Annotated in this window: 47 protein-coding genes and 1 riboswitch (1 of these 48 running past the window's edge); of the genes, 28 read left to right on the plus strand and 19 right to left on the minus strand. The window is 68.3% G+C overall.

All coding sequences use genetic code 11. The features are described from left to right. Nucleotides 1-146: 146 nt before the first annotated feature. The 3 genes from ACZ3HL_RS34270 (at nt 147) to ACZ3HL_RS34280 (ending at nt 2,974) form a co-directional block, all read left to right on the plus strand. Nucleotides 147-815 carry an acVLRF1 family peptidyl-tRNA hydrolase gene (locus tag ACZ3HL_RS34270; RefSeq protein ID WP_465535431.1) on the plus strand — a complete coding sequence of 223 codons (669 nt, stop codon included), beginning with the start codon at nt 147-149 and terminating at the stop codon, nt 813-815. A gap of 142 nt (nt 816-957) precedes the next feature. Next, on the plus strand, nt 958-2,586 hold the full coding sequence (locus tag ACZ3HL_RS34275; RefSeq protein WP_410649497.1) for an ABC-F family ATP-binding cassette domain-containing protein: 1,629 nt from the start codon (nt 958-960) through the stop codon (nt 2,584-2,586). Nucleotides 2,587-2,764: 178 nt separating this feature from the next. Next, nucleotides 2,765-2,974, plus strand: a complete 210-nt coding sequence (locus ACZ3HL_RS34280) for a helix-turn-helix domain-containing protein (RefSeq protein WP_003071237.1) — start codon at nt 2,765-2,767, stop codon at nt 2,972-2,974. Here ACZ3HL_RS34280 and ACZ3HL_RS34285 read toward each other — a convergent pair whose 3' ends face one another. Next, complete coding sequence (locus ACZ3HL_RS34285) at nt 2,975-4,276, minus strand: glycosyltransferase 87 family protein (protein WP_465535432.1); 1,302 nt, start codon at nt 4,274-4,276, stop codon at nt 2,975-2,977. A 145-nt stretch (nt 4,277-4,421) separates the two neighbouring features. Between ACZ3HL_RS34285 and ACZ3HL_RS34290 the strand changes: the two genes are divergently transcribed. After that, nucleotides 4,422-6,287 carry an ABC transporter ATP-binding protein gene (locus ACZ3HL_RS34290; RefSeq protein ID WP_465535433.1) on the plus strand — a complete coding sequence of 622 codons (1,866 nt, stop codon included), beginning with the start codon at nt 4,422-4,424 and terminating at the stop codon, nt 6,285-6,287. Nucleotides 6,288-6,335: 48 nt separating this feature from the next. Here the strand turns inward: ACZ3HL_RS34290 and ACZ3HL_RS34295 are convergent, their stop codons facing one another. Continuing rightward, on the minus strand, nt 6,336-7,481 hold the full coding sequence (locus tag ACZ3HL_RS34295; protein WP_465535434.1) for a serine hydrolase domain-containing protein: 1,146 nt from the start codon (nt 7,479-7,481) through the stop codon (nt 6,336-6,338). Between the two features lie 89 nt (nt 7,482-7,570). Continuing rightward, entirely contained in the window at nt 7,571-8,299 is a 729-nt protein-coding gene (locus ACZ3HL_RS34300; protein WP_465412391.1) for a sugar isomerase domain-containing protein, read from the minus strand. Between the two features lie 131 nt (nt 8,300-8,430). Between ACZ3HL_RS34300 and ACZ3HL_RS34305 the strand changes: the two genes are divergently transcribed. The 4 genes from ACZ3HL_RS34305 to ACZ3HL_RS34320 all read left to right on the plus strand — a co-directional run bounded on the left by ACZ3HL_RS34305 (nt 8,431) and on the right by ACZ3HL_RS34320 (nt 13,350). Further along, complete coding sequence (locus ACZ3HL_RS34305; RefSeq protein WP_465535435.1) at nt 8,431-9,126, plus strand: alpha/beta hydrolase; 696 nt, start codon at nt 8,431-8,433, stop codon at nt 9,124-9,126. A 21-nt stretch (nt 9,127-9,147) separates the two neighbouring features. Then, nucleotides 9,148-10,410 (plus strand): class I SAM-dependent methyltransferase, encoded by a 1,263-nt coding sequence (locus ACZ3HL_RS34310; protein ID WP_465412393.1) that lies wholly within the window; start codon nt 9,148-9,150, stop codon nt 10,408-10,410. Between the two features lie 94 nt (nt 10,411-10,504). Beyond that, complete coding sequence (locus ACZ3HL_RS34315) at nt 10,505-11,716, plus strand: LCP family protein (RefSeq protein WP_465535436.1); 1,212 nt, start codon at nt 10,505-10,507, stop codon at nt 11,714-11,716. A 68-nt stretch (nt 11,717-11,784) separates the two neighbouring features. After that, complete coding sequence (locus ACZ3HL_RS34320) at nt 11,785-13,350, plus strand: recombinase family protein (protein WP_465535437.1); 1,566 nt, start codon at nt 11,785-11,787, stop codon at nt 13,348-13,350. 143 nt (nt 13,351-13,493) lie between these two features. On the opposite strand, the gene ACZ3HL_RS34325 is transcribed toward ACZ3HL_RS34320, so the two are convergent. Both ACZ3HL_RS34325 and ACZ3HL_RS34330 read right to left on the minus strand, forming a co-directional pair. Next, entirely contained in the window at nt 13,494-14,165 is a 672-nt protein-coding gene (locus ACZ3HL_RS34325; protein WP_465535438.1) for a hypothetical protein, read from the minus strand. After that, the gene (locus ACZ3HL_RS34330; RefSeq protein WP_465535439.1) at nt 14,162-15,124 is read right to left on the minus strand and encodes a replication-relaxation family protein; all 963 of its coding nucleotides are present in this window, start codon (nt 15,122-15,124) and stop codon (nt 14,162-14,164) included. The genes ACZ3HL_RS34325 and ACZ3HL_RS34330 overlap by 4 nt, the downstream gene beginning before the upstream one ends. 995 nt (nt 15,125-16,119) lie before the next feature. Between ACZ3HL_RS34330 and ACZ3HL_RS34335 the strand changes: the two genes are divergently transcribed. Then, nucleotides 16,120-17,304, plus strand: a complete 1,185-nt coding sequence (locus ACZ3HL_RS34335) for a helix-turn-helix domain-containing protein (protein WP_465535440.1) — start codon at nt 16,120-16,122, stop codon at nt 17,302-17,304. A gap of 1,416 nt (nt 17,305-18,720) precedes the next feature. Next, entirely contained in the window at nt 18,721-19,251 is a 531-nt protein-coding gene (locus ACZ3HL_RS34340; RefSeq protein WP_465535501.1) for a GNAT family N-acetyltransferase, read from the plus strand. Here ACZ3HL_RS34340 and ACZ3HL_RS34345 read toward each other — a convergent pair. The 10 genes from ACZ3HL_RS34345 to ACZ3HL_RS34390 form a co-directional block, all read right to left on the minus strand. Continuing rightward, nucleotides 19,238-19,702, minus strand: a complete 465-nt coding sequence (locus ACZ3HL_RS34345) for a peroxiredoxin (RefSeq protein ID WP_192745182.1) — start codon at nt 19,700-19,702, stop codon at nt 19,238-19,240. The genes ACZ3HL_RS34340 and ACZ3HL_RS34345 overlap by 14 nt on opposite strands. A gap of 67 nt (nt 19,703-19,769) precedes the next feature. Further along, entirely contained in the window at nt 19,770-21,617 is a 1,848-nt protein-coding gene (locus tag ACZ3HL_RS34350; RefSeq protein ID WP_465535441.1) for a putative bifunctional diguanylate cyclase/phosphodiesterase, read from the minus strand. 209 nt (nt 21,618-21,826) lie between these two features. Then, nucleotides 21,827-23,272: a cytochrome P450 gene (locus ACZ3HL_RS34355; RefSeq protein ID WP_465535442.1), complete on the minus strand. Its 1,446-nt coding sequence runs from the start codon at nt 23,270-23,272 to the stop codon at nt 21,827-21,829. A gap of 141 nt (nt 23,273-23,413) precedes the next feature. Next, nucleotides 23,414-25,687, minus strand: coding sequence for a 5-methyltetrahydropteroyltriglutamate--homocysteine S-methyltransferase (gene metE, locus ACZ3HL_RS34360; protein ID WP_465535443.1), 2,274 nt, complete (start codon nt 25,685-25,687; stop codon nt 23,414-23,416). Between the two features lie 101 nt (nt 25,688-25,788). Then, a riboswitch (cobalamin riboswitch) is annotated at nt 25,789-26,011 on the minus strand. Between the two features lie 276 nt (nt 26,012-26,287). After that, complete coding sequence (locus tag ACZ3HL_RS34365) at nt 26,288-27,364, minus strand: ribonucleotide-diphosphate reductase subunit beta (RefSeq protein ID WP_465412399.1); 1,077 nt, start codon at nt 27,362-27,364, stop codon at nt 26,288-26,290. Nucleotides 27,365-27,431: 67 nt separating this feature from the next. After that, nucleotides 27,432-30,404, minus strand: coding sequence for a ribonucleoside-diphosphate reductase subunit alpha (locus ACZ3HL_RS34370; RefSeq protein WP_465535444.1), 2,973 nt, complete (start codon nt 30,402-30,404; stop codon nt 27,432-27,434). A 224-nt stretch (nt 30,405-30,628) separates the two neighbouring features. Then, a complete protein-coding gene (locus ACZ3HL_RS34375; RefSeq protein WP_465535445.1) occupies nt 30,629-31,237 on the minus strand; it encodes an acetoacetate decarboxylase family protein in 609 nt (202 codons plus the stop codon). Then, on the minus strand, nt 31,234-32,073 hold the full coding sequence (locus ACZ3HL_RS34380; RefSeq protein ID WP_465412401.1) for an enoyl-CoA hydratase-related protein: 840 nt from the start codon (nt 32,071-32,073) through the stop codon (nt 31,234-31,236). The genes ACZ3HL_RS34375 and ACZ3HL_RS34380 overlap by 4 nt, the downstream gene beginning before the upstream one ends. Nucleotides 32,074-32,189: 116 nt before the next feature. Continuing rightward, nucleotides 32,190-32,660: a tetratricopeptide repeat protein gene (locus ACZ3HL_RS34385; protein WP_465535446.1), complete on the minus strand. Its 471-nt coding sequence runs from the start codon at nt 32,658-32,660 to the stop codon at nt 32,190-32,192. Then, a complete protein-coding gene (locus ACZ3HL_RS34390) occupies nt 32,657-33,049 on the minus strand; it encodes a MerR family transcriptional regulator (protein ID WP_465535447.1) in 393 nt (130 codons plus the stop codon). The genes ACZ3HL_RS34385 and ACZ3HL_RS34390 overlap by 4 nt, the downstream gene beginning before the upstream one ends. A 50-nt stretch (nt 33,050-33,099) precedes the next feature. Here ACZ3HL_RS34390 and ACZ3HL_RS34395 point away from each other — a divergent pair, with 50 nt between their 5' ends. From ACZ3HL_RS34395 to ACZ3HL_RS34465, 15 genes are all read left to right on the plus strand, one after another. After that, nucleotides 33,100-33,960 (plus strand): NAD(P)-dependent oxidoreductase, encoded by an 861-nt coding sequence (locus ACZ3HL_RS34395; protein ID WP_465535448.1) that lies wholly within the window; start codon nt 33,100-33,102, stop codon nt 33,958-33,960. Nucleotides 33,961-34,333: 373 nt separating this feature from the next. Then, nucleotides 34,334-35,581, plus strand: a complete 1,248-nt coding sequence (locus ACZ3HL_RS34400) for an FAD-dependent monooxygenase (RefSeq protein WP_465535449.1) — start codon at nt 34,334-34,336, stop codon at nt 35,579-35,581. Beyond that, nucleotides 35,565-36,260: a TetR/AcrR family transcriptional regulator gene (locus ACZ3HL_RS34405; protein ID WP_465412406.1), complete on the plus strand. Its 696-nt coding sequence runs from the start codon at nt 35,565-35,567 to the stop codon at nt 36,258-36,260. Before ACZ3HL_RS34400 ends, ACZ3HL_RS34405 begins: the two co-directional genes overlap by 17 nt. Nucleotides 36,261-36,341: 81 nt before the next feature. Beyond that, nucleotides 36,342-37,136, plus strand: coding sequence for a TIGR03084 family metal-binding protein (locus tag ACZ3HL_RS34410; protein WP_465412407.1), 795 nt, complete (start codon nt 36,342-36,344; stop codon nt 37,134-37,136). Then, complete coding sequence (locus ACZ3HL_RS34415) at nt 37,133-38,824, plus strand: acyclic terpene utilization AtuA family protein (RefSeq protein WP_465535450.1); 1,692 nt, start codon at nt 37,133-37,135, stop codon at nt 38,822-38,824. The genes ACZ3HL_RS34410 and ACZ3HL_RS34415 overlap by 4 nt, the downstream gene beginning before the upstream one ends. Further along, nucleotides 38,821-39,969 (plus strand): acyl-CoA dehydrogenase family protein, encoded by a 1,149-nt coding sequence (locus tag ACZ3HL_RS34420; RefSeq protein WP_465535451.1) that lies wholly within the window; start codon nt 38,821-38,823, stop codon nt 39,967-39,969. Before ACZ3HL_RS34415 ends, ACZ3HL_RS34420 begins: the two co-directional genes overlap by 4 nt. Next, nucleotides 39,966-41,564: an acyl-CoA carboxylase subunit beta gene (locus ACZ3HL_RS34425; RefSeq protein WP_465412410.1), complete on the plus strand. Its 1,599-nt coding sequence runs from the start codon at nt 39,966-39,968 to the stop codon at nt 41,562-41,564. The genes ACZ3HL_RS34420 and ACZ3HL_RS34425 overlap by 4 nt, the downstream gene beginning before the upstream one ends. Nucleotides 41,565-41,569: 5 nt before the next feature. Continuing rightward, entirely contained in the window at nt 41,570-43,522 is a 1,953-nt protein-coding gene (locus tag ACZ3HL_RS34430) for an ATP-binding protein (RefSeq protein ID WP_465535452.1), read from the plus strand. After that, nucleotides 43,519-44,685 carry an acyl-CoA dehydrogenase family protein gene (locus ACZ3HL_RS34435; protein WP_126731871.1) on the plus strand — a complete coding sequence of 389 codons (1,167 nt, stop codon included), beginning with the start codon at nt 43,519-43,521 and terminating at the stop codon, nt 44,683-44,685. The genes ACZ3HL_RS34430 and ACZ3HL_RS34435 overlap by 4 nt, the downstream gene beginning before the upstream one ends. A gap of 69 nt (nt 44,686-44,754) precedes the next feature. Next, nucleotides 44,755-45,606: an SDR family oxidoreductase gene (locus ACZ3HL_RS34440; RefSeq protein ID WP_465535453.1), complete on the plus strand. Its 852-nt coding sequence runs from the start codon at nt 44,755-44,757 to the stop codon at nt 45,604-45,606. Then, nucleotides 45,603-46,235: a TetR/AcrR family transcriptional regulator gene (locus ACZ3HL_RS34445; protein WP_465412414.1), complete on the plus strand. Its 633-nt coding sequence runs from the start codon at nt 45,603-45,605 to the stop codon at nt 46,233-46,235. Before ACZ3HL_RS34440 ends, ACZ3HL_RS34445 begins: the two co-directional genes overlap by 4 nt. 87 nt (nt 46,236-46,322) lie before the next feature. Next, nucleotides 46,323-46,592: a hypothetical protein gene (locus ACZ3HL_RS34450; RefSeq protein ID WP_126731876.1), complete on the plus strand. Its 270-nt coding sequence runs from the start codon at nt 46,323-46,325 to the stop codon at nt 46,590-46,592. 123 nt (nt 46,593-46,715) lie between these two features. After that, entirely contained in the window at nt 46,716-47,237 is a 522-nt protein-coding gene (locus ACZ3HL_RS34455; RefSeq protein WP_465535454.1) for a hypothetical protein, read from the plus strand. A gap of 175 nt (nt 47,238-47,412) precedes the next feature. After that, complete coding sequence (locus tag ACZ3HL_RS34460; protein ID WP_465535455.1) at nt 47,413-49,443, plus strand: hypothetical protein; 2,031 nt, start codon at nt 47,413-47,415, stop codon at nt 49,441-49,443. A gap of 19 nt (nt 49,444-49,462) precedes the next feature. Continuing rightward, complete coding sequence (locus ACZ3HL_RS34465) at nt 49,463-51,031, plus strand: ABC transporter substrate-binding protein (protein ID WP_465535456.1); 1,569 nt, start codon at nt 49,463-49,465, stop codon at nt 51,029-51,031. Nucleotides 51,032-51,248: 217 nt separating this feature from the next. Here ACZ3HL_RS34465 and ACZ3HL_RS34470 read toward each other — a convergent pair whose 3' ends face one another. After that, nucleotides 51,249-52,199, minus strand: coding sequence for a chitinase (locus tag ACZ3HL_RS34470; protein WP_465412418.1), 951 nt, complete (start codon nt 52,197-52,199; stop codon nt 51,249-51,251). A 224-nt stretch (nt 52,200-52,423) separates the two neighbouring features. Here ACZ3HL_RS34470 and ACZ3HL_RS34475 point away from each other — a divergent pair, with 224 nt between their 5' ends. Continuing rightward, the gene (locus ACZ3HL_RS34475; RefSeq protein ID WP_465535457.1) at nt 52,424-53,683 is read left to right on the plus strand and encodes a GGDEF domain-containing protein; all 1,260 of its coding nucleotides are present in this window, start codon (nt 52,424-52,426) and stop codon (nt 53,681-53,683) included. Here ACZ3HL_RS34475 and ACZ3HL_RS34480 read toward each other — a convergent pair. Further along, on the minus strand, nt 53,680-54,144 hold the full coding sequence (locus ACZ3HL_RS34480; RefSeq protein ID WP_465535458.1) for a nucleoside deaminase: 465 nt from the start codon (nt 54,142-54,144) through the stop codon (nt 53,680-53,682). The genes ACZ3HL_RS34475 and ACZ3HL_RS34480 overlap by 4 nt on opposite strands. A gap of 77 nt (nt 54,145-54,221) precedes the next feature. On the opposite strand from ACZ3HL_RS34480, the gene ACZ3HL_RS34485 reads away from it, so the two are divergent. After that, entirely contained in the window at nt 54,222-55,181 is a 960-nt protein-coding gene (locus tag ACZ3HL_RS34485; protein ID WP_465535459.1) for a helix-turn-helix transcriptional regulator, read from the plus strand. Here the strand turns inward: ACZ3HL_RS34485 and ACZ3HL_RS34490 are convergent. Next, the gene (locus ACZ3HL_RS34490; RefSeq protein WP_465535460.1) at nt 55,140-56,513 is read right to left on the minus strand and encodes an MFS transporter; all 1,374 of its coding nucleotides are present in this window, start codon (nt 56,511-56,513) and stop codon (nt 55,140-55,142) included. The genes ACZ3HL_RS34485 and ACZ3HL_RS34490 overlap by 42 nt on opposite strands. Nucleotides 56,514-56,671: 158 nt before the next feature. Next, nucleotides 56,672-57,286 (minus strand): TetR/AcrR family transcriptional regulator, encoded by a 615-nt coding sequence (locus tag ACZ3HL_RS34495; protein WP_465535461.1) that lies wholly within the window; start codon nt 57,284-57,286, stop codon nt 56,672-56,674. A 122-nt stretch (nt 57,287-57,408) separates the two neighbouring features. On the opposite strand from ACZ3HL_RS34495, the gene ACZ3HL_RS34500 reads away from it, so the two are divergent. Then, nucleotides 57,409-57,671: the start of an SDR family oxidoreductase gene (locus ACZ3HL_RS34500; RefSeq protein WP_465412423.1), read on the plus strand. The gene runs 490 nt beyond the window's last position; only the first 263 of its 753 coding nucleotides appear in the window; its start codon is at nt 57,409-57,411; the stop codon falls past the right edge of the window.

A 57,671-nucleotide genomic window follows, 5' to 3' on the forward strand; every position in this document is an offset into this window, starting at 1 on the left:
CGGGGGGGGTTTTTTACTAAACAATTTTTCCAAATATATATATTTCATTTTGTGTTTACCCCACCACGGCCGCAGCCGGGAGCGTCGCCGCGAAACGGCAACGACCGGCCCCTGCCGATCCTCGCCGCGCCCCGTACGTTGGACCCATGGCGAGGGAGCGGCAGGTGGCGGGCGGGGGACGGGCGGTGGAAATCGCTCCGGATCGCCTCGAAGGCTGGTACGCCCGCTTCGCCGCCCGCAACGATGGCGTCCGCGAGACCGAGCTGAGCCCAGACACCGTCACCGTCGTCGCGGGCAACGGCGTGGTGGCCGTCGCGACCGTCCCTTTCGGACCGCTGAACGCCGGAGGGACCGTGCCAGGCCTGGCCGTCGGCCCGCTCGTCGAGCACGCGCTGATCTCGCGGAGGATCGCGCTCCTGCTGGTGCGCCGAGGCGGGCACAGCGTCGGGGTCGCGCGCGGGGGAGTGGTCGTGCAGTCCAGGACGGACCGCCATCTCGTCCAGGGCCGTTCCGCGGCGGGCGGCTGGTCGCAGCAGCGGTTCGCGCGGCGGCGGGAAGGGCAGGCACGCTCGGCGCTGAGGTCCGCCGCGGACGACGCTTTCGAGGTGCTCGTCCCGCAACTGTCCGAAGTGGACGCCGTCGTGCTCGGCGGTGACCGCCGCGCCCTGGAATCCCTGCGCGAGGACAAGCGCCTCGCGCCGTTGTTCCAGCGTGCCGAACCCCGGGTTCTCGCCATCGCCGAACCGCGCCGCACGGTGCTCGAAGACGCGGCGGAGCGGGCTGTCGCGGTCGAAATCACCCTGTCCGGGCCGTGACGTCGGGCACGGTCGGATAAAACCGTTCGACACCGGCCCGTACACTGATCGCGTGGACATCCTCTTGGAGTAGCTCCTCGTCTGCCCCTCGGCAGACGAGTCGAAGCTGTCCGCTCATCCACCCCTTGTACCGGGAGTTCCCGTGATCACGGCCTCTGGCCTGCAGCTGCGCGCAGGTTCGCGCATCCTGCTCGACGACACCAACGTCCGCATCCAGCAGGGCGACCGCATCGGCCTGGTCGGCCGCAACGGCGCCGGCAAGACCACCTCGCTCAAGGTCCTGGCGGGGGAGGGCGAGCCGTACGCGGGCGAGGTCCGCCGCAGCGGCGAGCTCGGCTACCTCCCGCAGGACCCGCGCGAGGGCGACCTGTCCGTCACCGCGAAGGATCGCGTGCTCTCCGCGCGCGGCCTCGACACCTTGCTGCGCAACATGGAAAAAGCGCAGACGGCGATGTCGGAGCTGGCGGACGAGAAGGAACGCGACAAGGCGGTCAACCGCTACAGCCGTCTCGAGGAGCGCTTCGCCTCTCTCGGTGGGTACGCCGCCGAGAGCGAGGCCGCCCGGATCTGTTCCAACCTCGGCCTGGCCGACAGGGTGCTCGAGCAGACGCTGCAGACGCTCTCGGGTGGTCAGCGCCGCCGTGTGGAGCTCGCCCGGATCCTGTTCGCCGCCGCCGAAGCGGGCGCGGGCGGGAAATCCGAGACGATCCTGCTGCTCGACGAGCCCACCAACCACCTCGACGCCGACTCCATCAACTGGCTTCGCGGCTTCCTGAAGCAGCACGACGGCGGTCTCGTGGTCATCAGCCACGACGTCGAACTGCTCGCGGACGTCGTCAACAAGGTGTGGTTCCTCGACGCGACCCGCAGCGAGCTCGACCTCTACAACATGGGCTGGCAGCGCTACCTCGACGCGCGCGCCACCGACGAGAAGCGCCGCCGCCGCGAGCGCGCGAACGCCGAGAAGAAGGCGTCCGCGCTGCAGCAGCAGGCCGCCAAACTGGGGGCCAAGGCGACGAAGGCCGTGGCCGCCAAGAACATGGCCCGCCGTGCCGAGCAGATGCTGTCCGCGCTCGACGAGACCCGGCAGGCCGACAAGGTCGCCCGCATCAAGTTCCCCGAGCCCGCCCCGTGCGGCCGGACCCCGCTCACCGCGGAGGGGCTCTCGAAGTCCTACGGTTCGCTCGAGATCTTCACCGGAGTCGACCTCGCCATCGACCGCGGGTCGAAGGTCGTCGTGCTCGGATTGAACGGTGCCGGAAAGACGACATTGCTCCGGCTGCTCGGCGGAATGGAAACTCCGGATACCGGCGAGACCATTCCAGGTCACGGATTGCGTCTGGGCTATTACGCACAGGAACATGAAACGCTCGACCATGACGCGTCCGTGTGGGAAAATATCCGTCACCTGGCGCCCGACACCGGAGCGCAGGAGTTGCGGAACCTTCTCGGCTCGTTCCTGTTCACCGGCGAGCAGCTCGATCAGCCCGCCGGCACGCTCTCCGGCGGCGAGAAGACGCGGCTCGCGCTCGCCGGGCTGGTGTCCAGCGCTGCCAACGTTTTGCTGCTCGACGAGCCGACGAACAACCTGGACCCGGCCAGTCGTGCCCAGGTCCTGGACGCTTTGCGCAGCTTCGCCGGAGCCGTCGTGCTGGTCACGCACGACCCGGGCGCCGTCGAGGCGCTGGAGCCGGAACGCGTGATCCTCCTGCCGGACGGAACCGAGGACCATTGGTCGGCGGATTATCTGGAACTTGTCCAGCTTGCGTGAGGTCTGCGTCCGTTCGGGTGCTTGATCGATGCCATCCGGCCACTGAAATGGCCCAATGTGATCGCGGTTTCAGCAGTTTTGCGCTCGTCGTCTGGCATTCCGGCGCTCAGTGTTCGATCATTGCGGCGACAGGGGCCGTTATGTGGCCCAGAACACTCTCGGCGGGAAGGCGATCGACGTGGCTGATCTCAAGAAAGGCGCGCGGATCACCGGCAACACGCGTGACAAGCTGGCCGCTGACCTGAAGAAGAAATACGAGAAGGGCTCGAGCATCCGCGCTCTCGCGGAGTCCACGGGTCGCTCGTACGGGTTCGTGCACCGGGTCCTCTCGGAGTCCGGCGTCCAGCTGCGCGGCCGTGGCGGTGCCACCAGGGTCAAGAAGAAGTAGTCACGAGGAAGTAGCGGACTGCTGCGCGGGGGGCGCAGTTCCCTTTCCAGGGACCGCTGTTTCACGGGTTTCCGCGACCAGGAAGACCAGCCTGGCACCGAGCAGGACCAGCGGATACACCAGGTAGCCGTACCTCGTCGCCGGAGTGAGCATGATCAGCGCGACGAGCCCGACGGCCATGCGCAACAGCGCGTCCGAGCCGGTCACGGGAGGACGGCGCACCAGCCAGACCAGGATCGCGACGGCAGCGATCCCGAGCAGCGCGAACGAAACCGCCGTGCCCGCCGGGCCGAGCGAGGCGATGAGGTGGCCGGGCAACGGGCTCGCCGCCGGTGACTTGATCACGCCGATTCCCAGCGGGAACCGGAAGACGTGTTCGACGAACGCCTTGGGGTCGACCAGGTAGACGGGGACGTGCAGGACGAGGGTCGTCACCACGAGTGCCGCGGCGAATCCGCCGAGTGCGCGCGGGCCACGGCGCGTGATCAACAGGACACCCAGCACCACGATCGCGGGCGCGACGATGAGTTTCGCGCTGACCACCAGCGCCAGCACCAGACCCGACAGGACCGAGCGTCCGGTCGCGGCCAGCGCGAAGGACAGCACCAGCAGGCCGACGATGGCCAGATCCGGGCCGGCGACCGCCCAGGTCAGCGCCGTCAGCGGGCAGGCGAGCGCGAGTTGGGCCGCGCTGACCGGGATTTTCGGCCACTTCAGCAGCCGCAGCGTCAGCAGGACGCACGCGACGGCCGCCAGCGCGAACATCCAGCGCGCGTCGGTGAGGGCGTTCGCGACCGGCCCACCGCCGGACAGTGCGCGCGGCAGACCGAAGACGGTCATCACCGGACCGTATGGCGTGTAATCGTTTACTTCCACCGCGCGACCGAGCGCGGTGACGTCGACGTACGGGGTTCCGTTCTCCAGAAGGAGTTTCGCGGACCGCTCGATCACCCAGACCTCGGGCTGCGCGGCCCAGGACTCCGGCGTGATGAGCCAGTCCACTCCGGTCAGACGGCGAATGACGAGCATTCCCAACGGAAGGATCATGGTGAACAGGCCGATGGCGCCGATACCGAGCCACCGCGAACCGAGTGCGCCGGACAGCGGCCTGCCGCGCCGGGCGGCGATCGTCAGCCAGCAGGTGTGGACCACGGCTAGGCCGTAACCCGCTACAGCGAAGTTCGCCCACACGCGATAACCGTAGAATTCCGCGACGGCGGTGTTCACGACGGCGAAGACGAGGCAGCCCGTGTAGAAGACCAGGTCGATGGTCAGTCGTCGCCGGTCCGGGTCCTTGGTCACCGGCTCAGGCTACCGACGCGGCCGCACCCGCTGGAAAGAGGACGCGGAAACCGGGAAGCATCCGGTGTGCCGCGGTGTTGGTCATGCTTATATCCGGGAAAACTCTCGACTAATATCGAGGTTCTGGGGCGAGGAGAGGGTTCTCATGGACAACACGTATGCGCTGATGAACTCGGCGATGAGGTCCGCCGATGTTCCGAAGGGGCTGCACAAGGGGACGCTCCGCCGCGTCGCGAGGTTCGCCAGGCCGCACTGGCGGAGATTGCTGATATTCCTGGTGCTCACCGTCGTCTCGGCGGTGCTGGCGGTCAGCACGCCGGTGCTGGCCGGGAAGGTGGTCGACGCGATAGTCGGCGGGCACGACGTCTCGCTGGTGGTGTGGCTGGCCGTGGTGATCGCCGTGCTGGCGCTGATCGACGCCGGGCTCGGGCTGGCCGAACGGGCACAGTCGTCGAGGATCGGTGAGGGGATCATCCTCGACCTGCGGCTCGCGGTGTACCGCCACGTGCAGCGGATGCCGATCGCGTTCTTCACGCGCACCCGCACCGGCGCGCTGGTGAGCAGGCTCAACAACGACGTCATCGGCGCGCAGCGCACGTTCACCGCGACACTGTCCGGTTTGGTCACCAACGTGATCCAGCTCGTGCTGTCGCTGGTGGTCATGGTGACGCTGTCCTGGCAGGTCACCCTGCTGGCGCTGGTGCTGCTGCCGGTGTTCATCCTGCCGACGCGGCGGCTCGGGCGGCGGATGGCCGCCCTGCAGCGGGAGGCCGGTCAGCTCAACGCGTCGATGACCACGCAGATGACCGAACGGTTCTCCGCGCCGGGAGCGACGCTGGTGAAGCTGTTCGGCGACCCCGCTCGCGAAGTGGGCGAGTTCGGCGCGCGGGCCGGGCGCGTGCGCGACATCGGCGTGCGCACGGCGATGCTGACGCGCTGGTTCCTCACCAGCCTGACCACGGTTTCCGCGCTCGCGCAGGCGCTGGTCTACGGTTTGGGTGGCTATCTCGCGCTGACCGGGGCGCTCGCACCGGGCACCGTCGTGGCGCTCGCGTTGCTGCTGACCAGGCTGTACTCGCCGCTCACCGCGCTGGCGAACGTCCGGGTGGACGTGATGACGGCGCTGGTGTCGTTCGAGCGGGTCTTCGAGGTACTCGACCTCAAGCCGATGATCGAAGAGAAGCCTTCCCCGCGCAGGCTGCCCGAAGGCCCGGTTTCGGTGGAGTTCTCCGGCGTCCGGTTCGGCTACCCCGCGGCGGACCGGTACTCGCTGGCGTCACTGGAGGACGTGTCCACTTTGGATCACCGGGGTGGTGAAGAGGTGTTGCACAGCATCAGCTTCCGCGCCGAACCCGGGCAGATGGTGGCGCTGGTCGGTTCGTCGGGCGCGGGCAAGTCGACGATCGCCTCCCTGCTGCCGCGTCTCTACGACGTCGACGCGGGATCGGTCAAACTGTCCGATGTGGACGTTCGTGACCTTGGCTTCGCCTCACTGCGGGAAACCGTCGGCGTGGTGACCCAGGACGGGCACCTCTTCCACGACACGATCCGCGCGAACCTCGAGTACGCGCGGCCGGGCGTCACCGACGCCGAGATCTGGGCGGCACTGGAGAAGGCGCGGCTGGCCGACCTGATCCGGGAACTGCCGGACGGCCTGGAGACCGTGGTGGGGGAGCGGGGCTACCGGCTCTCCGGCGGGGAACGGCAGCGGCTGACCATCGCGCGGCTCCTGCTGGCGCAGCCGAGGGTCGTCGTCCTCGACGAGGCGACCGCACATCTGGACTCGCAGTCCGAGGCGGCCGTCGGCGAGGCACTGACCGACGCGCTCGACGGGCGGACCGCGCTGGTCATCGCGCACCGGTTGTCGACCGTCCGGGCGGCCGACCAGATCCTGGTGATCGAGCACGGGGAGATCGTCGAGCGGGGGACGCACGAAGAGCTTCTCGCGCGGGAAGGGCGCTACGCGGCGCTGTACCTGACGCAGTTCTCGGAGGAACCCGCGGCCGCCTGACCGACCGGTCTCGTGAGTGGTAAGGACGGTTCTAACCGTCCTTACCACTCACGACCGCAGGGCGGCGAACGTCGCGTTCACCAGCGCCATCTTCCGCGGATCGTCCCGCATCAACGGCCCCATCCGGTTCATCGTGTAGCCGAAGGCGATCCCGCTTTCGGGATCCGCGCCGCCGGACGAGCCGCCGAACCCGTCGTGTCCGAAGGCGCGCGAGTTCGGCCCGAAACCGCGCTCCTCGCTGCCGAGGTAGAACCCCAGCGCCCATTCGTTCCCCAGCCCGCCGACGACGTCGGCCTCGCGGCCCTGTCCTTCGCGGGCGGTCGCGAGCGCTCCGGCCGAAAGCAGCCTTCCCGAGGCGAGCGCTCCGTAGACGGTCGCGATGGCCTTGGCGGTGCCGTGCCCGTTCAGGGCGGGCAGGATCGCGCGCCGCCACTCGGGTTCGTTGGCGTCGCGGCCTCGCACGCGCGGGTTCGCCAGCGCCGCGAGGGCGACCGGGCCGGCGTTGGCGAACGCCTGGGTCAGCGCGGTCGTCATCTCTTCGCTGAGCACGGGCTCGACGAGGGTGGAACAGCGCGCCAGATCGGCTTCGGAGTCCAGGCCGATCCGGAAATCCGCGTCCAGCGGGCCGGCGACGTGCCGGGCGAAGTACGCGCGGACGTCCTGCCCGCTCACCCGGCGGATCACCTCGCCGACGAGGAACCCGAACGACAGCGCGTGGTAGCCGCTGGCGGTACCCGGTTCGAAGAGCGGCGCCTGCGCGGCGAGCAGTCCGGTGACGTGGTCCCAGTCGTACAGTTCCTTCACCGTCACCGGCCGCCCGGGACCGATCCCGGTCACGCCGGAGCGGTGCGAGAGCAGCCATCGCACGGGGATGTCCTGTTTGCCCGCGGCCGCGAACTCCGGCCAGTACTCCGCGACCGGCGCGTCGAGGTCGAGCAGCCCGGCGTCGGCGAGATGGTGCGCGCAGAGCGCGGTCATGCCCTTGGTGGTCGACCAGACGTTGGTGAGCGTGTCCGCCCGCCACGGGGTCGTCCGGTCCGGATCGGCCCAGCCCGCCCAGAGGTCGACCACGGTCTCCCCGTGCCGGGTCACCGAGAACGCGGCGCCGATCTCACCGCGTGCGGCGAAGTTCTCCTCGAAGGCGGCCCGGACGGGTTCGAAGCCCGCCGCGCATTCACCGTGGATCTCGGTCATGGCACGGACCTCCTGCGGACACCGACCGGTCGGTATGTGACCGTAGAAGTGCCGCGGGGACGAGTCAAGAGGCTCGTCCCCGCGGATCGTTACCGCAGTGCCGGGACCCGCGCGCCGTACTTGGCCAGCAGCGCGGCGTTGGCCTCGTCGCCACCGTCCACGTTGGAACTGCGCCACAGCGGGATGTCGACGCCCTGCGCCGCACCGAGGTCGACGACCTCGGCGAGGACGAGGTTCCACAGGAACGCGTTGATCACCGTGGACAGCGGCGCGGTCCGCGGCGCGTCCGACGGGTAGCTCGCGTCCCCGGGGCGGACGTGGGAGTCGAGCACGATGCTCGCCTCTTCGATCAGCGTCGTGGCCGCGCGTTTGGGCGCCGCGGCCACCGACGCGGCCGAACTCACCGCGATGACCGACGCCCCGCGCTTCCGGGCGCCGGCGGCCAGTTCGACCGGATACGGATTGACCCCCGACGTCGAGAACACCACCAGCAGGTCGTCCGGGCCCGGGGCGCGCTCGGCCAGCACCTCTTCGGCCAGCCCGGAGCGGCGCTCGGTCGTGGTGCTGTGCTGCGCGCCGTGCAGGGGCAGCAGTTCGGGGTGGTAGACCGGATACACACAGGCGAGCCCGCCCGCCCGGTAGAAGGTCTCGGCGACCGCGGCCAGCGAATGCCCGGCCCCGGCGGTGAACACCAGGGCATCCGCCCGGATGACCCCCAGGATCAGCTCGGCCGACTTCCGGATCTGCTCCGCGTTACTCCGTTCGGCCTCCGCGAGCCGTTCGGCGACGTCCGCACAACGTTCGGTGGTGCTCACCACATCCGCCCTTCCGTCTGGAGATCAGCGACGAATGTATCGCGTGGACCAATGGCCGAAGTGGAATACATCGGGTCATGATCGAGGTTGACCCGATCACTGCGGCCGGGGTTTCGGAGACTGGAGGGTCCAGGGTGAGCGAGGCTGATCCCGCGGTGCGGACTTGGCGAGCACGCGGCCAGGTGAAAGCCGTGGTGCTGGTACTGCACGGCGGCGCGGAGCACAGTCATGCCCGCGTGGCGCCGTGGCGGCTGGCGTACCAGCGGATGGTGCCGCTGGCGAGGGACGTCCATCGGGCGGGCCGGGCGCACGGGGTCGAGGTGCGGCTCCTGCGCAACCGGATCTACGGCTGGAACGACCACGGCACCGACGCGCTCGCCGACGCGCGCCGGGCGTTGAAACAGATCCACGACGAGCACCCGGGGGTTCCGGTGATCCTCGTCGGCCATTCGATGGGCGGGCGGGTCGCCCTGCGCGTCGCCGACGATCCGGCCGTCATCGGCGTCTGCGCGCTGGCACCGTGGACACCACCGGGTGAACCCATCGGTGCCGTCGGCGGCCGTGCCGTGCTCATCGCGCACGGGACCAAGGACCGGATGACCGATCCGGTGGCGTCACACGCTTTCGCGGAACGCGCCGAAAAGGTGACATCGCGGTCGGCGCGATTCGAAATAGGTGGCGAAGGGCACGCGATGCTGCGAAGGTCTCGCGTCTGGAACCGTCTCGTACGGGCTTTCACCCTCGAGCTGATCGAAGCCGGGGGAAGCGACGAAACGCTGAGCGGCGCCTGGGGGCGGCCGAGCTCGGAACGGCTGCGGATCCCGGTCTAGACCGGGCGGGAGGGAGTTCTCATGTCCACGTCGAGCGTCGATCGGACGGCCGGTTCGTCCGGTCCGCCCACCCCTGACGAAAACCGGTGGCCGGGTCTGGCCACCCCGCCGCATTCCCCCTTTCGGGCAAGGATCGCCGAGCAGTTGTTCCGGCACGCGGTACGCCCGCTGAACGTCCGCGTGCGCATGCCCGACGGCTCGCGGCTCGGCGCGGGCGGGCCGGACGCGCCCGAGATGCGGCTCAACCGCCCTGCCGCCTTCTTCCACCGCCTCGGGGTGGACGCGAAGATCGGCTTCGGCGAGGCCTACATGGTCGGAGACTGGACGAGCGACGCGCTCGCCGAGGTGCTGACCCCGTTCGCGGAGCGGATGGCGACGCTCGTCCCGCCGCTGCTGCAACGATTCCGCCGGTTCGTCGACCGCGGCCACCCCGCGGACGAGGAGAACACCGTCGAGGGCGCGCGGGCGAACATCCATCGCCACTACGACCTGTCCAACGATCTGTTCCGCGCGTTCCTGGACCCGTCGATGATGTACTCGTCGGCGTTGTTCGGACCGGACGACGACCTCACCACCGCCCAGCATCGCAAGATCGACAGCGTCCTCGACTACGCCGGGGTCCGCGAAGGCAGCACCGTGCTCGAGATCGGCACCGGCTGGGGCGAACTCTCGATCCGGGCCGCCGCGCGCGGTGCGAGGGTCACGTCACTGACCATTTCCGAAGAGCAGGCGAAGCTGGCGACCGAGCGCATCGCGTCGGCGGGCTTCGCCGACCGGGTCGACGTCCGGTTGTGCGACTACCGCGACGCGGGCGGTGAGTACGACGCCGTGGTCAGCGTCGAGATGATCGAAGCGGTCGGGGAGGCGTACTGGCCGGCGTTCTTCGAGACCATCGGGAAGCGGCTGAAGCCGGGCGGCAGGTTCGGGCTCCAGGCCATCACCATGGACCACGAACGCATGCTCGCCGCGGCCCGGTCGTACACCTGGATGCACAGGTACATCTTCCCCGGCGGGCTCATCCCGTCGACAACTTCGGTCGAACAGGGTGTGCTGGCGCACACCCGGCTGAAACTGCAGGGCGTGCGCGAGTTCGGCCAGGACTACGCCCGCACGTTGCGGCTGTGGCGGGAGAAGTTCACCCAGCGGTGGGACGAAATCACCGAACTGGGTTTCGATGATGTCTTCAAGCGGATGTGGGAGTTCTATCTGGCGTACTCCGAAGCGGGGTTCCGGTCGGGGTACCTCAAGGTCCACCAGTTCGGATTCGCCGAAAACGGACGGTGAGCACCACCCAACCGATGCGGGGTGCCGGACGTCCTTCACCTAGGGTCTGCGGTTGACTGGGCCCCACACGCGAGATCGGGACGGGTGATTCGGCATGACGTATGGAGGCGACGACCGAGGGCGACGGATGCCGCCGCCGCAACGGCCGCCGTCCGGCCGCCCCCGGCGGCACCAGCCCGCGCAGATGATGCCGCTGCCGGGCCGGGGGAGCAGCCCGTACGACGAGCGGACGAGGCCGATGGGGCACGGCGGCCAGGAGCGGCCCGCCGGCCCGCCACCGCGCCGTCCAGGCCCGCCGCAGCCCCCTCCGGGGCGCCCGATGGACGACGCGCGCCCGCCGCGGCGGCGTAAGCGCTGGAGCTTCGGCAAGGTGCTGCTGACCTTGGTGACCGTGTTCGTGGTGTTCCTCGCCGGCGTATGGGTGTACCTGGAGTTCTCCATCAACCGCGTCGACGCGCTGGCCGACTACTCCGGCCGCCCCGTCGTGGCCGAAGGCACCAACTGGCTGATCGTGGGCTCCGACAGCCGGGACGGGCTGACCCCCGAAGAGCAGGAGAAGCTCGTCACCGGGGACAGCAAGGCCGCCGGCGGCGGCAAGCGGACCGACACCATCATGATCGCGCACATCCCGTCCAACAGTGTCAAACCGACGCTGCTGAGCCTCCCGCGCGACTCGCAGGTGAGCATTCCCGGGCACGGTAAGAACAAGATCAACGCGGCGTTCTCGATCGGCGGCCCGAAGCTGCTCGCGCAGACCGTCGAAGGTGCCACGGGCCTGCGCATCGACCACTACGCCGAGATCGGCTTCGGCGGCTTCGCGAAGATCGTCGACGCGATCGGCGGGGTGCACATGTGCATCGAGAAGCCGATGGAGGACACCCTCACCAAGATCAAGATCCCGGCGGGCTGCCAGGACCTCCAAGGCCCGCAGGCGCTGGGGTTCGTCCGCATGCGGCACAGCGAGGCCACCCCGCGTTCGGACCTCGACCGCGTGGCCAACCAGCGGAAGTTCATCGGCGCGATGGTCAGCGAGATCGGCAGCCCCGGCACGCTGCTGAACCCGTTCACGCTGTTCCCCCTGCTGTCGACCGCGCCGGACGCGCTGACGATGGATTCGGGCGACCACGTGCACAACCTGGTCGGGCTGGCGCTGGCGATGCGCGGGATCTCCTCCGGCGGCGTCGTCACCACGACGGTGCCGGTGACGAGCGGTTCGGCGGAGAACTGGGACAAGACGAAGTCGAAGCTGCTCTTCGACGCGTTGAAGAACGACACGGAGATTCCGGACAGCGCGATCCTGACGTGATCGTCGGGTCTCGTGAGTGGTAAGGACGGTTCTAGCTGAACCTGTCTTATGTACCTACTGTGGATCACATGGGATTCAGTCATCAGGTTAGTGCAGGTCAGGGCGGGCGTCAGCCGGTCTTGGACTCGTATGCGCGCCTGTCGCGGAATCAGGCGGGGAAGCTGGAGAAGTGCGAGACCCAGCACGCCGACAACCGGGATGTGATCGACCGGTTGGGCGGCGTGCTGGGTGAGGAGATCTCGGACCCGAAGCTGTCTGCCTGGAACCCGAAGGTGCATCGTCCGGGCTGGGAACGGATCATGAAGCGGGTCGCGGCGCGGGCATCGGATGGGGTGGTGTTGTGGAACACCGACAGGGGTTGGCGGCAGTCACAGGATCTTGAAGACCTGTTCAAGCTGATCGAGAGCACGGGTTATGACTCGTACACGGTGGCGTCCTCACACGGCCGTTACGACCTGACCGACTACAACGACCGGTACCAGTTACGGCAGGAGGTCGCCCACAACCAGCGCAACTCCGATGAGGCGTCCCAGCGGATTTCGCGGCGGTTCGAGGTGCTGCGCAAGCGCGGTATTCCGCATCACCAGGGGCGCCGGTTCGGGTTTCCCGGTCTGGATCGGACCGTGCCGCGTGAGGAGTGGTTGGACGAGGACGGGAAGGACATCCGTAAGCCTGTTCCGGCGGGGTTGGTGGAACGGGAACGCAGGGCGTTGCGTGACGCCACGGATGCGGTGTTGGCGGGGGTGTTTCAGTCCACGATCGCGAATGAGTGGAACGCGGCGGGGCTGCTCACGATCACGGGTAAGACGTGGCTGCCGCGCCAGGTCGGGGAGGTGCTGCTCAGGCCGATTAACGCTGGTCTGATCGAGCATGACGGCGTGGTGGTGGGCACGATGCCGGGTGAGCCGATCGTGAAACCGGAGACGTTCACGAAGCTGCGCGCGTTGTGTGCGGGGCGGACGCAGGGCCAGCATCCGAGCGGGGTCTACGTGGGGTCGGGGATCTTGCGGTGCCCGTTATGTGGGCGAGGTGTGAGCGGGCGCCCGCATTCGGGGAACTACCCGGATGGTGAGCGGCGGCGGCAGTACGGGTGCTCGAAGAGTTCGGGCGGGTGCGGCAAGGTCGGCGCCGATATGCGGCGGGTGGATCGTGAACTGCGCGGGCTGGTGATTTCGCGTTTGTCGGACGCCAAGCACGCGGCGGCGATCCGGGCCGCGCGTGCGCGTGTCTCGGAACGGCTCGCGGAGATCCATACCGAACTTGGCGAGTGTGAGCGCCTACTGACGTCGATCGCGGCGAAACTCGGCGCGGGGAAGATGACCGAGGACGCCTATGACGCGGCCAATGAACCGCTGATGGCCACACGCGCGCGGTTGGAAGCGGAGCGGGACGAACTGACCGGCGGGAACCCGGACGGTCCTACCGAGGCGATGAGCAGTGAGGACGCGGCGGCGCAATGGGACGCGGCCGAGTTCGATGAACGCCGCGCGATGCTCACCGATGCACTCAGCGGCGACACCCTCTATCTGGACCCTGCCGCCAAGAACGGGAAACGGCAGTTCGACCCGAAGCGGGTGCGGATCGACCCGCGCACGCCCAAGCGCCGTACGCGCGGCCAGCAGCACGCGGCCTGATAGAGCAACGACCCGAGGCCACACTACCCCCGGAAACGGGGGCGGGTGTGTCCTCGGGTCGTCGGTGTGTCAGGCCGCACGGCGGCTTTCGTCGTTCCTCTCAGCGTTGGCGGCGTGGCGGCGTTTGTCGATGCGGTTAAGGATCACCGCGAGTGAGGTGATCCGTTCTTCGGTGAGCGGCGGGAGGTCGGCGACTTTCGCGGCCCACCGGTCGACCGCTTCGGCGTCGAGCCGGGCCTGTTCTTCGGCGTAGGTTTCCCTCCTGCGGGTGGCTTGCTGGGTGGTCTTGAGGTGGCGGTGCGGGCGTGGTTGCCGGGTGGGCATGGTGGCGGTGTCCTCTCGGCGCGTGGTGCGGGAATCGGCGATATGGTTTCGGCTGGCGTCTCCTTTCCAGGGCAGGTAGCGGGGTCGGCGGGCACGTCGACGCATGCCCCGGTCGCGAGGTCGTAGACGGATATCTGGCGGGCGGCGCGTCCGTGATCGAGTGCTTCGGCCAGGGTGGGCACCACAATGGACACGTCGAGGTAGACGCGTCCGGTGTCGGGGTTGTGCCAGCCGCCGAACGCCCGCCCCGCCACGTGCAGGATGGGGGCGTGGCGGGCGAGGTAGGCGGCGAGGTCGTCGGCAGTCACGGGTGCGTCGGTGACGTGCTCGTACTGCGGGTGCACCGACACCGCGAACCCCGCACACGGCGTGACCCCGGTCGTGAGGTCGACCGTGAATCCGCCGTCCGGGACAGCACAGGCGGCAGCCAGTTCGGCCAGCCGCGCCACGGTCAGCCCGTCTTCCTGGTCGGTGGTGGCATGGTGGTTCATGCGGACCTCGGGGGCGTCTGACCGGACAGGGAGTCCCACCACGCCGGTTCACGCGGCGACGGAGGCGAGGCGCTGAGTAGCGGCATGATCGCCTTGTCGCCCGGCTGGAACGCCGCTTCCCCATACGGCAGTTCCGGGGCATGGTGGCGCACCCGTGGACCCCGTTCGGGCAGATTCGCCAACGTGAGCCGGGTGACCGGACCGTGATCACGGCCGGACCACAACGCCCAGACGTCGCCAGCCGGATCATCGGCGCCCAGCAGGTCCCGCGCGGTCGTCGCGATCACCACGCCCGGATCGTGTCCACCGAGGAACTTCACCAGCCCCGTCCGGAACGCCTGTTCCCGCCGCGCGGAGTGTAAGGAGAACAGCAGCACCCCGAACCGATCGGTGTAGAACGCGCTGTAGGCGGCGATCTTGCGGGCCAGCACCCGCAGCGACTCGGTACCGGTGTCGTATTCCAGGAAGAACCGCACCGCCCGCCCATCGGACTCCCAGCAGCCGTAGCCGTCCGGCCGCACCCGCGCCTCACCTCCATCGGTCCCGTGGTTGGTCCAGAAGAACTCCGCCGAGCGGCGTTCCGGCCACCACTGCGTCAGCTTCCCCGTGCCATCGGTGCGGGCGGGGTTCGAGTGCGCGGCCAGCCCGCAGAAAAACCCGTTCACCCCGAGCTGATGCGTCAACGTCGGCAAGAACGCGAGCCGTTCCAGCCGTTGCATGTGAGCTTTCGCGGTCGGCGGGGTCACCGCCCGCGCGGCGGCGATCAGCCGCGCCCCGGAGTAGCCGAGCGCGTAGCGGGCCTCACTGGTCCCGCCGAACATGTACGAGTCGCGGAACGCGAACAGCACACCCAACGACCGCAACCGCGCCAAACGATCCTGCGCGCGGCGCCGCGACGAGAACTCCACCGACGCGATCTGCCCGGTGGTCAGGACCTGGTGTTCCGCCAGCAGCCACAACAGACGACGATCGCGTTCGACCAGGCGGAACCAGATCCCGGGATCTGGTTCGCCGGGCCTGACCGACCTGGCCGGCGACCGTCCCGCGGCCGCAGCCGGCGACCCCGCGGGCCCCACCTTTTTCCGGGTGGATGATGACTCATAACCCTTCAGTCGGCCTCCCTCACCGGGCCGCCGTACCCACGCCGTACCAGGGGAGGCGTGACCAGCACCCCCGGCGTTTGGGGCGGCGGACATAGAACGCCGGGCCGACGCCGAAGCATCCGCTGAACCAACCGCCAACCCATCCGCACCGCCGCCACCACGACCATGCGAACCATTGCCGGGTGGAACCGCGCCCTGCGGCGTGTGCGTAGTTTTCCTGTCAGACATGAGAAACAACCTCTTTCGTGAACCGTGCGGCGAACCAGACGAGACGGGATAGAGCTATTTAGTTGTCCCTCGCTATGGCCTTCGACGATCACCTCCTATCGCGGGAACCTGTCACTGACTAACTCCAAAGAAAACGCTGTTTTGGGACATTGCATTGGCGAATACTTCGTTTCCCTCCTAATGGGAGTGGGTCGGGCTCCCGCCAGCCGGGCGCCTCAAGCGGCCTTACCAGCGGCTCAGTCGTCCCCCTTTCCAGCGGGTGGGGCGGCACAGTTACGACGCCGACCATGCGCCGCACCGTCCGCCTAACTCCTTGTTCACCAGGCAATACCGAGAAAACAGTGTTTTGGAGACACGGTTTGCCCAAGAACTTCTTTCACGTTCAGGCGACGCGGACGCCTTGCCACCTCCCTTCGCTGCAAGAGGCCGGTTTTCGGGCCGTTTTTTGACACCGGGCGCAGCGCGATCACCCGAAAGCACCAATGCCTGGTGCACGTTCACTTCTCCCGACATGGGGGTGATGGGGCGCGATTGATGGCAGCGACAGAGCGGGTCGACGACGAAACGGGGGTACGCTGGTCTGGTAGTTCTCCGCGTGCGACTCCGCGAATGAGGGATGCGAAATGTCCTCGCCGATCGGCAACAGGCTTCGAGAGCTTCGTAAAGCTCAAGGCAAGTCGCTAGCGGTCATCTCCGGGTTGGCTGGTATTTCGCCGTCGTACCTGTCCCGGCTCGAATCCGGCGATCGGGCGCTTGACCGCCGGTCGCTCCTTGTCGCCCTCGCCAACGCTCTCGAAGTGGCGCCGAGCGAGATCACCGGGGCCGCCGCCATGACCATGGGTGAACTAGAGGAAGACCACTCCCTAAACCAAGTACGACTCGCACTTCTCGCCATCAGCATGGGCGACCCGCGTGGGGAAGTCCTGCCTCTGGAAGCCTTGAGGGCCCGAGCTTCGGACCTCCTCGCCAAGCAAAGGGAGTGTGACTACGTCCTGGTCGGGACCCTGCTGCCGCAACTGATCAGGGACCTCCATGCGACCCTGGATGCCCGGCGCGACGAGCGCGAAATTCTCCGGCTGCTGGTGGCAACACACGTGCAAGGCACCCAAGCGTGGCTTGGTGACATCGGCGCGAGCATGGACCTCGCTTGGCAAGCCGTCAGCCTCGCGCAACGCGCGGCCGAACGGCTTGATGAACCACTGTATGGTGCCGTGTCGGCTTTCGGGACATCGTTCGGACTGATCGGCGCCGGAGGCTTCGACATGGCCGCCCGCACGCTTGCTGATGCAGCTCCTGGTACCGCGACCTTGGCGGACATGCAGGTGTCCGGGATGCTCAGTCTCACATCGTCGCTGGTGTCCGCAGCTCAGAAGGACAACACGCAGCGCGTAGCCGCGCTTGACTATGCGGCCGATCTGGCCGCTCACGTCGGCGAAGGCAACAACGCACTGTGGTTCGGCTTCGGACCATCGAACGTAGGCGTGTGGCGCATGTCGGTGGCACTAGAAGCCGGAGAACACACGGACGCCGTCAAGATCGCTGAGACGGTCAACCCGGATGCGCTCCCAACGCCAACGCGGCGGTCGGCCTACTACCGCGAGTACGGGCGCGCCCTCGCTAGATTCCCGAAACGCCGTGACGAAGCCGTGCTGATGCTCCGCCAGGCAGAGAAGATCTCTCCAGCACGTATTCACCGCCACCCCTTCATGCGCTCGGTTCTCGCCGAACTGGTCGCCAAGGGCACTAAACAAGCAACTATCGGCCGCGAGCTTCGCGGTATGGCGTACCGGGCTGGCTTGCGCGTCTAACCGTGTAGCCCATTCGAGTGTTTGCCACCGTGGCAAGTTTCGGATCTTGACCGGCTCGAAACTGTTGAGGTGACTACGCATGAAGGTGGAACGCCTCCGGCGAGCGGCGGGGGGAATGAGAATGACCGGAATTCGGATGCTTGGCATGGCCGCGAAAACTATTGTTGTAGCGGCCTGACAGATCTCGGATTCGATAACCGGGGTCGTCGTCGTGCTGGTGAAATCGACCTTGAAAACCGTCGTCACGGTACGATGATCGCGGAGATGACCGCCGCCGACTGGGCGGAAGCCGCCCGAATGCTGCGCGCATGGGACGCGGGGTGGCGACCATGATCCATGGAGCACGGTCGGGGCGACATGGCGGACTGTATATCTGCTGGCATCGCAGCCAGCGCGACGGGCTGGACCATGCGGTCACGGACGAGGAATTCTTCCGCGCGCGCACGGAAAACTCCTGCGGACGGTACGGGGCATTGTGCGGTCACGTAGTGCTGGCGGCGCCGATGCTCCTGCCGAACGGCCGCCCCTGCGAGGACTGTCGCGCGTACGTGAGAGCCTGGTCAGCTGCGCGAGCTATTCGGCATCAGCAGCGACCGACACGTCATCGCGCACCATTTAGATGGCGTCGGTTCATGCAGAAATGCGGCCGTCCTGACGTGCGGCTACCTCCTGATTCCCCCGTGGAGAGCTAGCCCTGAATCATTGCCAGCGAACGCCTTTAGTTGCATGGCTGCAAACTCGCGAACGAACTATGAATAGGACCAGATCATGAATACCTGCGGTGCGATACCGTCAGCTGACACGAACGACGACAGGGACGCGATGCAGGAAGTTGTACGGGTTCAGCGTCAACTATGCAGGATCAGGAAGTTTCGGGGCTGGACTACGAACTATGTAGGAATTCGGCTGGGTGTTCACCCATCGACCGTTTGGCGATGGGAGAACAACCCTGCTTATGCCAGTAACGTTGGCGAGCTTCAAATGTATGCACGATTCCTTGGCTACACACTTCGTGTTCTGGTCGTCGCAAACGACGATCACAATGAGTTGAAATCCGAGATCTTCGAATATTCCCAGCAAGCCGATGACTTGATTGCCAGCGAGAGTGGTACCTCATGACAGTCGACCGATCCGACATTGGCCGCTGCTCATTCGCGGGCGGCTGAGGTCAGAACATCGCCCGTGGGGAGCGACGAAGGCCCTAATCCTCGCTATCAACACCCAGTTGCCACGTCACCACCGAAGCCCATCGCCGTGATACACCCCGCAGCACCGAACCGGGCCAGCAAGTTCGCGCGTGCTCTCCTGCCCTGCTTGCCCCCGGCAAGCAGGGCAGGAGAGCTAAATCCGCTGGTCACGAGTAGGTAACTTAAACCGGGTTAGCTCTAACCGTCCTTACCACTCACGAGGAGCATGATGGAAGCGCCCGCCGAGACCCTCGCCGACGAAGTCGTCACCCTGCGCCGCTGGCAGCCGGAGCAACTCGAAACCCTCGCCGCCGTCGCCGGGGATTCGGCCGCGCATCTCGGCGCGTGGATGATCTGGGCCGCCTACGGGTACGGCCGCCGCGAAGCCGCCGACTTCCTGGAGAACACCGCGAAGAACTGGGCCGAGGGCAAGACCTACGACTTCGCGATCCTCGCCGGGGAAGACCTCGCCGGCGGCGCCGGCATGATCACGCATCCGGACCGGATCGAGATCGGCTACTGGCTCGGCAGGCACCACACCGGCCGCGGCTACGCGACCAGGGCCGCGCGGCTGCTGACCGCCGAGGCCTTCCGGCTCGGCGCGCCGGAGGTCGAGATCCGGCACGACGAGAAGAACCTCGCGAGCGGTGCCGTGCCCGCGCGGCTGGGGTTCACGACGATCGGCGACGAGGCCGCCGAACCGCCGCTCGCTCCGGCCTGCGCGGGCGTCAACCGGATCTGGCGGCTCAAGCGCTCTTAGTCTTGCGCTCCCGCAGGGCGGCGAGCGCCTTGTCGGCGTGCACGGTGAACTTCAGCTCGCTCTTGATCACTTCGAGCACCTTGCGGTCGGTGTCGATGACGAAGGTGTGCCGTTTGGCGTGCAGCGGGCTGAATTTACGCCATACGCCGAACTGTTTCGCCACCACACCGTCCACATCGGACAGCAGGGGATAGTCGAAGCCGTGTTTGGCCGAGAACTCCTGCTGCTTGGCGACGGCGTCCGGGCTGATACCGACGCGGTGCGCGCCCACCTCGGCGAATTCCGCGGCCAGATCGCGGAAGTGACAGCTTTCCGCGGTGCAGCCGCTCGTCATCGCGGCGGGGTAGAAGAACAGCACGACCGGGCCGGACGAGAGGAAGTCCGACAGCGTGCGCTGCTCGCCCTTGTCGTCGGGCAGGGTGAAGTCCGGGGCGATGTCACCTTGGTCCATGGACCGATCCTGTCACGTCGGTGGGCGGAGCCGAGGTTGGCCGGGCGAGTTCACCGGAGAACACAGATCAGTGGGCGTGCCGTTCGATGAGCTCGTCGACCTCGTCCCCGGTCGCGGAATCCGCGACGAACGAACCACGCGCCGCGAGTACGCCGTACCGCCGCAGCCGTTCGGCCTGTTCGTGGCTGTGGACGCCTTCCGCGCCGATGCGCAGTTTCAGCTCCTTGGCCCTGGCGACCAGCTGGCACAGGTGGCGGACGTCGGCCTCGTCCTCGCCGTCGGCCAGCGCGTCGACGACCGCGCCGGACAGGATCACGTGGCGGACCGGCAGCCCGTGCCGGGGGATCAGCTCGAGATCGTCCGAACCGGAGATGGTCAGCACCAGCTGGGCGCCCAGATCGGCCAGTACGGCGAAGGAGTCGAGTACCTCGCCGCCTCCGTCGAGGATGGATTCGCGGTCCGTGCACAGCCGCAGCGCCTGCGCGGGCAGGTTGTGCCGGTCGAGCTGTTCCTTGACCAGCAGCACCAGATCGGGCTCGATGGCCAGCCGGTTCGGCAGCCGCACGCAGACGTCGGGCGCGGCTTCACCGAACCTGTTCCGCCATCGCGCGGTGGCGGCGAGCGATTCGGCCAGCAGCCACCGGCCGAGCGGAATGGTCATCCCGGTGGTCTGCGCGAGCGGATAGAACTCGTCCGAGTCGAGTTCGCCCTTCTCCGGGTGGCTCCAGCGCAATCCGGCGTTGACCGCGGCCAGCTGGTCGGGATTCGCGAGCTTCACCGTCGGCTGGTAGATCAGCGAGAACTCGCCGTTCTCCAGCGCGCCCGCGATGACCGCGCCGAGCTGGTAGCGGCCCCGGTCACGCGCGTCGAGTTCCGGATCGAACAGCATCCACTGCGCCTTGCCCGCTTCCTTGGCGCGGTGCAAGGCGATCTCCGCGGCGCGAAGCAGGTCTTCGGGCCCGCCTTCGGCGACCGGGCGGACGACGATGCCCGCGCTCGCGCTGACCCCGATCCCGTGCCCGCCGACGTAGATCGGCTCGACCAGTTCCTCCAGGGCCTGCTCGACCAGCGAGATCACCTCGGGCGAGGTGAAGTCGCCGCGCAGCAGGACGGCGAACCCGTCACCGGACAGCCGGGCGACCGAACCGTTGTGCCTGCCGGTGAACACGGCCGTGAGCTTGTTCGCGACCCCGCGCAGCACCTGATCACCCACGCCGGCCCCGAGACCGTCGTTGATCACCTTGAAACCGTCGACGTCGAGATACACGAGCGCGACCTGCTCGCCGCCGGACCCGGCCAGCGCGGCTTCGAGGGCGTTGCCGAACGCGGTGGCGTTGGGCAGGCCGGTCAGCGGGTCGTGCACGTTCTGGTGCCGCAGTTGTTCCTGCAGCAGGTGGATTTCGTTGGCGTCGGAGACCATCAGCACCGGATAGGTCGAACCCGGCCGGTCACCCGGCAGATCGGTCAGGGTCACGTCGACCCAGAGCGGGCCTTCCTCGCTGTGGTCCACCAGCAGACGTTCTTCCTGCGTCGGCTGGCCGTGCGTCATCAGCTGGGCGAGCCCGTTCCGGAGGCGGGCGACGTCGTGTTCGGCGGAGCCGAGATCGGGGATCTCCCGGCCGCGCAGCGAGGCGGGACGACAGCCGAGGAGGCGGCCGAGCGCGGCGTTCGCCTCCACGATGGTGCCGTTGCCGTCGGCGAGGGCGATCCCGACGGGAGAGGCGGAATAGAGCTTGGAGAAGCGCAGCACGGCGGGCTGATGGTCGGGCTCGGCCAGGACGGCGTCCTGGGCGACACCGAGCAGCAGCTGTTCGAGTTGCTCCTTGGGAAGCGATACTCCTTTAGTGTCAGCGAGCGTCTCGGCCCATCTCCGAGCGACGTCCACCAACCCTGGCGCGGAACCAGGTTCGGGCACACTTCACCTCTTCATGCGCGGTTGATGGCCAGCTCAGACCGGGTGTCCGAGCCCATGGGCCCACACTAGGTATGAGCCGGCCGGGTGTAGTGCCACGGCATCATGCGCGATCCGGGGTGTCTACCGGCTGAAAGGGTGATCGCTGCTACACGAGTGGTGACCGGAAGTTACCAAGAGTACTCGATCGTGGTTGTCCGATTGGTCCGGCTTCAGCGGGCCGTCAGACGGATCGGCAGCCCGTCCGCGGGAACGGGCAGCGAGACGTAGTCCCAGCGCGCGGTGTAGTCCTCCGGCACCGACCACCGATACGCCCGCAGCATCTCGTGCAGCAGCGCCTTCACCTCGAAGGTCCCGAAATGCAGGCCGATGCATTTGTGCGCGCCGCTGCCGAACGGCATCCACGCGTAGCGGTGCGACTTGTCCTCGCGGCGTGCCTCACCGAAGCGGTCCGGGTCGAACCGCATCGGGTCGGTCCAGTGCTCCGGCGAGAAATGGTTGACGGTGGGAGAAACCCCGACGAGTGTCCCTTCGGGAATGAAGTGCCCAAGGACCTCGGTGTCCTTCACGGTCTTCCTTGTCAGCGAAGGAACCGGGGCCACCAGCCGGAGGGACTCCTTGATCACCAGGTCCAGCGTCGTCAGGGTCTCCAGCGCCTCGATGTCCGGCACGTCGTCGCCGAGCGAGAGGGACTCCTGGCGCGCGCGTTCCTGCCACTCCGGGTTCTTGGCGAGGTGGTAGACGGCGGCGGCGCTGGTGATCGTCGACGTGTCGTGCGCGGCCATCATCAGGAAGATCATGTGGTTGACGACGTCGGAGTCGGTGAAGCGGTCACCGTCTTCGGTGGTGGCGTGGCACAACGCGGTGAAGAGGTCGTCGCCGTCGCTCGCCCGTTTCGCGGGCAGGTTCGCCGAAAAGTAGCGTTCGAGGACCTTGCGGCCGTGCAGACCCGCCGCCCAGCGGCCGCCGGGAACGGGAAAGCGCACGATGGCCGTGCCGGCGCGCACGGAGTTCACGAACGCGCGGTTGATCGAAGCCGCGTCTTCGCCGGACCGCATGCCCATGAAGACACGTGTCGCGACGTCGAGTGTGAGTTGCTTGAGGGACCAGTAAATCCGCGGGTTCGGCCGGTCCGCCCACGCGGCGACGCCCTCGCGCAGTGCCGGTCCCATCTGGTCGACGTAGCCGGTGAGCCGCTGGCGGGTGAACGCCGCCTGCATGATCCGGCGGTGCAGGTGGTGCTCGCCGAAGTCGAGCAGCATCAGGCCGCGGTCGAAGAACTGCTCGATGAAGAACTTCCAGCCCTCCTGGGAGAAGGCCTTGTCCTTGTTCACCAACGCGATCTGCGTGGCCTCCGGGCCCGTCAGCGCGACGATGCGGCGGCCGAACGCGCCCATCCACGACACCGGTCCGTAGGTCTCGTAGCGTTTGAGGCCGAACTCGATGCCGAAGCGCATGAAGTCCAGGGCGTGCCCGATGACCGGCGGGCCTTCGTCGCCGAGGACGGGTTTGAGACCCGGCGGGGCGGGTGCGAGTTCGCGGACCGGCCAGGTCGCGCCGAGCCAGCGCTGGTCGACCGACCGCGGCAGGGGGATCGAGGTGAGCGGCGGGACCCGCTCGCGCAGCGCCCCGGTGACCTTTTCGACGGCGTTCGCCATGGGTGACCATCTCCCCGCTGAGATCGGTTACCGCTCCACCATCGCACCCTTGTTGACGCGTTGACAATACCTCGATGGAAGTTCCGTGAAGGCCTCCTTCACTACCTTGAGGGTAGGGAAGGAGGCCTTCACGGACCGGGCTCAGGCCAGTTCGGCGCGGACCACGCGGGCGGCCTCGACCAGGTTCCGCAGGGCCGGCTCGACCTCCGCGTAGCCGCGGGTCTTCAAGCCGCAGTCCGGGTTGACCCAGATCCGCTCGGCGGGCACGGCACCGACGGCGGTCCGCAGCAGGCCGCCGACCTCGCCGACGCCGGGGACGCGCGGCGAGTGGATGTCGTAGACGCCCGGCCCGACGCCGCGGCCGAAGCCCGCCGCGCCGAGGTCGGTGACGACCTCCATCTTCGATCGCGCGGCTTCGATGCTGGTGACGTCGGCGTCGAGCGCGTCGATCGCCTTGACCACGTCGCCGAATTCCGAGTAGCACATATGCGTGTGGATCTGCGTCGCGTCGTCGATCCCGGACGTCGCGAGGCGGAACGACGAAACGGCCCACGCGAAGTACGCCTCATGCGCCGCCGCGCGCAGGGGGAGCAGTTCCCGCAGGGCCGGCTCATCCACCTGGATGACGCGGATGCCCGCCTCCTGAAGGTCGTGCACCTCGTCGCGGATGGCCAGCGCCACCTGCCGGGCGGTCTCGCCCAGTGGCTGGTCGTCGCGCACGAAGGACCACGCGAGGATCGTCACCGGACCGGTCAGCATGCCCTTGACGGGTTTGCCGGTCAGACTCTGCGCGTAGCGCGCCCACGCGACGGTCATCGGCTCCGGGCGAGAGACGTCGCCGTACAGGATCGGCGGCCGGACGCAGCGCGAACCGTAGGACTGCACCCAGCCGAAGTCGGTGGCCGCGAACCCGGCCAGCCGTTCGGCGAAGTACTGCACCATGTCGTTGCGCTCGGGCTCGCCGTGCACCAGCACGTCCAGGCCGAGGTCCTCCTGCAGCCGGATGACGCGCTCGATCTCCGCCTTCATCGCGGCCTCGTAGCCCGTGTCGTCCAGCGAACCCGCCTTGTGCGCTGCGCGCGCCTTGCGGACTTCGGTGGTCTGCGGGAACGAGCCGATCGTCGTGCTCGGCAACGGCGGCAGCCCCAGCGCCGCCTGCTGTGCCTCCGCGCGCCGGGCGTAGGGGGAGCGGACGGTGTCCTCCGGCCGCAGTGCCTCCAGCCGGGCGCGCACTCCGGAGTCGGCGAGATCGGCCGCCGCCGCGCGATCCGCGGCCGCGGCACGGGCGGCGGAGAGGTCGACTCCCTCTTCTTTCAGCGCTCGTCCGAGCAGCACGACCTCGTCGACCTTCTGCTTGGCGAAGGCGAGCCAGCCCTTCAGACGCGGGTGAAGTCCGTCCTCCCGCTCGACGTCGTAGGGCACGTGCAGCAGCGAGCAGGACGTCGACACGCTGACCGACCGCGCGGTGCCCAGCAGAGTCGCCGCCCGGCTGAGCGCGCGAGCCGGATCCGTGCGCCAGACGTTGCGCCCGTCCACGACACCGGCGAGAACCTCCTTGTCCCGCAGGGCGGGCTCGGCGGCGACGGCGTCCACAAAGGACTCATCGGTGACCAGGTCGACGGCGATCGCGTCGATCGGGGAGCGGGCGAGCACGCCCAAGCCGCGACCGAGGCCACCGAAGTACCCGGCGACCAGGATCTTGGGTCGCGCGGTCTCCTTCGCGAGCCGGTGGTAGGCGCGGATGAGCGCGTTGAGCTCGCGCTCGGTGCGGTCGGCGGCGAAGGCGGGCTCGTCGAACTGGACCCATTCGACGCCTTCGTCGTGCAGACGGCGCAGCAGCTCGACGTAGCCGTCGAGGAGGTTGTCGAGCAGGTCCAGCGGGCGGAAGCCTTCCGGGGCGGTCTCCGACGGCTTCGCGAGCAGCAGGAACGTCACCGGTCCGACCAGCACCGGCCGGGTCTCGACGCCGATCGCGCGAGCCTCGCGGTACTCGTCGAGCGGTTTGGTGCCGGTGAGCGAGAACGTCGTGTCCGGGCCGAGTTCGGGGACGATGTAGTGGTAGTTCGTGTCGAACCACTTCGTCATCTCCATCGCCGGCGCGTCCTGCACCCCGCGCGCGGCGGCGAAGTAGGTATCGAGCGGCGAGAGACCGAGTGCCGTGAAGCGCTCCGGCAGCGCTCCGAACAGCTCGGCGGTGTCGAGCACCTGGTCGTAGTGGGAGAAGGTGTTGGAGGGGACGGAATCCAGCCCCGCGTCCTTGAGTTCGCGCCAGGCCCGCGTGCGCAGCGCGCGGCCGGTGGCCAGCAGCTCGGCCTCGTCGATCTTGCCCGCCCAGTAGCGTTCGAGCGAACGCTTGAGTTCCCGGTCCGGTCCGATGCGGGGGTAGCCCAGCACTGTCGTGCCGATTTCGGTCACAGCTCTCTCCTCGCGAGCTTGTCGTGAGAGCCCGGAGCGCGCGCAGGAGTGACCGCCGTTCGGTCGTGCCCATCCCACGAGGCCCGGACTCACGCACGCCGTCGGCGCGCGTACCACGGGCAGGTCTTCGGACTCGTGGGCGACTCGCTCGTTCCTACCGGCCGTCGCTTCCCGGGGCGCCATGTCCCAGTGCTTTACCGTGTCTCACACGGTGACGGCTTTCGTTCCCACATACCGCTGCGGGGCAGTCCCGGATTCGCACCGGGTTCCCTGTTACCTCGACCGGCCGGGGAGGCCGGGCGAACCAGTAGCACCCCGGAGCGTACCGAGACGCGCTAGTGGCCCGCTGGACATGTGACGAACCGGACGCCACGCGTGATCAGACGGACGACACGCGTGATTGAACGGACGACTCGCGTGATCGAACGGCGAACTCTCGTGATCGGGGGCGTAACTCGCGTGTTCGGAGACGGAACACGCCGGGCGGAGGCCGCCCGGCGTGTCGTCCGTCTGATCACGCGAGTTCGCCGCTCAATCACGCGAGTTACGCGTCTGATCACGCGAGTTCGCGATTCGAGCACGCGAGTCGCGTGTGCGGGGTCAGTCCCAGTCGAGGGCGCCGCCCGACTGGTACTCGATGACGCGGGTCTCGAAGAAGTTCTTCTCCTTCTTGAGGTCCATCGCCTCCGACATCCACGGGAACGGGTTCTCCGTCTCGCCGAAGATCGGCGCGAGACCGATCTGCTGCGCCCGCCGGTCGGTGATGAAGTGCATGTACTGCTCGATCAGCTCGGCCGAGAGCCCGAGCATGCCGCGCGGCATGGTGTCACGGGCGTAGGCGACCTCGAGCTCGCACGCCTCGGTGAGCATGGTGCGGACCTCGGCCTGGAACTCCTCGGTCCACAGGTGCGGGTTCTCGATCTTGATCTGGTTGATGCAGTCGATGCCGAAGTTCAGGTGGATCGACTCGTCGCGCAGGATGTACTGGTACTGCTCGGCGATGCCGACCATCTTGTTCCGGCGGCCGAGCGAGAGGATCTGCGCGAAGCCGGTGTAGAACCACATGCCCTCGAAGATCACGTAGAACGCGACGAGGTCACGCAGGAAGTTCTGGTCGGCTTCCGGGGTGCCGGTCTCGAAGTCCGGGTTCTCCAGGTTCTGCGTGTACTTCAGTGCCCACGCGTCCTTGTCCGAAATGGACGGGACCTCGCGGTACATGTTGAACAGCTCGCCCTCGACCAGGCCGAGGCTCTCGCAGATGTACTGGAAGGTGTGCGTGTGCACGGCTTCCTCGAACGCCTGGCGCAGCAGGTACTGGCGGCATTCGGGGTTGGTGATCTGCCGGTACACCGCGAGCACGATGTTGTTGGCCACCAGCGATTCCGCGGTGGCGAAGAAGCCGAGGTTGCGCTTGAGCATGGTGCGCTCGTCCTCGGTGAGGCCGTCGGGCGACTTCCACAGCGCGATGTCGGCCTGCATGGCGACCTCGGTCGGCATCCAGTGGTTGTTGCAGCCGGCGAGGTACTTCTCCCACGCCCAGGTGTACTTCATCGGCAGCAGCTGGTTGACGTCGGCGCGGGCGTTGATCATCCGCTTGTCGTCGACGTTGATCCGGGCGGCGCCGACTTCGATCTCACCGAGGCCGGTGGCGTCGGTGGCGGGGTCAAAGGTGGTCATAGAGGCTCCAAGAGGCGTCGTGAGTGGTAAGGACGGTTAGAACCGCCCTTACCACTCACGAGGATGTTTACTGGCAGGCTTCGCAGTCGGGGTCGTCGATCCGGCAGGCCGCGCCGTCGGTGGCGACGAAGTCGACGTCCGAGACCTTCGGCATCTCCTTCGGCTCCGGCTTGGCGGCCGGGGCGGTCACCGGGACGGCCGGGACCGCGGCGGAAGCCGACGGGGCGGGCGAAGCGGCGGGAGCCGGGGCCGGAGCGGCGGCGGGCTTGGGTGTGGCCGGAGCCGGGGTGGCCGAGACGGCGTTCAGCTTGCCGTCAGTGCCGCGCAGGGTGCTCTTCTCCACGTGCGTCGCGGACCGCGCCCGCAGGTAGTACGTGGTCTTGAGGCCCTTGTGCCAGGCGTAGCGGTACAGCTCGTCGAGCTTGCGGCCGCTGGGCGCCGCGATGTACAGGTTCAGCGACTGCGCCTGGTCGATCCACTTCTGCCGACGCGAGCCGGCGTCCACCAGCCACTTGGACTCGATCTCGAACGCGGTCGCGTACAGCGCCTTCAGGTCGTCCGGCACGCGGTCGATCTGGCCGAGGCTGCCGTCGAAGTACTTCAGGTCCGACACCATGACCTCGTCCCACAGCCCGCGCTCCTTGAGCGAGCGGACCAGGTGCGGGTTCACCACGGTGAAGTCGCCGGACATGTTCGACTTGACGAACAGGTTCTGGAACAGCGGCTCGATCGACTGCCCGACCCCGCAGATGTTGGAGATCGTCGCGGTCGGCGCGATCGCCATCACGTTGGAGTTGCGCATACCGACGGTCTTGACCCGCTCGCGCAGCGGCGCCCAGTCCAAAGTGGACGAGGTGTCGACGTCGAGCGCGTCGCCCTGGCGGGCGTCGATCAGCAGCTGCATGGAGTCGATCGGCAGGATTCCCTTGCTCCACAAGGAACCCTCGAACGTCTGGTACTGGCCGCGTTCCTCCGCGAGGTCGGTCGAGGCCGAGATCGCGTAGTAGCTGATGTGCTCCATGCTCGTGTCCGCGAACTGGACCGCCTCGTCCGAGGACAGCGGGACACCGATCTCGAACAGCGCGTCCTGGAAGCCCATCAGGCCCAGCCCGATCGGGCGGTGACGCAGGTTGGAGCGGCGCGCCTCCGGGATCGTGTAGAAGTTGATGTCGATCACGTTGTCGAGCATGCGGACGGCCGTGCGCACGGTCTTCTCGAGGCGCTTGGTGTCGAGGCCCTCGGGGGTGACGTGCTTGAGCAGGTTCACCGAGCCGAGGTTGCAGACCGCGACCTCGTCGGTGGTGGTGTTCAGCGTGATCTCGGTGCACAGGTTGGACGAGTGCACGACACCCACGTGCTGCTGCGGCGAACGCAGGTTGCACGGGTCCTTGAAGGTGATCCACGGGTGGCCGGTCTCGAACAGCATCGTCAGCATGCGGCGCCACAGGTCGACCGCGCGGACCTTGCGGAACACCTTCAGCTCGCCACGCTCGGCGGCGGCCTCGTACTCGCGGTAGCGCTCGGCGAACGCGTTGCCGTAGAGGTCGTGCAGGTCCGGGGTCTCGTTCGGCGAGAACAGCGTCCACTGCGCGTCGGCCTCGACGCGGCGCAGGAACTCGTCCGGCACCCAGTTCGCGGTGTTCATGTCGTGCGTGCGACGGCGGTCGTCACCGGTGTTCTTGCGCAGGTCGAGGAATTCCTCGATGTCCACGTGCCAGGTCTCGAGGTACGCGCAGGCCGCGCCCTTGCGCTTGCCGCCCTGGTTCACCGCGACCGCGGTGTCGTTGGCGATCTTGAGGAACGGCACGACACCCTGCGACTGGCCGTTGGTGCCCTTGATGTGCGCGCCGAGGCCGCGGACCGGGGTCCAGTCGTTGCCGAGGCCGCCCGAGTACTTCGCCAGCAGCGCGTTGTTCTTGTACGCCTGGAAGATCGAGTCCAGGTCGTCGTCGACGGTGGTCAGGAAGCAGGACGACAGCTGCGGGCGCGTGGTGCCCGAGTTGAACAGCGTCGGGGTGGACGCCATGAAGTGGAACGTCGAAAGCAGCTCGTAGAACTCGATCGCGCGGGCTTCCCGGTCGTCCTCGCGGATCGCCAGGCCCATCGCGACGCGCATGAAGAACGCCTGCGGCAGCTCGAAGCGGACACCGTCGTGGTGCTGGAAGTACCGGTCGTACAGGGTCTGCAGGCCGAGGAAGCCGAAGTCGAGGTCACGCTCGGCGCGGATGGCCGCGGTGATCTTGTCCAGGTCGAAGGTCTGCAGCTCGGGGTTGATCAGCTCCAGCTCGATGGCGCGCTTGAGGTAATCCCGGAAGTACTGCGGGTACCGCGCGGTCATCTCGTCCTGGCTGGCCTGCTGCGGCACGCCCGCGAGGTAGCTGAGCGCCTCGCCGCGGAGCTTGTCCGCGAGCAGCCGGGCACTGACGTAGGAGTAGTTCGGCTCCTGCTCGACGAGCACGCGCGCGGCCATGATCTGGGCGAGGGCGAGTTCGTCGGCGCTGATGCCGTCGTAGACGTTGCGCTTGGTCTCGGCCAGCACCGGCTCGGCCGAAACGTCTTCGAGACCGGCGACGGCCTCGCCGACGACGTGCGAGACGCGGGCCCAGTCGAGCGGGCGGAGCGAGCCGTCGGCGGCCTTGACGCTGATGGCGACGTCGGACGAGGCAGGCTTCTCGGCCTCGCGGGCCTTCGCGCGCTCGTCGCGGTACAGCACGTACGCGCGGGCGACCTTGTGGTGCTCGCCGCGCATCAGCGCGAGCTCGACGATGTCCTGGATCTGCTCGATGTGCAGCGCGGTCTCGGGACCGGCGTGGCGGAGCAGGGTGGTCTCGATCTGCTCGGTCAAGTCCTTGACCAGGTGGTGGATCCGCGACGAGGCGGCCGCGTCACCGCCCTCGACGGCGAGGAAGGCCTTGGTCACGGCGACCGAGATCTTGTTCGCGTCGAAGGGGGACACGCTGCCGTCCCGCCGGATGACCCGCACGGTCGCGGGCGTGGTGTCCGAGGACGAAGGTGGCCGCTGACCGGTTTCCACTGACATGCGTGTCTCCAAAAAAGGGCGCGTTGAAGCACCACAAGGCCTCGCAAGGCCGTGCGCTGCACGTTCACAAAGCTGTCCGACCACCGCTCCCGAGCGGTCTCCCCGTCGCTGGGCGGTGCCGGTTCCCAGAGACTACATGTAGGGGTCGGAGGCTGCACGTGCCCCAATGGGTGGCGTGTCGTCGGCTCACCCTGGCGGGTTAGACGATCACGCTGAGCGGCTGGTCAACCGCCGAAGACGATCTTGAAATCGTGCAGGCAGGCGCTCAGTGCGGGCCGCTGACCGGCGAGGAAGGCGAACGGGCCGGACTCGTTGATCCGCCAGTCCGCGGCCGCCGGGCGTGGACGCGCCGTCGCCCGGACGGGGCTCCTTTTGAGACGGCCGTCCAGCATTTGGACGACGTCGAAGGCCGCGGGCATCCGCACCGGGAGACTCGGGCGGGGCGTGAAGGCCGCCGTGGCGATCCAGTCTTCGTGGGTGGCCGCCGAGGCGGCGAAGGTCCGCCCGTGGGTGAAGTCGAGCGCGGCGAGATCCTTGGGGATACCCCACAGCGCCCGCCCGCCGGCGAGCGAGACCTCGCTGTCGACCCAGATGTCGGTGATGGAGCTGGAGAGGCGTTCGCCGCGGACCGCGACGGTCGCCAGCAGTTCGTGATACTGGAGCTGTCCGGGTTCCTGGTAGTCGATCCACGCGGTGAACACCTGGGCGCGGCCGCCCAGCGTGATCGGCTCGACGCCGCCGGGCAGTTCCGGCAGGTCGCTCACCGGGACACGCCAGACCGACAAGTACGCCTGACCCGCCAGGTTCCAGGGCTCCGGGGGATAGGCGGTCACGAGTTCCGCCACGGCAGGTAGGCGGGCTGGTCGGTGTCGACGCGCATGGAGAACTCCGGTGGTCGTTTCTGCAGGAAGGACATGACCCCTTCGACCGCGTCCGGGCTGGAACCCAGACCGCCGATCAGCCGGGAGTCCAGTTCGTGCACGGGGAACGGCGACTCCGCGCTGGCCATCCGGTACAGCAGCTGCCGGGTCACCGCGACCGAGACCGGCGACGTGGTCGCGGCGATCTCGGTCGCCAGTTCGCGAGCCTTGGCGAGCACTTCCTCGGGCTCGTGGACACTGTGGACCAGTCCGGCGGTTTTCGCTTCCTCGGCGTCGAAGACGCGTCCGCTGATCATCCAGTCGAGTGCCGTGCCCATCCCGACGAGCCGGGGAAGGAACCACGCGGAGGCGCCTTCGGGGTAGATCCCGCGGCGGACGAACACGAAGCCGAACCGGGAGTCCGTGGACGCGAGCCGGTAGTCGCAGGACAGCGTGATCGTGATGCCGCCGCCGACGGCCGCGCCCCGCAGGGCCGCGATCACCGGCTTGTTCATCGTGAAGATCCGTTTCGAGCAGCGTCCCGCCGGCTCCTGCCACGCCGCGTCCGGCCCGGATTCGGGGTCGAAGTCGAAACCGCCCTGCGAAAGGTCGGCGCCCACCGAGAAATCCTTGCCGTTGCCGGTCAGGATCACCACGCGGACGTCCTCGTCGCGGTCGGCCCGGTCCATCGCGTCGCCGAGTTCGTCGGCCATGCGGATGGTGTAGCCGTTGCGGGCCTCGGGCCGGTTGAGCGTGACCGTCGCGATGCGGTCGGCGACCTCGTAGGTGATTTCGGCGTACGCGCTCATGACGTGAAAGTAAGGCTATGTTGACAAGGTGTCAATAAGGATGCTGCTGATCCGGGTCCGTGAAGGAATCGGGGCGTTGAGTGTCCACATTCCTTCACGGACGATCCGATACCGGCTCATTCGACGTCGTCCAGATGGTCCGCGTAGTACTCGACCGCTCGCCGGTATCGCCTGACTCCGTCATCCGCGCTGGTCGCCGCGAGCACCTTCAGCAGGGTTCCCGCCGCCTCGCGCGCCTCGCCGACGTTGTAGAGCGCCATCGCGAGGAACGTCCTGAGTGCCGCGTCGTCCGGGAACTCGGCGAGGCCGCGCCGAAGGGTCGCGAGTGACTCGTCGTACCGGCCGAGGACGCGATACGTGCTGCCGAGCCCGACGAACACCCCGTGCCTGTCCTCTGTGGACAGACCCTCGCCGGCGAGCGCCTGTTCGTAGAACGGGGCCGCTTCGGCTTCCAGCCCGGCTGAGTCGTGCGCCCACGCGGTCTGGTAGGCGATCACGGCGTCCCGTGGATTCCCCTCGGCCAATTCGATCAACCGCAGGCGTGCCTCGTCGGTGCCCTGCTCCCGTAGCCGGATCGCCTCGTTCACGCGACGGCGCCGTCGAAGGGCGGGTATGCCTCGCCGCCGACACGCTCGGCCACGACGATGTACTCGGCCAGCGCGTCACGCGACCGGGTCAGCTTGGCCAGCTGCTCGTCCACGCGTCCGAGCCGCTCGCGCATCGCGGCCAGCAGTTCGGGACAGCCGATCAGCTCGGGTTGCTCGCCGATCGCGCAGGGGAGCAGGTACGCGATGTCTTCGGACGACAGGCCGGCGGCGAGCAGATGGCGGATCTGCTTCACCCGGAGCAAAGCCGTCTCGTCGTATTCGCGGTAACCGTTCGCGCCGCGGCTCGCTTCCAGGAGGCCTTGGGCCTCGTAGTAGCGCAACTGGTGGGCGTTGACGCCCGTCCGGTGACTCAGTTCACCGATCTTCATCGCTTTCCCCACTTGACCTTCATACCGGTATCAACGTTGACGATCGTGCCATGACAGACAACACGAACACCCCGATTTCGGTCGTCGGTCTCGGTCTCATGGGCACCGCGCTCGCCCGCGCGTTCCTGAAGGCCGGGCATCCCACCACCGTGTGGAACCGGACCGCCGCCAAGGCGGACTCCCTGGTGGCCGAAGGCGCGCGACTCGCGCCCACGATCGGCGACGCGCTCGGCGCGGGCGGCGTGACGGTCGTGTGCCTCACCGACTATTCCGCCGTGCGCGAACTGCTCGGCGACGCCGCGCTGGAGGGCACGACACTGGTCAACCTGACCTCCGGCGACTCCGCCCAGGCACGGGAAACCGCCGCCTGGGCCGAAAAACGGGGCGCCCGGTACGTGGACGGCGCGATCATGGCCGTCCCGCCGGCGATCGGGACCGCGGACGCGGTGATCCTGCTGAGCGGGCCGCGGCCGGACTTCGAGATCGGCGCGCTCGGCACGATCAGCCACCTCGGCGAGGACCCGGGGCTGGCTTCCCTGTACGACGTCGCCGGTCTGACGATGATGTGGAGCGTCCTGAACGCGTGGCTCCACGGTACCGCGATGCTCAAGACGGCCGGCGTCGACGCCGCGACGTACGCGCCCTTCGCCCGGCAGATCGCCGCCGGGGTGGCGGACTGGCTGCCCGGTTACGCGGAACAGATCGACAAGGGTTCCTTCCCGGCCGAGGTGTCGGCGCTGGAGACCGACGCGCGGGCGATGGCGCACATGGTCGAGGAGAGCGAGGCGCTGGGCGTGAACGCCGAACTGCCGAAGCTGATCAAGGCGATGGCCGACCGCGCGATCGCCGCCGGGCACGGCGGGGAGCAGTACCCGGTGCTGATCCGGGAATTCGAGCGAGCGGGGGAGTGAAGAGGGGCGGGGCGACCGTGTCTGCCGTCTGATCACGCGAGCCGTCCGTCCGGGCCTGTGGGGCGGGAGCGGTGAAAGTGGCGTGTTGCGAAAGCCACTTTCGCAACCTTCAACGTTGCGAAAGTGGCTTTCGCAACGCCTGCGGCCTGCCGAGGTGGTTTCGCGACACGAGCGCCGACGAGACCCGCGACCGGACCGCCCACCCGCCAGGGCACGTTCGCCTATCCCTCGTGGGCCGAATCGGGAGCTTCACGTGACTGGGCGGACGACACGTGTGATCAGGCGGACGACACGCGTGACTGGGCGGACGACACGGCTGTGACCCGGACAACATACTGACCAACTGAACGTTTTGGTCAGTATGTTCGGACGTATGACCGAGAGCGAAGCGGGACGGGTACTCGTCGTCGGAATGGGTGTCAGCGGGATCGCCACGGCGGCGCGACTGCGCAAGGCCGGATGGCGGACCGTGCTGATCGAAAAAGCGCCGGAAAGGCGTTCCGGCGGGTACTTCGTCGCCCTGTTCGGAGCCGGCCAGGCCGCCGCGACCAGGCTGGGCATGGCCGGCGCCATCCACGACCGTGCCTCGCTGGCGCAGGGTCTCGACCTCGCCCGTGACGGCTCGAGCCGCCCGGGTATGTCGTACGCCGACCTGCCCGGCAAGCCCTGGATGATGCTGCGGAGTGACGTCGAGAAGGCCGCCTTCGCCGTTCTCCCCGACGACGTGGAGATCCGGTACTCGACCGTCCCCGCCGCCATCGAGCAGGACGCCGACGGTGTCGACGTCACCTTGCTCGACACCGCTTCGAACACCGCGACGACGGAACGCTTCGACCTCGTCGTCGGCGCGGACGGGCTGCGGTCCACGGTGCGGTCACTGGTGTTCGGCCCGCACGAGAGGTATTTGCGGCGGATGGGCTACATGGTCGCGGCCTTCCAGTACACCGGCACGCCCGCCGGTCTCGCCCCCGGCCAGGGTGCCACGCTGCTCGAACCGGACCGCTCGATGTGGGTCTTCGCGTTTTCCGACCACGACCCGACGATCATGCTGACCTACCGCACCGACGACGTCGACGCCGAGTTCACCCGGCCACCCGCGGAACGTGTGCGGGCGGCGTTCGGCCCGCGACCGCTGGGAAAGGTGCTCGGCGACGTCGTCGGCGCGCTCGAGTCCGCCGACGACGTCCTGTTCGACTCGGTCGAGCAGGTGCGCCTGGGCCGGTGGCACCAGGGACGCGTCGTCCTGATGGGTGACGCCGCCTGGTGCGTCACGCTCTACGCCGGAATGGGTGTCTCGTCCGGGCTCACCGGAGCCGATCTGCTCGGCGGCATGCTGGAGCGGTACCCCGGTGACCTCGGCACCGCCCTCTCCGAATGGGAACGAGCACTGCGGCCCTACGTCGATCACTACCAGGACGGCGCGTTCGCCGACCGCAAGATCTTCGTCGTGGACAACCGGGCGCAGCTTCTGCTCCGGCGCGCGGTGCCGGTGCTGAGCCGCTTCAAGCTCGGCAAACGGCTGACCGACCGGATCATGCGGCTCGACGAGATCGCGCTGTACAAGAATGCGGATATCGTCGGCGCGATACCGGAAAGGACCTCAGTTGGCGGAATTGCCTGAACACGGCTCGCCCAAGGCGGCACGCATCCTGGCGGCGGCGGGCGAACTGCTCCTGGGCCGGGGCAGCAAGGGCGTCACCATCGCGGAGGTCGCCACCAAGGCCCATGTCGGCAAGGGCACCGTCTACCTTTACTGGAAGACCAAGGAAGACCTGCTGCTCGGCCTGATCAGCCGCGATTTCATCGCGCTCGCCGACGAGGTCGTCGCGGCGGTCACCGCGGACCCCGAGCTGGCCCGGCCGTCGCGGCTCGGCCCGAACATGCTGGAGGTCGCGGCCCGGCATCCGTACGTCAACGCGCTGCAGACCGGCGACGACGTCCTGCTCGGCGTCCTCGCCGACGACCCTCGATCGGCGACCCTGCTCGAAACGCTGGGGGCGGGCGCGTTCCTGCATCACATCCTGCCCATCTGGCGGCGGCACGACCTCGCCAGGGACGACTGGGACGTGGCCGATCAGGCCTTCGCGTTGCAGGCCCTCCTCGCCGGTTTCCTAACGGCGGCCCCTTCGCTCAAGGGCAGGCTGCCGGTCGACGACCCCGCCCGGGTGTTCGCCGCGTCCATCACCGCGCTTCTCGGCCCCGAGCGGGCCACGCCGGAGCAAGTGAAGCTGGCGGCGGAAGAAGGCATCCGCTCGCTGGAGGGTGGCCGGTCCGTCGCGCTGGACATCATCTCCGGCTGAGCTCGTCTCCGCAAAACAATCAGGCGTGCTTGATTTTTCCGGCGCGGGGTGCCAGCCTGAGGAGGACGCGAGGAGGCGGGCATGGCTGACCTGGGCGTGATCCTTGGGGATCTCGCGGCGGAATCGCAGGCCATCGACGACGTGGTGGCGGAGCTGCCCGCGTCGGACTGGGCGAGGAAGACGCCGGCCGAAGGCTGGACGATCGCCCATCAGATCGCTCATCTGGCCTGGACGGACAAGAAGGCGCTGATCGCGGCGCGCGGATCCGAGGCCGAGTGGCAAGCCGAGATCGAAGGGCTCCTCGCGACGGGTGAGTCCTACGTCGACGACGGCGCGGAAGAGGGCGCGAAGACGCCGCCGCGTGAGCTGCTGGCGGAGTGGCGCGCCGGCCGCGCGAAACTCGCCGACGCGCTCGCCGCGGTGCCCGACGGTCAGAAGATCCCCTGGTACGGCCCGCCGATGAGCGCCGCGTCCATGGTGACGGCGCGCCTCATGGAGACCTGGGCACACGGTCAGGACATCTACGACGCGCTCGGCATCGCACGGGAGAACACCGCGCGGATCTGGCACATCGCCCGCTTCGGGACCCGCACACGCGACTTCGCCTACAAACTCAACTCGCTTTCCCCGCCCGCCGAGGAATTCCGGGTCGAACTGACCGCACCCGACGGCACCACCTGGGCGTTCGGGCCCGAGGACGCGGGACAGCGGCTCACCGGGAGCGCGGCCGACTTCTGCCTCGTCATCACCCAGCGCCGTCACCCCGCCGACACCGACCTGGTCGCCACGGGCAAGGACGTCGAGGAATGGCTCGGGATCGCGCAGGCCTTCGCCGGGCCGCCCGGTGCCGGGCGGAAACCGGGACAGTTCGCATGACCCCGATCAGGATCGGCAACGCGTCCGGGTTCTACGGCGACCGCTTCTCCGCCGTCCAGGAGATGCTCACCGGCGGCCCGCTCGACGTGCTGACCGGCGACTACCTCGCCGAGCTGACCATGCTCATCCTCGGCCGCGACCGGATGAAGGACCCGAACCGCGGCTACGCCAAGACCTTCCTGCGCCAGATGGAACAGAATCTCGCGCTGGCGAAGGAAAAGGGCGTCAAGATCGTCGCCAACGCCGGTGGCCTCAACCCCGCCGGACTCGCCGACGCCCTTCGTGAGCTGGCCGCGAAACTCGGCGTCGACGTCGCGATCGCGCACGTCGAGGGCGACGACCTCGTCCAGCGCGCGGAAGAGCTCGGTTTCGGCAAGACCTTGACCGCCAACGCCTACCTCGGCGCGTGGGGGATCGCGGAATGCCTGGACGCGGGCGCCGACATCGTGGTGACCGGGCGCGTCACCGACGCGTCGGTGATCGTCGGCCCGGCCGCCGCGCACTTCGGCTGGGCGCGCGACGACTACGACGCGCTGGCGGGCGCGGTCGCGGCCGGGCACGTGATCGAATGCGGCACGCAGGCCACCGGCGGCAACTACGCCTTCTTCACCGAGCACGAGATCGGCGTCCCGGGGTTCCCGATCGCCGAGATCTCCGCCGACGGCTCCAGCGTGATCACCAAACACCCCGGCACCGGCGGCGTGGTGAACGCCGGAACCGTTACAGCGCAACTGCTCTACGAAATCACCGGCGCCCGTTATGCCGGACCGGACGTCACCGCGCGGTTCGACACGCTGACGCTCGCCGAGGACGGCCCGGACCGCGTCCGGATCAGCGGCGTCACCGGAGAACCCCCGCCTCCGACCCTGAAGGTCTGCCTGAACGGGCTCGGCGGTTTCCGCAACGAGACGACGTTCGTCCTCACCGGACTGGACATCGAGGCGAAAGCCGCGCTGGTCAGGGAACAACTCGAAGGCGCACTCAAGGCCAAGCCTCCGGCGGACGTCCAATGGACCTTGGCCCGCACCGATCACCCCGACGCCGAAACCGAGCAGCAGGCGAGCGCGCTGCTGCACGTCGCGGTGAAGGACTCCGATCCGGAGGTCGCGGGGCGCGCGTTCAGTGGCGCGGCGATCGAACTCGCGCTGGCGAGCTACCCGGGCTTCCACGTCACCGCGCCGCCCGCGGCGGCCTCACCCTATGGCGTGTACCGGCCCGCGTTCGTCGACGCGCACGAGGTCCCGCACGTCGCCGTCCTGCCGGACGGAACGCGCCGCGACATCGCGCCCGCCGCCGAAACCCTGCCTCTGTCCGATGTGGACGAAGACCGGCTGCCGGCGCCGTTCACTCAGGCGCAGGTCCGTCGCGCACCACTCGGCAAGGTGGTCGGCGCGCGCAGCGGCGACAAGGGCGGCAACGCGAACGTCGGTGTCTGGGCACGCTCCGACGAGGCGTGGCGCTGGCTCGCGCACCGGCTCACCGTCACCGAATTCAAACTGCTGCTCCCGGAGACCGCGGACCTCGAAGTCCGGCGGCATCTCCTGCCGAACCTGCGAGCGCTCAACTTCGTCGTCGAAGGCATCCTCGGCGAGGGCGTCGCGTCGCAGGCGCGGTTCGACCCGCAGGCGAAGGCGCTCGGGGAATGGCTGCGCTCCCGCGAGATCGACATCCCGGAGGCCCTCCTGTGACCGATCCCTTCTCCACGCCGGAACGCGCCGAACTGCGCAAGACCGTGCGGCGGTTCGCCGAAACCGAGATCCTGCCCCACCTCGAAGACTGGGAGCGCGAGGGCGAACTGCCCCGCGATCTGCACCGCAAGGCCGGGGACCTCGGACTGCTCGGCGTCGGCTTCCCGGAAGAGGTCGGCGGTGGCGGCGGTGACTATCTCGACGCTGTCGTCATCGCCGAGGAACTGCACTACGCGGGCGGTTCGGGCGGTCTGTTCGCCTCGCTGTTCACCTGCGGCATCGCCGTCCCGCATATCGCGGCGGCCGGGGATCCGGTGCAGATCGAACGCTGGGTCCGGCCGACGCTGGAAGGCCACAAGATCGGCTCGCTCGCGGTCACCGAACCCGACGGCGGCTCCGACGTCGCCGGGATCCGCACCACCGCGGTGCGCGAGGGCGACGAGTACGTCATCAACGGCGCCAAGACCTTCATCACCTCGGGTTGCCGCGCCGACTTCGTGACCACCGTGGTCCGCACCGGCGAGGCGGGCGCCCACGGCATCTCGCTCATCGTGGTCGAACGCGGCACTCCGGGCTTCACCGTCTCCCGCAAGCTGGAGAAGATGGGCTGGCTCTGCTCGGACACCGCTGAGCTGTCCTATGTGGACGTACGCGTGCCCGCCGAAAATCTTGTCGGTGCCGAGAACAGCGGGTTCGCGCAGGTGGCCACCCAGTTCGTCACCGAGCGGGTTTCGCTGGCCGTTCAGGGCTACGCGCACGCGCAGCGGGCGCTGGACCTGACGCTGGACTGGTGCCGCCTCCGCGAGACCTTCGGCCGTCCGCTGATCTCCCGTCAGCTGGTGCAGCACAAGCTGACCGAGATGGCCCGCAAGATCGACGTCGCCCGCGCCTACACCCGGCAGGTCGCCCAGCGCCACGTCGCGGGCGAAGAGGTCATCGCCGAAGCCTGTTTCGCGAAGAACACCGCCGTCGAGACCGCCGAATGGGTGGTCAACGAGGCCGTGCAGCTGCACGGCGGACTCGGCTACATGCGGGAGTCCGAAGTGGAGCGTCACTACCGTGACGTGCGCATCCTCGGTATCGGCGGCGGGACCAACGAGATCCTCACCGGCTTGGCCGCGAAGCGATTGGGATACACCGCATGAGCACGATCAGGTCTATTGTGGACACGCGGAGCGAGGAGTTCGCCACCAACCGCGAGTCCATGCTCGGCAAACTCGCCGAGATCGACGGCGAGCACGCCAAGGCGATCGCGGGTGGCGGCGAGAAGTACGTCACCCGCCACCGCAAACGCGGCAAGCTGCTGGCCCGCGAGCGCATCGAACTCCTCCTGGACGAGGACTCACCGTTCCTGGAGCTGTCTCCGCTGGCGGCCTGGGGTTCGGACTACCAGGTCGGCGCCAGCGTGATCACCGGGATCGGCGTCGTCGAAGGCGTCGAATGCATGATCTCGGCGAGCGACCCCACGGTCAAAGGCGGGGCGAGCAATCCGTGGACGGCCAAGAAGAGCTACCGTGCCGCGGACATCGCCGCGCAGAACCGCCTGCCGGTGATCAACCTCGTCGAGTCCGGCGGCGCGGACCTGCCGACGCAGAAGGAGATCTTCATCCCCGGCGGCCGGATCTTCCGTGACCTCACCCGGTCTTCGGCGGCGAAGGTACCCACTATCGCGCTGGTGTTCGGCAACTCGACCGCGGGCGGCGCGTACCTGCCCGGCATGTCGGACTACGTCGTGATGGTCAAGGAACGCGCGAAGGTGTTCCTCGGTGGGCCGCCGCTGGTCAAGATGGCCACCGGTGAGGAGTCTGACGACGAATCGCTCGGCGGCGCCGAGATGCACGCCCGCACGTCGGGACTCGCGGACTACCTGGCGGCGGACGAAGAGGACGCGATCCGGCTCGGGCGCGGCATCGTCAAACGGCTCAACTGGACCAAACAGGGCCCGACGCCCAAGCCGGACTACGCGGAACCGTTGTACTCCGCGGAAGATCTGCTCGGCATCGTGCCCACCGATCTCAAGGTGCCGTTCGATCCGCGCGAGGTGATCGCCAGGGTCGCCGACGGTTCGGACTTCGACGAGTTCAAACCCTTGTACGGCAGCAGCCTCGCCACGGGATGGGCGAGTATCCACGGTTACCCGGTCGGCATCCTCGCCAACGCCCAAGGTGTGCTGTTCGGCGAGGAGTCGCAGAAGGCCGCGCAGTTCATCCAGCTGGCCAACCAGATCGACACGCCACTGGTCTTCCTGCACAACACCACCGGCTACATGGTCGGCAAGGAATACGAGCAGAGCGGCATCATCAAACACGGCGCGATGATGATCAACGCCGTGTCGAACTCGAAGGTGCCGCATCTGTCGGTGCTCATGGGTGCCTCGTACGGCGCCGGCCACTACGGCATGTGCGGCCGCGCCTACGACCCCCGGTTCCTCTTCGCCTGGCCCAGTGCGAAATCCGCGGTCATGGGGCCGCAGCAGCTGGCGGGCGTGCTGTCCATCGTGGCCCGTGCCGCCGCCGCGTCGCGCGGGCAGGAGTACAACGAGGAGCACGACGCCGCCATGCGGGCCATGGTCGAGGGCCAGATCGAAGCCGAGTCGATGCCGATGTTCCTCTCCGGGATGCTGTACGACGACGGGATCATCGATCCCCGCGACACCCGCACGGTGCTCGGGCTCAGCCTGTCCGTGATCCACAATGGACCAGTGAAGGGCGCCGAAGGCTTCGGCGTCTTCAGGATGTGAGCGGCATGATCGAGAAATTGCTGGTCGCCAACCGCGGTGAGATCGCCCGCCGCGTGTTCCGCACCTGCCGCGACGCCGGGATCGGCACGGTCGCGGTGTTCTCCGACGCGGACGCCGACGCGCCGCACACCGCCGAGGCGGACGTCGCCGTCCGCCTGCCGGGCAACGCGCCCGCCGACACGTACCTGCGTGCCGAACTGCTGATCAAGGCGGCCGTCGAGACCGGCGCCGACGCGATCCACCCCGGCTACGGCTTCCTGTCCGAGAACGCCGGATTCGCCCGCGCCGTGATCGACGCCGGGCTGACCTGGGTCGGCCCTCCGCCGGAAGCCATCGAGAGCATGGGCTCCAAGGTCGAGTCCAAGCGGATGATGGCCGAGGCCGGTGTCCCGATCCTGTCCGAATTGGACCCGGCCGAGGTCACCGAGGCCGACCTTCCCTTGCTGGTCAAGGCTTCCGCCGGGGGTGGCGGACGCGGGATGCGCGTCGTGCGCTCCCTCGGCGAACTCGCCGAGGCCGTCGAAGGCGCGAGCGCGGAGGCCGCGTCGGCGTTCGGCGACCCGACCGTGTTCTGCGAGCGGTACCTGGAGACCGGCCGCCATATCGAGGTCCAGGTGCTCGCCGACACCCACGGCACAGTGTGGGCGGTGGGGGAGCGCGAGTGCTCGATCCAGCGCCGCCACCAGAAGGTCGTCGAAGAGGCGCCGTCGCCGTTCGTCGACGAAGCCATGCGCGAGGCGCTGTTCGACGCCGCGCGCAAAGCCGCCCAGGCGATCGACTACGTCGGTGCCGGGACGGTCGAGTTCCTCGCCGGACCGGACGGGCGGTTCTACTTCCTGGAGATGAACACCCGGCTCCAGGTGGAACATCCGGTCACCGAGGCCACGACCGGACTTGACCTCGTCTCGTTGCAGCTGCGGATCGCGGAGGGCGAGCACCTCCCGTTCGACGAGCCGGAGACGACCGGCCACGCGATCGAGGTCCGGCTCTACGCCGAGGATCCGGCCGCGGGCTGGCAGCCGCAGAGCGGCACCTTGCACCGGTTCGAGCTTCCCGCGGCGCAGCGGGAATTCGAAGTCGGTCCGGGTGTCCGGCTGGACTCCGGTTTCGTCAGTGGCCAGACCGTCGGCGTGCACTACGACCCGATGCTCGCCAAGGTCATCGCCTACGCCCCGGATCGCCGGAGTGCGGCACGGGCACTGGCCGGCGCCTTGGCCGGTGCGGAGATCCACGGCGTGGTGACCAACCGCGACCTGCTGGTGAACGTCCTGCGCCACGAGGCCTTCCTCGCCGGGGAGACCGACACCGCGTTCTTCGACCGGCACGGACTCGAAACCCTGGCTCGTCCACTGGCCACTGTGGACACTGTACGGATTTCCGCGCTGGCCGCCGCTTTGGCCGGTGCGGCCGCGAACCGCTCGGGCGCGCGGGTGCAGAGCCGACTGCCGAGCGGCTGGCGCAACGTCCGCTCCCAGGGGCAGCGCAAACGTTTTCGTCATGGCGACGACGAGATCGAGGTCGGCTACAGCCTCGGTCGTGACGGTCTGCGCGCCGACGGTTTCGAGGGCGTCGAGCTGGTTTCCGCCGAAAGCGGCGCCGTGGTCCTGGAAGTCTCCGGTGTGCGGCGCAAGTTCGCCGTCGCGCGGTACGGCGACACGGTGTACGTCGATTCGCCGGAAGGCACCGTCGAACTGGGTGTGGTGCCGAGGTACACCGATCCCGACGCGGCGCTCGCCGCCGGATCGCTCGTGGCGCCGATGCCGGGCACGGTGGTCCGGCTCGCGGTCGAAGCGGGCGACACCGTCAAGACCGGCGATCCGTTGCTGTGGCTCGAAGCGATGAAGATGGAACACCGGATCGCGGCGCCCGCCGACGGCGTCGTGACGGAACTCCCGGTGGTGGTCGGACAACAGGTCGAAGTGGGCACGATCCTCGCGGTGGTAGGAGAGAACGAATGAACGCGATGAACTTCACCGAGCCCGAGGAGCGCGTCGCGCTGCGGGCCGCGGTCGCCGAACTCGGCAAGAAGTACGGGCACGAGTACTACGCGAAGCAGGCCCGTGCCGGGCTCAAGACCGACGAGCTGTGGGCCGAGGCCGGACGGCTCGGCTACCTCGGCGTGAACCTGCCCGAGGAGTATGGCGGCGGGGGAGCGGGTATCGCGGATCTCGCCGCGGTGCTCGAAGAACTCGCCGCGGCGGGCTGTCCGCTGCTGCTCATGGTCGTCTCGCCGGCGATCTGCGGCACGGTCATCTCGCGGTTCGGCACCGAGGAGCAGAAGAAGCGCTGGCTGCCCGGGATCGCCGACGGCAGCGGCCGGATGGTCTTCGCGATCACCGAACCGGACGCCGGGTCGAACTCGCACAAGATCACCACCACCGCGAAACGCGACGCCGACGGCTGGGTCCTCAGTGGACGGAAGGTCTACATCTCCGGTGTCGACGAGGCGGACGCCGTCCTGGTCGTCGGCCGCACCGAGGACGCGAAGACCGGCAAGCTCAAGCCCGCGCTGTTCACCGTCCCGACCGATACGCCCGGCTTCGAGTACAAGCAGATCGACATGGACATCGTCTCGCCCGAGAAGCAGTTCGGCCTGTTCCTCGACGACGTCCACCTGCCCGCCGACGCGCTGGTCGGCGAGGAGGACGCGGCGATCGCGCAGCTGTTCGCCGGGCTCAACCCCGAACGCATCATGGGCGCGTCGTTCTCGCTCGGCATCGCGCGCTACGCGCTGGGCAAGGCCGTCGGCTACGCCAACGAGCGCAAGGTGTGGGGCGCGCCGATCGGCACCCACCAGGGTCTCGCGCATCCGCTGGCCGAGATCAAGATCGAACTGGAGCTGGCGAAGCTCATGACGCAGAAGGCCGCGTCGCTTTACGACTCCGGCGACGACTTCGGCGCGGGCGAGTCGGCGAACATGGCGAAGTACGCCGCCGCCGAGGTCGCCATCCGCGCGGTCGACCAGGCCGTGCAGACCCACGGCGGCAACGGGCTCGCCAGCGAATACGGGCTGGGCACGCTGGTCACGGCCGTCCGGCTGGGCCGGATCGCGCCGGTGAGCCGCGAGATGGTGCTCAACTTCGTCGGCCAGCACAGCCTCGGCCTGCCCCGGTCCTACTGACTCGTGAGTGGCAAGGACGGTTCTAACCGTCCTTGCCACTCACGAGCGTCCTACGGAAGGCGACCCTCCATGCCCACTCTCCACGGCAAGACGATCATCATCTCCGGCGGCAGCCGCGGGATCGGCGAGGCGATCGCGGTCCGCGCCGCCCGCGACGGAGCGAACATCGCCCTGCTCGCGAAGACCGCCGAGCCGCATCCGAAGCTGCCGGGCACGCTCTACACCGCCGCCAAGGCGATCGAGGACGCCGGCGGGCAGGCGTTGCCGATCGTCGGCGACGTCCGGGACGACACGACGGTCGAGGCCGCGATCGCGCGGACCGCGGAGCAGTTCGGCGGGATCGACATCGTCCTCAACAACGCCAGCGCGATCGACCTGACCCCGACCGAAGCGGTCAGCATGAAGCGTTACGACCTGATGCAGGACGTCAACGCGCGCGGGTCGTTCCTGCTGTCGAAACTCGCCATCCCGTACCTGAAACTGGCGGAGAACGCGCACATCCTGACGCTGTCGCCGCCGATCAGCCTCGACGAGAAGTGGTTCCAGGCCGGGCACCTCGCATACAGCATCGCGAAGTACTCGATGAGCCTAGTGACCGTCGGGCTCGCCGCGGAGCTGCGGCAATACGGGATCGCGGCGAACTCGCTATGGCCGCGGACGACGATCGACACCGCGGCGATCCGCAACGTCGTCGGCGCGGAACTCGCGGCCAAGTCGCGGACACCGGAGATCATGGCGGACGCGGCGCACGCGATCCTCACCAAACCGGGCCGGGAGGTGACCGGGCACTTCTTCATCGACGACGAGGTGCTCGCCGGCGAAGGGGTCACGGACTTCTCGAAGTACCGCATCGGCGGGCGGGAGGAAGACCTGCAGCTCGATTTCTGGGTCGAAGGCCGTACTCCAGAATCAGGGCCATGATCCGCGAACCGCAGCAGGAGCGCAGCCGCACGACCCGGCGGCGGCTGGTCGAAGCCGCCGTCGAGACTATCGGTGAGCTGGGCTGGAACGGGACCACCGTCTCGCTGATCGCCGAGCGCGCCGGTGTCTCGCGCGGTGCCGCCCAGCACCACTTCCCGACCAGGGAGGACCTGGTCGCGGCCGCGGTCGAGCACGTCGGCGAAATCCAGATCGTGGAACTGCGCGCCCGCGCGGCGGACCTGCCGTCGGGGCGGTCGCGGATCGAGCGGGCCGTCGACATGGTGCTCAACCTCTACAGCGGGCCTCTTTTCCGTGCCGCGCTCCACCTCTGGGTCGCGGCGTCGACCGACGAGTCGCTGCGCGCGACCCTGGTGCCGCTGGAGGCGCGGGTCGGGCGGGAAGCGCACCGGGTCACCGTCGAACTGCTCGGTGTCGACGAGTCCCACCAGGGCGTTCGCGAGCTGGTCCAGGCCACTCTCGATCTTGCCCGCGGCCTGGGACTGGCGAACCTGCTGACCGACGACACGAAGCGGCGCAAGCAGATCGTCGCCCACTGGGCACGGGTCCTGGAGCCGCCCCTGGCATCGGCGAAGATCTCACGGAACCGAGAAGGTACCGGCAACGTCTGAGATCTTGTTAACACTGATGGAGCAGCAGTCGATAACACGGTGTGAGTGCTGCTGATTCAGGTGGCTGATCGAGAGAGGTCCAGTCCGGTGTCCGGTTCAGAGGTCGAACTGTCCCATCGCGCGATGGCGATGCTGCGAGCGGTCGCGGCGCGCCGTGCCCAGATGTCGTGCAGCTGCGAGCCGGATCTCTTCATCGACGGGTTCGCCTGTTGCGATCAGATGACCGCGCACGCGCTCGCCCGCGGCGGTTACATCCGCCCCGGCGAGTCCACCGGTCCCGCCGCGGTCACCGGCCGGGTGCCCGCCGAGCTGACCGAGGCGGGCGAAGCCGCCATCGCGGTCACCGCGGCCGCCTGACCCTTCACCGCATCGTCCGTCCGCAGTGGACGACGACCGTTTACAACCACCTCCCGTGTTCCTAGGATCCACCCCGGGATGAGGCCGTCGCCGTCGAGCGGCGGACCGGGTAGGGAGGTGCCGATGGCACGCACGGCTCGCCACGATTCCGGCGGGGACGCCCTGAGCGAGCTGATGCGGGAAGCCGGCGCGGCACCCCGCCGCCGGGGGCCGCGCGGGCCGAAGCACCGGGCCCCGGACGCATCCGGTGGTCACCGGATCCGGCGGATCTCGGCGCTTTCGGCGGGTGGCGTCTTCGTCGGCGGACTGCTGGCCGTACTGCTCACCCCGGGCGAACAGGCCGAGGTGATCCCGGGGATCCCGCTCCCGCCGCCGTCGCTGACCATCGCCCCGCAGGCCGTCGAGGTCCCGGACGATGCGGCGTCTTCGCCCGTCCCGTCGGGACCTTCGGGCGGCAATGTCGCCCCTCCGCCGCCGATGACCGCGGCGATGCACGGTTCGGAGACGCCGTCCCCGACGCCTACGCCGCCCATGCCGCCGCCGGAGGAACGGCCGGATCCGCGCGCCGGTCACCACGAGTGGTACTACGACTGGAACCACGGCGGATATCCCGGTGGTGGCCGGTGGCCGCAGTGGGGCCGATAGCACCGATCGGGTGATCGACGGCGTCGCTCATCGTCGAACAAGAATCACGATTCATCCCTGATCTCGTCCGTTCGTGTCTGGCGTCTTTTTTCCGGTGTCCCGCCCTCGGCCGTGTACCTACGATGGTCCGCACTCTCCATTCCTTCCGTGGCACGCTAGGGGCTGAACAGGAAAAATGAATGTGGACCGACATTCTCCCGCGGTGCAGTTCGCCCGGAGAATGCTGCTCAACCGCGAGACGGGGAATCCGTCCCGGCCGCAGCCGGTGACGCTGCTGCTCGGGCCGGTCGGTTCGGGGAAGACCACGGCGCTGGAAGCGATCCGCCGTGACCTCGGCTGGGGTGTCGTGCACGCCGGATTCGATTTCGGGCAAGGCGGCAGGGCGGGCACGATCGACGTGCTCACAAAACTGGCCTATACGTTGTCGGGAAAATGGCGAAATCGACCGAAACCGCAGTTCGTTCGTTTCACGATCGCGTTGATCGCAGTCCAGGCGGAGCTTTCCGGTCGAAATCGCGATGAAGACCTCGCGCAACTGAAGACGCTGCTCGGCAGTCTCGACCGAATCATCTGGACGCCCGCGATGGACAGCACGCTCGACACGCTGACCGAAACGGCGAAGGCGACCGGTCTCGTCGAGCCCCCGTACGCCGATCTGTTCCGCCGGACGTTCCCGCATCTGGTCCGGAACATCCGGCCAAGGCTCGGGAAGGCGCTGCGGTCGCTGGCGGACTTCCCCCACGCCGAGGGGAGATCCCCGTTCGACGCGTTGCTCGAACTCAACCGCCTCGCGCACGGCAGTGCCCGTGACGCCAAGGCGGTCACCGAGTGGCTGATGGCGGCGTTCCTCGGCGACGTCCGGGAGAACCACCCGCGGATGGCCAAGCCGGAGGAGAAGAGCCCCTGTACCTGCGACATCTCGCAGCAGCGCAGGCACTGGCACAACTGGGTGGTGGTGCTCGACGACGTCGACCACCCCGGCGGGACCGAATTCCTCGCCGACCTGATCGCCGCGCGGGAACGGCATGCTGTCCAGCATCCGAACGACCGCGAGGCCCACGACGCGCTGCTGGTCATCGCCACCAGCGGGCGGTGGCACGACGACTGGGGGACCGCCTGGCTGGCACCGTGGAAACCCGCGTCCGGCGCCCCGTCCGCCGTCCGGCCGATGGCGGACTGCGAGGACGCCTCGTACGACGACTGGGCGAACCCGGCCAACGGCGCGCTCGACTCGCCCTACTACCCGGTCCGGATCTCACCCCAGTCGATCGGGCGGATCGCGCGGATCCTCGATTCCGGCGCGCGGACGCCGAAGGTCACGCTCGCGCACCGGGCGACCGGTGGACTGCCGTCGGCGGTCGAACAGCTCACGGGGCGGTTGCGGGCGAGCGACGCGCGCGAAGGCGACCGCGATCTGCTCACCACCGATCCCCGTGACGAACAGGATCCCTGCTACCGGCGGCTGACCGAGCTCGCTTTGACCGAGCACCTCGACGACGTGCACGTCGACGACTTCGTGACCGCGGCCCCGTTCGCGACCGCGCCCTGGCTGATCCCGGACGCCGCGCAGAGCCGGATCGACCAGCCGCACGTCGGGCGGATCCTGACCGAACTGCGCACCTCGTTGTGGGTGACGGCGCGGAACTCGCCGGGTTCCACGGACGACCAGGCGGCACTGCATCCGTGGATCGCCGCGAACCTGGTGTCCGCGCTGGCCCGGCGGGGTGACGGCGACGGGCCGACCTACACCGACCAGTTCAAGGCCCTGCGCGACGATCCGGACACCGCGCAGGACCCGGTGCGCCTGGCCTACTGCAACCTCGCGCTCGGCGACATCGGCGAGGTGGTCACCTTCTTCGAGCGCGAGTTCAACCGGATCCCGCACGCGGAGTGGATCGCCAAACTCGAGCTGGTCCTCAACGCGCCGGACGATCTGCCGCCCGAGCGGGATCACGCGGAGCTGTACGAAGAACTCGTCAATCTGGACAACGCGCGGTGCCCGAACGACCGGTCCGAGATCCGGAACAACGTCGCCCGGCTCATCGCGGCGGGCCGGCTGACCGCCAACCCGTTCGCCGTGCGCGGGCAGGATCAGCACCAGGTGATCGCGAACGCCCTCGCCGCCCTGGCCACCACCTCGCATCAGCCCGACGTCGGCGCGCTCGTGTCGGCCAAGGAAGCCGCCCGTCGCGGCGAATTCCCCTGACCCGGAACGGAACCCTGTGATGTCCTGGCTCGATTCGTTGAGAACACGCATGTCCGCGGCCCGTGACGGCGCGGCGACGGGACCGCCGGTCCGGCCCCGCGGCTGGGCGCGCCGTCATCGGCTGCTGCTGATCCTCGCGGTGGTCGTGCTGGCAGGGGGATTGCTGGCGGGGTTCAGACCGTGGGAGTACTGCGGTTCCGGGCTGCGGGCGGTGGACGCGGACGAGGACTCGATCGGCTCGTCCTACGTCTGTGTCGGGCTGAACCTCGACTCCGGCCCGATGCGGGACGACGATCCGCTCGACCCGCTCGAGAAGCTCATCAAGAGCCGCAACGAGCAGGCGGGCGACGACTTCAAGACCATCGTGGTGCTGGAGAACCTCGCACCCGATCCGAAGGTCGACAGCCAGCCGTTCCCGTTCGTGCGGCGGGAGGTCCAGGGCGCGATCACCGCGGCGTGGCCGAAGAACGGACCGCCGGGGATCAAGCTCCTGCTGGCCAACTACGGCAGCAACGCCGAACACTGGCGGGTCGTCGCCGACGAGATCGTCGCCGCGGCCGCCGCCCAGCGCATCGTGGCGGTCACCGACATCGGCATCAGCACGGAGAGCAGCCGGGCGCTGGTGGCCGAACTGTCCCGGCACGGGATCGCCACGATCGGCGCGACCGTCACCGCGGACAACATGAACACCGACCCGAGGGGCGCCCGGATCGACAACTTCTTCCGCGTGGGCCCCACCAACACCGACGAGGCCCGCGCCGCGGCCGGATACATCGCCGCGCACGGTTTCCAGCGCGTGATGATGATCCAGGGCGTCAGCAAGGAGGACACCTACGCGACCACCCTGGCCGAGGCGTTCCAGAACTCGTCGAAGGTCCCGGTCGTCTTCACGAAGACCTACGACGTGAAACCACTCGCCGACACTTCGCGTGAGGCCTACCTGCGCGGGCTGTTCAGCAGATGGCACAACGACATCTGCGGCGCGAAACCCGATCTGATCTACTTCGCCGGCCGCGGGCTCGATCTCGGCGCCCTCGTGGCGGCGCTGGCCGGCGACGGTGCCTGCGAGGGACTCGACACGGTGACCGTGATGACCGGGGACGACGCGAGCACACTCGCCGGGAAGCCCTTGGAGCTGAACAAGGACATCAGCGTCCGGCTCCGGTACACGGCACTGGCCTATCCCGACCAGTGGGACATGTTCACCGCCGATCCCGCGCATCCCACGTACAAGAAGAACTACGACAACTTCGTCGCGGAATTCACCGGAACCCACGGTTTTCCCAAGGCGGAGCTGTGGGACGGCGCCGCGATGATCGAACACGACGCGGTCGCCGCGGCCGTCGAAGCGGCCGTGCAGAACGTGTCGGCGGATCCGGTCTCGGTGGCGAACGTGTTGCGCAGCATCGACTGCAACTCCCCGGTGCCCGGCGCGACCGGCTTCATCGCGTTCGACCAGGCGACGGGGAACCAGCTCGACAAGGCGTTGCCGATCCTGTCGATCGATCCGGACGGTTCGGTGCATCCGGTCGACCTCGTGTGGTCGCGCGGGCGGCCGCTGAACACGGCTCCGGACTGCGGCGGCTGAGGGGCGGCCCCGGAAGGTTGCGAAAGCCACTTTCGCAACGTCGGCGCGGGCCCTCGGCCAGGCGGGTCCGTTCGTGACAGGAGGCCCGAATGCCGTCGCGACGTGAGCACCGCGTGCCTGAAGAGCACCTGTAGCGGCAAAGCTGTGAGGGCCTCCTTCCCTACCTCGAGAGCAGGGAAGGAGGCCCTCACGGACTGACACCGGTGGGGAACGGAAGTCAGCCGGTGTAACCCGCCACGATCTTGGTGTAGTCGTACTTGCCCTGCGAGATTCCCGCGCAGTTGTTGCAATCGCGGTTCACCGCCCAGAACGACAGGCGGGCGAGATGTTTGCTCGCCGCGTAGTCGCGGATCGCGCGGAAGTCGGCGACGCTGACGGTTTCGCCGGCCACATCGGTCTTCCCGTTCATCGACGAAAGCCCGCTGCGCCGGTACGCCGCGTCGTCGCTCAGGCCGAAGGTGGACTTCACGACGTTCTTCAGCCCGTCCACGGCGCTGCGGGTCTTGCCCGCCATGTCACCGCCGCTGGAGAAGTCGAACGGCATGACCGACCACGCGTCGACGCCCGCGCCGAGCTCCTTCGACCGGGTGATCAGCCGCTTGCCGTGTGCGTTGGGGCCGCCGACCTCGGTCGGGATGGTGATGACCACGCGGAGGCCGGGGTTCTTCTGTTTCGTGATCTTGACCGCGTTCAGGATCCTGTCCTGGACGGTGTGGTTCTCGAACTCGTCGGTGTTCTCGACGTCGAGGTCGATCGCCTTGAGTTTGTAGGCGTCGATGACCTTCTGGTACGCGCCGGCGAGTGCCGCGGGAGTGGCGCATTTCGGGCCGAGCTTCGTGCCCGACCAGCCGCCGAACGACGGGATGACGTCGCCGCCCTTGGCGCGGATGTTGTTGATCATCGTGGCGTCGGAGCCGGTGAGGGAACGGCTGCCGTCCCATTTCGGGTTGCAGCCCCCGTCGGAGAGGATGAACGCGAGCGTGAAGGCCTTGACGCCGGTGGCGTTCATCGCGGCGATCGGATCCGTCTGTCCCGACCACTGGTACAGATAGGGCGAGGCGAGCACCGGGTCCGGGGCCGCCGAGGCGACGGGGGCGAGGCCGGCGGCCGTGGCGAGAGCGGCGCCGACGGTGGTGGCCAGTGTCGCCCAGCGTCGTAAGGATTTCATCGGTCCTCCAACTGGTACGCGCGCGGCGAGGCGCGCAGGTGTGGAGCACCTCCGTCTTGACGCGGCGGATCAACCTGGAGGGTGCGCTATCCCACGGTGGACTAGACCATTGAGGACTGTCAAGAATTCACCGGAAGACACACCGGAAACGACCGACCTTAGTAGGGGGGTGATGACCCGGAAAGCGGATCGACACCACCGCGATTACCGGCTAGTTTGCCGAAATGGTGGGGGACTCCCTGATGGCGACCGGAAGCCGCGACCGGAGAGACCGGCTCGCCGCGCCCCGGCGGATACTGGGGTCCTGGAGCCTGTGGGAACTACCCAGGCGAGGCCTGATCGGGTATCTGCTCCTCGTCGACTTCGCCGCCTTCGCCGCCACTACCTACCTTTTCGTCCTGCGGCCGCCCGCGCTGTCGTCGGTTCTTCCGTTTTCGGCGCTGTTGACCGGAATGATCCTCAGTTCGGAGCTTTCGCGCCCCGTCGAGCGATCCCGCGCCGACACCCGGCTCGGCGCCGGCCTGGACGCGGCGTGGATTTTCGCGGGCGCATTGTTGTTGCCGCCCGCGCTCGCCGCGGTACTCGTCGTCGCCTCGGCGGGGTATCGCTGGTTCCGGATCCGGCGCGGGATCCCGCATCGGCAGGTGTTCGCGGCGTCCGCGACCATGCTTTCGGCGCTCGGCGCCTCGATCATCCCGGTACTGCTGGGTGGGTCGCCGTTCCTCGGCGCGCCAAGGGATTTCGAAAGTTTCGCCCTGGTTTTCGCGACCGGGCTGGTTTTCCTGTCCGTCGACGCGGCCTTGGCCGCGCCGGCGGCCGAATTCGGGGCGGAACCGTCGGGATTCGCCTTCGACGCGGCGATGGTCGCGTTCGGACTGTTGCTCGCGTGGTCGGCGGCGGACTGGCCGTTCGTCACCGTGGTACTCGCGGGCGCGCTCGTGGTACTTCACCGGGCGGGGACGATGCGCGCCCTGCGTGGTCACGCGGGCACGGACTCCGGTACGGGACTGCTCACCGCGTCGTCCTGGTTGGACGGTGCCCGCACCCAGTTCGAGCTGCTTCGCGGCCGTGGCGCCGATCTTTCGCTGCTGATGCTCGACCTCGACCATTTCGCCCGGCTCAACGACCGGCACGGCAGGCACGTCGGGGACGACGTCCTGCGGGCCGTGGCGGACACCTTGCGTGCCGAGGTCCGTGCCGCGGACCTGGTCGGCCGGTTCGGCGGCGAGGAGTTCGTGGTCCTGCTGCCCGGCACGAGCCGGTTCGACGCGCACGCGATCGCCGAGCGCATCCGGCTGCGGATCTCCTCGACGTTCGTCTCACTGGGTGGGACGTTCGCGGGGACGACCGTCTCGATCGGAGTGTCGTCGCATCCGGCCTGTGGTGAGACGCTCGACCGGCTCGTCGGCGCGGCGGATCAGGCGTTGCGCGCGGCGAAGGGGGCCGGGCGCAACCGGACCGTCGTCTTCGAGGTCGAAACCTAGCCTTCGGCCGGGACGCCGATGTCTTCGAACCACAGGTCCGGGTGATCCCGGATGAAGTCGGTCATCAGCGCGGTGCACGCCGGGTCGTCGAGCAGGGTGATCTCGACGCCGTGTTCCTCGAGCCAGCCGTGCCCGCCCTCGAACGTGGTGGCCTCGCCGATGACGACCCGGCCGATGCCGAACTGCCGTACCAGCCCGCTGCAGTACCAGCAGGGGGATAGCGTGGTGACCATGATCGTGTCCCGGTAGTGCGGCCGCCTGCCCGCGTTCCGGAAGGCCGAGGTCTCGGCGTGCATCGACGGGTCGCCGTCCTGGACCCGGCGGTTGTGGCCGCGGCCGAGCAGGACACCGGTGGTGTCGAAGAGGGCGGCGCCGATCGGGACCCCGCCCTCGGCCTTGCCGAGTTCGGCCTCTTCACGGGCGACGGACAGCAGTTGCACGGGATCGATCACCTGGGTCACCTTACGGCTTCTGAGCCAATGCGGACCGGACCTGTCCTGAATATCTGCGACACTCCTCCCATGAAGCGAGCGAACCGATGACCACGGGCACGTCGGCACGGCTGCTGAGGCTGCTCTCCCTGCTGCAGGCGCGACGCGACTGGCCGGGAGCCGACCTCGCCGACCGGCTGCAGGTGGACGTCCGCACGGTCCGGCGCGACGTAGAGCGGCTGCGCGAACTGGGCTACCCGGTACACGCCACCCCCGGCGTCGCGGGCGGCTACCGGCTCGGCGCGGGGGCCGCGCTGCCGCCGCTGCTGCTGGACGACGACGAGGCCGTCGCGGTCGCCGTCGGGCTCCGCACGGCCGCGAACGGGACGGTCTCGGGGATCGAGGAGACCTCGGTGCGCGCGCTCACGAAACTGGAGCAGGTCCTGCCCGCGCGGCTGCGGCACCGGATCACCGCGCTGAACACGGCGATGATCCCGCTCGGCGGCGTCGTCCCGGTCATCGACGCGGCGGCGCTGACGGTCATCGCGTCGGCTTGCCGTGACCATCAGCGGCTCCGGTTCGGGTACCGCAGTCACAACGGTGACGTCAGCGAGCGCTACATCGAGCCGTTGCGCCTGGTGCACACCGGGCGCCGGTGGTACCTGGTCGCGTTCGATCTCGACCGTGACGACTGGCGGACCTTCCGCGTCGACCGTATCGACGGCGTCCCGGACACGAGTTTCCGGTTCACGCCGAGGGAACCGCCCGCCGAGGACCTCGCGGCGTACGTCTCCCGCGGGATCACGTCTTCGCCGTATCCGCACCAGATGGTGCTGCGGGTCAACGCCTCGGCGGACGCGCTCGCCGAATACGTGTCCCCGACCGCCGGGACGATCGAGGCCATCGACGAGCACACCTGCCGGGTCCGGGTCGGCTCCAACGACCTTTCCGTGATGCCCTACTACCTCGCCCATTGGGACGTCGACTTCGTCGTGGAGGAGGCGCCGGACGAGGTCAAGGAGCGGCTACGGCTGGTCGCCGACCGCTTCGCGCGCGCGGTCGTCTGAGTCCGAAGTGGACCGTGCGCGTTTGGCCAGCAGGCCGATCGAACCGAGCGAGATCAGGGCCAGCACGATGATGTAGAGCGAGACCGACATCGACGTCCCGGTGGATTCCAGCAGCAGCACCATGATGAACGGCGCGAGCCCACCGCCGACGACCGCGCTGATCTGGTAGCCGAGCGAGGCGCCGGTGTAGCGCATCTCGGCGGTGAAGAGCTCGGCGAACAACGCCGCCTGCGGGCCGTACATGATGCCGAGGAACAGCGACCCGACGAACGAGGCGATGACGAACAGCGGCAGCGAGGCCGTGTCGATGAGCAGGAACATCGGGATCGCCCAGAGCGCGACACCCGCCGCGCCGAAGGTGTAGATCTTGAGCCTGCCGATCCGGTCGGACAGTTTCGCCGACAGCGGGATGATCGCGAGCTGCAGCGTGCTGATCAGCAGGGTCGCGACGAGCACCGTGGTCCGCGACATCCCCAGGTGGCGGGTGGCGTAGTCGAGGACGCCGTTCAGCAGGATGTAGAAGGTGGCGGTGTTGACCATGAACGAGCCACCCGCCAGCAGCACCGTGCCCTTGTGGTCGCGCAGGACGTCACGCAGCGGCGATTTGGCCCGGCCGCGTTCCTCGGCGGCGAGTTTCGCTTCGGCGCGGCGGTATTCGGGCGTCTCGTCGATCTTGACGTGCATGTACCAGGCCAGCCCGAGCACGAGCACACCCACCAGGAACGGGATCCGCCACGCCCACACGAGGAAGTCCGACGGCGGGGCGACCTGGGCGGCGATCAGGAACACCGTGTTCGCCAGCACCACCCCGATCGGGACGCCCAGCTGGACGAGGCTGCCGTAGAGACCGCGTTTGCCGGGCGGCGCGTACTCGGTGGCGAGCAGCATCGCGCCACCCCACTGGGCGCCGACGGCGACCCCCTGCACGAGCCGGAGCAGGACCAGGAGGATCGGCGCGGCGATGCCGATCGTGTCGTAGGTCGGCAGCAGGCCGATCAGCGTGGTCGCCGCGCCCATCAGCGCGATCGCCAGCACCAGCACGGGTTTCCGGCCGCGTTTGTCGCCGAGGCTGCCCGCGATGATCCCGCCGAGCGGCCGGGCGAGGAAGCCGACCGCGAAGGTCGCGAACGAGGCGAGGACGCCGGCCGCCGCGTTGCTGGTGGGGAAGAAGGTCTTCCCGAAGACCAGGGCGGCGGCGATCCCGAAGACGAAGTAGTCGTACCACTCGACCGAGGAGGCGAGTGCCGCCGCGGTCGCGGCCTTCCTGCGCTGGGACACGGTGATCGTCGGTTCGGCGGCGGTTTCGGGGGCGTTCGGTGCGGTGTCGGCCATCTGGCTGCCCTTCGCTCGGCGCTGCTGCGGCGATGCAGTCCGGGCAAGTTAACAACCGCTTAGTATGTGGTCAACGTCTCAACGGGTAATTCTAGATACCGACCAGTTGGTATGTCACTCTGGTGGCGGTATCGCCGACGCAGGACGATCAGTACTGGTCAGGAGAGTTTCGTGCCGAGCATGCGCAGCACCAGCTCGCTGTACTCCTGGCCCAGCTTCTTGGGGGTCTGGCGCGTTCGCTCGCTGTACCAGCGCGAGACGTCGACACCGAGTGAGAGCACGGCGCGGGCGGCGGTGTGCGGGTCACCGACGGTGAACACGCCCGTCGCGGCGCCTTCGGTGATGACCTCGCGCACGACCTGCTCGATGCGGCGGCGCAGTTTCGCGACGACCTCGAACTCCTCGTCGGGCAGCGCGTGCAGTTCGTACTGCACCACACGGGCCACGGTGTGCCTCCGCGCGTGCCACGCCACGAAGTCCTCGACCAGCAGCCGGATCCGCTCGACCGGGTCGGTCTCCCGAGCCACGACGCTTTCGACCAGTGAGAGCGTCTGCTCGTGGCCGTATTTCGAGATCGCGAACAGCAGCGCGGCCTTGGACGGGAAGTGCACGTACAGCGCCGCGGGGCTCATGCCCGCCGCCGAGGCGATGTCCCGGGTGGTGGTCGCGTGATAGCCACGCCGCGCGAAGGATTCGACCCCGGCCAGCATCAGCCGGCGTGCCGTCTCCGGCTGGACGTCGGGCCACAGTTCGGCCGACAGCGACATGGTCATCCGCAGATCCTCCCAGACGCTCGTTCCGGATGGCGGGCTTGACACCGTCTCCGGACCTTCCCATTGTAAGTGAGCGCTCGCTTAGTGATTGCGTCGCCAGTGAACACAGAGGAGATCGAAGAGTGAACTCGTTCAAGGATCGCGTCGCGATCGTCACCGGCGCCAGCCGGGGTATCGGCCTCGGGATCGCCAAGGACCTGGTCGAGCGCGGCGCGAAGGTGTGCATCACCGCACGCAAGCCGGAGCCGCTGGCCGAGGCCGTGGCCGAACTGGGCGGCGAGGCCGTCGCCATCGCCGTTCCGGGCAAGGCCGACGACGAGGCGCACCAGGACGAGGCCGTCGCCAAGACCATCGAGACCTTCGGCCGCCTCGACATGCTGGTCAA

It is taken from the genome of Amycolatopsis sp. NPDC000009 (assembly GCF_055563465.1).

Excerpts from the sequence above, each read along its gene's own strand:
- ACZ3HL_RS34270 (WP_465535431.1), top strand. The coding sequence starts at position 147 with ATGGCGAGGGAGCGGCAGGTGGCGGGCGGGGGACGGGCGGTGGAAATC.
- ACZ3HL_RS34290 (WP_465535433.1), top strand. The coding sequence starts at position 4,422 with ATGGACAACACGTATGCGCTGATGAACTCGGCGATGAGGTCCGCCGAT.
- ACZ3HL_RS34295 (WP_465535434.1), bottom strand. The coding sequence starts at position 7,481 with ATGACCGAGATCCACGGTGAATGCGCGGCGGGCTTCGAACCCGTCCGG.
- ACZ3HL_RS34310 (WP_465412393.1), top strand. The coding sequence starts at position 9,148 with ATGTCCACGTCGAGCGTCGATCGGACGGCCGGTTCGTCCGGTCCGCCC.
- ACZ3HL_RS34315 (WP_465535436.1), top strand. The coding sequence starts at position 10,505 with ATGACGTATGGAGGCGACGACCGAGGGCGACGGATGCCGCCGCCGCAA.
- ACZ3HL_RS34320 (WP_465535437.1), top strand. The coding sequence starts at position 11,785 with ATGGGATTCAGTCATCAGGTTAGTGCAGGTCAGGGCGGGCGTCAGCCG.
- ACZ3HL_RS34325 (WP_465535438.1), bottom strand. The coding sequence starts at position 14,165 with ATGAACCACCATGCCACCACCGACCAGGAAGACGGGCTGACCGTGGCG.
- ACZ3HL_RS34335 (WP_465535440.1), top strand. The coding sequence starts at position 16,120 with ATGTCCTCGCCGATCGGCAACAGGCTTCGAGAGCTTCGTAAAGCTCAA.
- ACZ3HL_RS34340 (WP_465535501.1), top strand. The coding sequence starts at position 18,721 with ATGGAAGCGCCCGCCGAGACCCTCGCCGACGAAGTCGTCACCCTGCGC.
- ACZ3HL_RS34345 (WP_192745182.1), bottom strand. The coding sequence starts at position 19,702 with ATGGACCAAGGTGACATCGCCCCGGACTTCACCCTGCCCGACGACAAG.
- ACZ3HL_RS34355 (WP_465535442.1), bottom strand. The coding sequence starts at position 23,272 with ATGGCGAACGCCGTCGAAAAGGTCACCGGGGCGCTGCGCGAGCGGGTC.
- ACZ3HL_RS34365 (WP_465412399.1), bottom strand. The coding sequence starts at position 27,364 with ATGACCACCTTTGACCCCGCCACCGACGCCACCGGCCTCGGTGAGATC.
- ACZ3HL_RS34370 (WP_465535444.1), bottom strand. The coding sequence starts at position 30,404 with ATGTCAGTGGAAACCGGTCAGCGGCCACCTTCGTCCTCGGACACCACG.
- ACZ3HL_RS34380 (WP_465412401.1), bottom strand. The coding sequence starts at position 32,073 with ATGAGCGCGTACGCCGAAATCACCTACGAGGTCGCCGACCGCATCGCG.
- ACZ3HL_RS34390 (WP_465535447.1), bottom strand. The coding sequence starts at position 33,049 with ATGAAGATCGGTGAACTGAGTCACCGGACGGGCGTCAACGCCCACCAG.
- ACZ3HL_RS34395 (WP_465535448.1), top strand. The coding sequence starts at position 33,100 with ATGACAGACAACACGAACACCCCGATTTCGGTCGTCGGTCTCGGTCTC.
- ACZ3HL_RS34400 (WP_465535449.1), top strand. The coding sequence starts at position 34,334 with ATGACCGAGAGCGAAGCGGGACGGGTACTCGTCGTCGGAATGGGTGTC.
- ACZ3HL_RS34410 (WP_465412407.1), top strand. The coding sequence starts at position 36,342 with ATGGCTGACCTGGGCGTGATCCTTGGGGATCTCGCGGCGGAATCGCAG.
- ACZ3HL_RS34415 (WP_465535450.1), top strand. The coding sequence starts at position 37,133 with ATGACCCCGATCAGGATCGGCAACGCGTCCGGGTTCTACGGCGACCGC.
- ACZ3HL_RS34425 (WP_465412410.1), top strand. The coding sequence starts at position 39,966 with ATGAGCACGATCAGGTCTATTGTGGACACGCGGAGCGAGGAGTTCGCC.
- ACZ3HL_RS34430 (WP_465535452.1), top strand. The coding sequence starts at position 41,570 with ATGATCGAGAAATTGCTGGTCGCCAACCGCGGTGAGATCGCCCGCCGC.
- ACZ3HL_RS34435 (WP_126731871.1), top strand. The coding sequence starts at position 43,519 with ATGAACGCGATGAACTTCACCGAGCCCGAGGAGCGCGTCGCGCTGCGG.
- ACZ3HL_RS34440 (WP_465535453.1), top strand. The coding sequence starts at position 44,755 with ATGCCCACTCTCCACGGCAAGACGATCATCATCTCCGGCGGCAGCCGC.
- ACZ3HL_RS34445 (WP_465412414.1), top strand. The coding sequence starts at position 45,603 with ATGATCCGCGAACCGCAGCAGGAGCGCAGCCGCACGACCCGGCGGCGG.
- ACZ3HL_RS34455 (WP_465535454.1), top strand. The coding sequence starts at position 46,716 with ATGGCACGCACGGCTCGCCACGATTCCGGCGGGGACGCCCTGAGCGAG.
- ACZ3HL_RS34460 (WP_465535455.1), top strand. The coding sequence starts at position 47,413 with ATGAATGTGGACCGACATTCTCCCGCGGTGCAGTTCGCCCGGAGAATG.
- ACZ3HL_RS34465 (WP_465535456.1), top strand. The coding sequence starts at position 49,463 with ATGTCCTGGCTCGATTCGTTGAGAACACGCATGTCCGCGGCCCGTGAC.
- ACZ3HL_RS34470 (WP_465412418.1), bottom strand. The coding sequence starts at position 52,199 with ATGAAATCCTTACGACGCTGGGCGACACTGGCCACCACCGTCGGCGCC.
- ACZ3HL_RS34475 (WP_465535457.1), top strand. The coding sequence starts at position 52,424 with ATGGTGGGGGACTCCCTGATGGCGACCGGAAGCCGCGACCGGAGAGAC.
- ACZ3HL_RS34485 (WP_465535459.1), top strand. The coding sequence starts at position 54,222 with ATGACCACGGGCACGTCGGCACGGCTGCTGAGGCTGCTCTCCCTGCTG.
- ACZ3HL_RS34490 (WP_465535460.1), bottom strand. The coding sequence starts at position 56,513 with ATGGCCGACACCGCACCGAACGCCCCCGAAACCGCCGCCGAACCGACG.
- ACZ3HL_RS34495 (WP_465535461.1), bottom strand. The coding sequence starts at position 57,286 with ATGACCATGTCGCTGTCGGCCGAACTGTGGCCCGACGTCCAGCCGGAG.